Genomic DNA, 55,499 nt, shown 5'->3' with positions numbered 1-55,499 from the left:
CTGCCAGACGCGCTACGCGTATCTGGAGTTTGATGATAGCCATGCCCTGGCGGTAAAGTGCATATGGGCGCTGGGCGACATCAACAATGAGGATGCCAGGCTTAGGCTGGCTGCGCTGTGCCGGTCAGAGATTAGTGTCATCCGATCGAATGCAGAACAGCAGTTGAAGCGCGTCATGAGTTGAGCACGATTGATGCCGTCATCAGGCTGCCTGCAATAGTGCCACAGGTATGCGTGCCAGATGTGAGGGTTCGACCCTGATGTTGGAATCGGGCTCAATGCTGGCCTCGGTACGGAAGGCGGCCGTCATTTCATGCAGGCGCTGGGCCTGCTCGGTCAGCTTGCCGGCAGCGCCCGCTGTCTGCTGTACCAGTTTCATATTCTGCCCGGTGTCGGCCTTGACGGTGCCGACGATTTCCTTGACGGCTGCGATGTCCTGGGTCTGGCGCTGTGCAGCGTCGGAGATCCAGCCAATGCGGTCATTGACGGCATGTACGGCCTTCAGGATGGCATCCATGGCCACGCCGGCCTGATGCACCTGGCCGGCACCGGCGGTTACGCTGCGATCGGATGCATCGATCAGGGCCTTGATCTCGTTGGCGGCCTGGCTGCTGCGCTGGGCCAGTTCGCGCACCTCGGCAGCGACCACGGCAAAGCCTTTGCCGTTCTGGCCGGCGCGGGCGGCTTCGACAGCCGCATTGAGGGCCAGCAGATTGGTCTGGGTGGCGATGCCGTTGATGAGCTGGACGATTGCATTGATGCGCTTGGCACTGGAGGCAATTTCGTCCATGGTGCTGACGACCTGCGCCACGGCCTCATGGCCGGTTGCGGCGGTTGTCTGGGCGTTGTGTGCCAGGGCAGTGGCTTCCTGCGCATGCTGGCTGCTTTGCTCGACGACGCTGTTGAGATGCTCGATGGCATCGTCTGCCTGAGCCAGTGCGTTGGCTTGACGACCGATTTGCTCGGAAATCATGTGACTGCGCTGGGCGATGTGTTCCGTGTCGGCATGCATGGCATCGGCCTCAGCGCGTACCGCCGTAACGGTATGCACCAGATTGTCTTGCATGTGGTTGAAGCCATCGAGGAGGGTGCCGATTTCGTTGCGTCCGCCACGAGGCAGGCGGGCCCGCAGGTCGCCGTCGGCCATGTGGGATACGTGGCGTTGCATGCTGGAAAGAGGGCGGAGCATGGCATGGCGGAACAGTCGATGGGCTCCCAGTGCCATCAGCAATGCCAGGACCAGGCTGGCAAACAGTGCGTAGCGCGCCGTATCGGATATCCAGGCCGCCTGTTCGACACTGCGTTGCGCCATGGTGCGATTGGTTTGTTGGAAGGCTTCCAGGGCGGCCATGAAATCGGCAGTGGCCGGTTCCAGAACCTGATCCACGATCCGGTTCGCCTCGATGCCGTTCCAGGTTTTCAGCGCTTCGGCCAGGGGCTTGAGTCCAGACTCGGCCAATGCCTGGTAACGGGTCTGGATATTCTCATAGGCAGGGTCCTGCGGGTTGTCGATATTCTGGCGGAAGTGATCGAAGCGTGCCTGGCTGCCCAGCAACAAGGTTTCCGCCTGTTGAATGGCGGCATCCCGTTGCTCGATCAATCCGCCTTCCATATCTGTCTTGGCATTGATCAGTGCGACACGGCTGCGGAAAAGTTGCAGGGAGGCATCGCTGAGGTCATTGGCCTGTTCGATGCCATAGCGGCTGAGGTTGGCAATCAACTGCCGGTTTTCCTTGAGCATCAGCAGACCGGCCCCGCCGGACAGCCCGAACAGGCCGACAAAGCCCAGCAGTACCAGCAGGAGTGCAGCATTGATACGCAGATTTTTGAACATGGTGACCGTCATGCCTCGTTCATGGAGCAGATAAGCGCGGACAGGACTGTCCGACGCGGGCCATTGTGCGCAAACAAGGTTGCAGGATTGTTACGCCACCAGGGGCGCAGGGGGCAGGATGCGGTGCGACGATATCGCGCAAGTGGCGCAGATGCGGCGCGAGGCGGGCGAAGGGCCGCCCTGCGCGGCCGGAATCGGCTATCCTGTTCGTTTAGGTATCTTTGATCTTTATCAGGCAGCCCATCCATGTTTGCTCATACTCCGCATCACCCTGGCGATCCCATCCTGTCGATCCAGGGCCACTATCGTGACGATACGCGTCCGGCCAAGGCCAACCTGACCATCGGCTTTTATTACGATGAGCAGGGGCGGGTGCCGGATCTGGCCTCGGTGGTGACAGCACGCGATACGGTGGCGGCGCATCCCCGCACGCCGGGCTATCTGCCGATGGGTGGAGATCCGTCCTATTGTGCCGCGATGAAGACGATGCTGTTCGATGCCGAGCCGGGCTCGCCGTTGTTCGAACGGATCGCGACGGTCCAGACACTCGGTGGCTCCGGCGCACTCAAGGTCGGTGCCGACCTGCTCAAGGGACTGTATCCGCAAGCCAGTGTGCATGTGCCCGGCCCGACCTGGGACAATCATCGCTCCATTTTCCAGGGGGCGGGGTTCGAGGTGGGCACGTATCCCTATTTTGATGCCGAAACGGGCACAGTGGCTTACGATGCCTTGCTGTCTCATCTGGAGTCACTGCCGGAATACAGTGTCGTGCTGCTGCATGCTTGTTGCCACAATCCGACCGGGACCGACCTGGCACCGGAACAGTGGGATGAGGTCATACGCGTATTGCAGCGCCGCCACCTGTTGCCGTTCCTGGATCTGGCCTACCTGGGATTCGCCCATGGCGTGGACGAAGATCGTTATCTGTTGCGTGCCCTGGTGCAGGCCGAGCAGCCGTTCCTGCTGGCGCAGTCATGCTCCAAGATTTTCTCGCTCTATGCCGAGCGGATCGGCAGCCTGAGTGTGTTCTGCGCCGATGCCGAACTGGCGCGTCGTTTGCACGGACAGCTTGAGGCGGCCGTACGGCGCAACTATTCCAGTCCGCCGGCCTATGGCGCGCGCATTGTCGATACGGTTCTGCGCACGCCCGAACTGCTGTTGCAATGGCAGGATGAGTTGAATGGCATGCGTGAGCGTATCCGTCAGGCGCGGATTGCGCTGGGTGATGCACTGGCACAGCATGACGCGGATGGCTACGACTGGGGATTCATTCAGCGTCAGAATGGCCTGTTCAGCTACGATCCCGGTCTGGGGCAGGCAGCGGATCGCCTGCGCGACGAATTCGGCGTCTATATCCTGCCGACCGGCCGTATCTGTGTTGCAGGCGTGACGCCGGACAATACCGAAACGATCGCCAGGGCGTTTGCCACGGTCATGGCTGGCCGCTGAGATGGCAGGCTGGATTTCCGCTCAGGCACTCGATGACCAGGGCATCCAGCTCAATACAGGCTTCTTCGAGCCTGTCTGTGATGGGGGGCCTGATTTCGCATCGCGCTAAACTCAGGTACAGATTCTGTATGGCCTGCGGAATGGTGTAGAGGCACAGCGCCAGCTCCTTGTCGATCTGCCGGGCGCTGGCCAGTTCGGTGGCGAGGGCCTGCAGGCAGGCCACGAGATCCTCGTAGGCCGCCTCGTCAAATCGCATGTTCACCCTTGCTTCAAGGGTGAACATGTTCTGCGATATCTTTTCCTTCAAGCTGTTCAACATCAACAATGCAATCGTGGAGTGTGGCATATGCCGGCCCTTTCAGAATACAGCAATGTCTACAACACGGCGCTGAATGTGCTCGACAGAAAAGGCTTTTCCGTATGGTACGACGAGGAGGCAGAAATGTTCTGTGCCGAACGCAATGGCTGGGATTTCATGGCAGAAACACCCTGTGGCCTGCTGGGTCTGGTGGCGATCCATGAGTTCCAGAATCCGTCCTCGTTCGAGGCATACTGGTGGCGACTGGATGACAAGGATCTGTACGCTCAGATGAGCAACACGGCTCCGGATTATGTGTCGGTTTGCAAATGACTCCCTCCGTTTATCACACCTCTTTCCTGAAAAAAATCAAGATCTTGTTTGAGGGGGATGTCATTTCGGATGTCATTCGCCTCCGTGAGGAAGATGGGCATCTGGTTGATGATGTGGTCTTTTTGGCGCTTGGTGCAGGTCGTGTCGCAGGATTTCGTGCGAATGGAATGAATCCTTTGATTTCCAGGAATCATGTGGATGATTTTGATGATTTCAGTTTGTACGCCTTGTACGCCAGGATTGAAAAAATATCGCTGGGGTTTTCCGGATTTTCCGTCGGGTTTTCAGGGGTGTTGTTTAATCCGGCCTATAACGAAGTGGTAGCGATTTTTTTGGCTTCGGAAGATTTTTCTAAATCTGTTCTGCTTGCCTTTTCCGTAGATGAAATTTTCATTTATGAAGACTGTGAAAAGGCAGATGTGATTCGGATTTTGAAAAGCCGTTTCTTGCACTTCAAGGATGTTGATTTTTTGATTTTTCAAAGGCATACGGGTGATGCAGGCTGGGTCAATGCTGATTTTTGATTTTCAATAAGCATTCAATAGATCCGCAAGCGCATGGTCCTGGATCTGTTGCGCAAAGTCCCGTGGTGATCTGCCAGCCTTGTTCCTGTGTGCTGGCTCGGCTCCGCAGATGAGCAGGGCGGATACGGTCCGGTAGTCACCCCGGGCATTGAACACGGCAGTCCAGAGTGGCTGGTTGCCAAAACTGTCGATGACCGCCACATCGCCACCCTGGGACAGTATCTTTTCGACGATCTGTACCTGATTGCGTGCTGCAGCGTAGTGCAACGGTACTTGTCCCTTGCTGTCCTGGTGGTTCAGATCGATATCCAGTTCAATCAGCGTGATACCGACTTCGTCGTTGCCGTGGGCAATGGCTTCATGCAACAGGTTTTGCCCAAACTCATTGATCAGGTTGAGATTATCCTTGATTGCATGCAGGTCGATCGTGTCGATGGATTCGTTGCGCACGGCATTGAAAAGGCTGGAGGTCAATTGTATTTCTCGCATTCTTGTTGATGGTTATGAGATTGCGCTTTGACGTTGCGCCATGAGTCTGTTGACCAGGATATGTTTCATGCTAGATGGTACTCAGGTCAATGACACGCTCAGGCAGCTTTTTCAGCGCACGGCTTTTCTGCACAATCTCGGTCAGCCAGGGAAGATGGCGCTGATGCTGGATATGCACCATGAGTTCCAGGGCCCATTCCCAGCTATCCGGCTCCGCCAGTAGTTGCCTGAATCGGGACAGGGCTTCGTCGGTGTGGCCTTGCAATAGATGCAGCATGCCCTGATGCAGATAGGTCCAGACAGTGACCGGATTTTCGGCCAGCAAGCCGTGGATATAGGTACTGGCCGAGGTGATGCCTTGCATCTGTTGGCGGATGACCAGCATCCGATCGCGGGCTGCTTCGGCCATAGCCTGTGCCTGCGGGGTGAATTGGTCATCATTGCGGTATCGGATGCTGCCTATATCCTGCTGGCGATAGCCTGCATCGAAGGCGTAGACTTCCTTTGGGTACCACATGAATTGCACGCCGATATTGAGCAAACTGCCAGGAGAACTGGAGGGCTGGAATTCGATCAGCGTGATATACCAGCCGTTGTCATCCAGCCAGAGCCGGGACTGACCCTTGCGGATGGCACCGGCCGGCTTGAGGGCCATGCGGGCGGCTGCATTGATGATTCTGTTGTGATTGCCTGTGTTGCTCATGTCTGCTTGTCCGGGCTGGGTGCATAACCAGCATTTTCGTCGGTTGTCAGGCCATAGAGGCTATATTCACGTTCGATAAATGCCTGGAACGTGCCCGTGAATTCCACCTTTGGAAAGCGCGGAAACTCTTGCCGCCTGGACCACGTCAGGTGCACGACCGACACACGCTCAGGAGTGCCGAGATGGAGCAGCAGAATATCGTCGTTGCCTTCCCGGTAAGCAATCACGCGCAGTTCCATGCCATGCAGCGGGTGATCCTGTGGACGCTCCAGCAGGAATTCGGCCTGCAGGGCCTGTTGCTTGCGTTCGGTTGGTGTCTCCCAGCCTTCAGGCAGCCGGCGTTGCAATTCGTGCTGCGTGAGCATGTCGAGTCGTTGCGTCATGCGGTGTCAGCCTTGTGATGCCGGTTGTTGCAGGAAGTCGATCACCAACTGGTTGAATTTCGCGGGGTAGGCCAGATTCATGGCATGCGAGGCACCCGCGACTTCGGCAACCTGGGCATGGGACAGTTGCTCGCCCAGTGCGTCTACGGTCTGGCGAAAACGCGGCAGGCTGCGCTGGCCCTTGAGAAGCAGGACGGGCAGGTTCAGCTCGGCGATTTCAGATGGCTGGTAGGGGGGCAAGGCATCGTCGCGCAATTGACTGATCAGCGTGCTGGCGTTGTCGAGTGCCATTTGCCGGAAGTCGGCAGGGCTGAAGCGCCAACTGCCGGGGCGGCTGACACTGTCCACAAAGAGAGCGACGGCCTGCGCGCTGTCGCCGCGTTCCACCATTGCAATGACGTCTTCGCGCCAGGCCTGGTCCGGCAAGGCACCCTTGACATCGCGCAGGTCATGACTGGCCATGTAGCCGCCAGGCTCTGCCAGCACCAGGCGGTGCAGCAGATGAGGGGCCCGGCGGGCCAGGTGAAAGGCCAGGAAGCCGCCACGCGAATGGCCGATGACATCGAAGCGTTCGCCGCCGCCGGCCTGCTCGAGCAGCACCACGAGATCGTCGAGGTCCTGCTGCCAGCTCATGTGTTGGCTCAGGTGCAGCGGGTGATAGGCCCGCAGGCTGGGGGCCAGCGCAGCAAAGCCGGCGGATGCGAGCGCCGGCAACTGCCCGCGCCAGAAGCGGGCATCGCACAGCGAGCCATGGATCAGGAGAAGCGGGCGGCCGGTGCCGGCACGCAGGCAGGCCCAGAGCGGGCCTGCGGAGAAGGACAGGTTTTCGAATTCGGTGGTGTCGGACATGGATACAGCCAGGCAATGCAGGAGAGTCAGGGCCGCAAGCTCAGTTCTCCGCCTGACTCACCATCAGCCGGGCACGGAGAATGACCGGCGCGTCGATCATTTTACCGTCCAGACTGAACGCACCGGCCTGGGATTGCGCGGCGGCTTCGATGACCCGCCTGGCCCAGGCCAGTTCGGCCTCGCCGGGAGCAAACGCAGCGTGGACAGGTGCGACCTGTGCCGGATGGATCAGCAACATGCCGCCGAAACCCATTTCGCGGCTGCGGGCGGCCACGTTTTTCAGGGCATCGGGATTGCCGATATCCTGGAAAACGCCGTCGATGGGTGCGGCCAGTTGTGCGGCGCGGCTGTGCAGCAGGATCTGGTAGCGTGCCTGGTCCAGAATGGTCTGGGTGCCGGGCGTGCCCGTGTGCAGGTTCAGATCCAGCGCCAGGTCCAGGCTGCCGAAGGCCAGGCAGGCCACACCCGGCACGGCAGCGATGGCTGCCAGATCCAGCAGTCCGGCGGCACTTTCGATGATCGGGATCACGGCCCTGGCCGTGGCGGCAGCCTGCTGCGCCTGGGCGGCAGATTCGGTCTTGGGCAGCAGCAGACCAAGTACATTGTCATGTTTGCGGCACAATGCCAGATCCTGTTCGTGCCAGCGGGTGGTCGCATCGTTGATGCGGATCAGCACGCGGGCATCGGGATGATCTGTGAGAAACACATCAAGGGCGGCCCGGGCGGTGTTCTTGCTGTCGGCTACGACAGCATCTTCGAGATCGACGATGACGGCGTCGGCCCCGCTGGTCAGCGCCTTGGGAATGCGGTCGATCCGGCTGGCCGGGACGAACAGGGCGGTTCGCAGTGGCGAGGGCAATGCTGTGCGGATGGTGTCTGACGCGCTAGGGCTCATGATGGCGTGGATGGCTACGGTAGTGATAATCGGCGGTTCATGATGGTGGCACTGTCCGGGCAGTGCCACAGGGGGGCTAGACCGTTATTCTGTCGTGATCGAGCCTGGCATTCAAACCGTTCCTTGCTGGCGCAGTGCCTCGATGGCGGCATCATCGTAGCCCAGGGCGCGCAGGATGTCGCCGGTCTGCTCGCCCAGGGCCGGTATCGGGTCCATGCGTGGCGCAAAGGCAGAGTTGTCACCTGGTGGCAGCAATGCCGGCAGGGCGCCGGCCGGGCTGCCGACCTCGCGCCAGCGGTCACGGGCCTGCAACTGCGGATGGGCCCAGACATCATGCATGTCGTTGACGCGGGCATGGGCAATGCCGGCTGCGGTCAGCCGGTCTTCGACCGTGCCGATATCCATGTCTGCAAAGACGGCCACGATCAGCGTGCGCAGGGCGTCGCGGTTTTCGGTGCGCAGGGCATTGCGGGCAAAGCGTGGATCCTGGGCCAGTGCCGGCTGTTGCAGGACCTGGGCGCAGAAAGAGGCCCATTCGCGTTCGTTTTGCAGGCCGAGCATGATGGTGCTGCCATCGCCGACCGGAAAGGGGCCGTAGGGATAGATGCTGGCATGGGCGGCACCGGCTCGTATTGGCGGGGGCGCACCGTCGAATGCGTAGTACAGCGGATAGCCCATCCATTCGACCATGCTCTCCAGCATCGACACCTCGACGCGGCTGCCGCTCCGGGTGCGCTGGCGCAGCAGCAGGGCATTCAGGATCGCGGTGTAGGCGTACATGCCGGCAGCAATATCGGCAATCGAGCAGCCTGCCTTGGCGGGTTGCTCGGGCGAGCCGGTCACCGACAGGAAACCGCTTTCGCTCTGGATCAGCAGGTCATAGGCTTTCTTGTCCTGGTAGGGGCCGGTTTCGCCATAGCCTGAAATATCGCAGACGATCAGACGGGGATAGCGTTCGTGCAGTTGCTCGAATGACAGCCCCAGGCGTGCCGAGGCCCCGGGTGCCAGGTTCTGCACGAGGACATCGGCGTCTTCCAGCAGGCTGTGCAGGATGTCTTGCGCAGGTGGCTGCTTGAGATCCAGCGTGAGACTTTCCTTTGAGCGGTTGGTCCAGACGAAATGCGAGGCCAGGCCGCGTGTGCGCTCGTCGTAATTGCGGGCGAAGTCACCGCTGCCGGGGCGTTCCACCTTGATCACGCGCGCGCCCATGTCCGCCAATTGGCGGGTGCAGAAGGGGGCGGCAATGGCATGTTCCAGGCTGATGACGGTGATGCCGTCGAGCGGTCGGGGCGACTGACCGGCAGTGGTGTCTGTCCCGGCAGGTGTGGCAGAAGTGTGGCCCGTCATGGCTCAGGCCTCCGGTTGCAGGTCGAATTCGAGGCTGGCCTGGTGTGCCAGCGTACCGCCTTGCTCGGCCCACAGCTCGGCATGACCGGGCTGGGTCAGCCGGCCTGCGGCCCTGAACAGGGCGGGCGCAATCAGCGGACGCAAGCCGCGATAGGAGAAAAAACGGGGCCGGCTGCCGGGGAACTGGCACAGGCAGGTGTCGAGCATCAGCGTGGCGATCAGCGGACCATGCACCACCAGACCCGGATAGCCCTCGCGGTCGGTGCAGTAAGGGTGATCGTAATGGATGCGATGGCCGTTGAACGTCACGGCCGAATAGCGGAACAGCAGGGTCGAATCGGGCCGGATCTCGCGCTGCCACTCGGCCTGAGGAGCCGGCAGGCTGCCTTCGAGCCTGGGCGGTGCGGGGCTGCGATAGACGATGTCCTGTTCCTCTCTGATTGCCAGTTCGCCCCCCTGGCTGTATTCGTGCAGCAGCGTGACGAACAGCAACTGGCCGGTACGGCCGGTCTTTTCCTCGATGGACTGGATCGTCGTGGTGCGCGTGGCGGGCACGCCGGCACGCAGCGGCTTGATGAAGCTGACGCGCCCGCCTGCCCACATCCGGTTGCGGTTGTCTGCAGGGGGCAAAAAACCGCCGCGTGCCGGGTGGCCGTCTTCGCCCAGCGCTGCCGGCTCCACCGGGTCGATGAAAAAAGCCCATTGCCACAGCGGCGGCAGGCTTTGACCTGCGGCGGGGGCCTCGACGCCGAACGTGGCCGCTATACGGCGCACCAGGGCTTCGTCGAGGTTGTCATGGCTGGTCTGCTGGCGGCCCAGCCAGTCCTGAAGCGTGGGGGAATCGGTCATCTGTGTCATCCTTTTATAGGGTCTGCGGGAGGCGCGGCAGGTGCTCGGGCGAAGACGGGTCAGGCAAAAATACGGATATTACCCAGTGTGGGCAGATTCCAGGCCAGACCGATGATTCGCTCTGCAAGCGCTGCATTGGCCTCGGTGCTGCCGGCAGGGTTGCCGTATTGCACCAGGCGTCGCGTCTTGTCTTCCAGTTCCTCGCGCGTGAGGGTGTTGCCGGGGTCGCCCTTGGGCTCGTCGATGCGGGCGTGCAGTGTACGGCCGTCAGTGGTCCGCACTGTGACCTTGCCGATCCAGCGGCGCGGGTAGGCCTCATCGACTTCAGTATCGAACTGCATCGTGACGCGCTCGCGAAACGCTGCCACGTCGGGGTTGCGCAGGGCCTCGCCGTCAAAGCGCAGCAGGTCGGCCTGGCCGAACAGGGCGATCAGCGCCAGCACCGTGCCCATCGAGAACTTGGACTGGTGCACGGTCTGGGGAGCTGTCACGGCGCCCAACACATCGATGGCACCCTGATGTACATGCGCTGTGACCTGTTCGATGTCGGCAGCCTGCAGGCCATGCTCGCGCATCAGCGTGTGCAGCGCATCGGCCGCAGGATGCGTATGGCGGCAGGAGGCATGGTATTTGAACGATGTTTCCAGCAGGGTCCAGCGGCTGCCTAGCCCGTCGATCAGGCGCGTCGGGTCGGCGTCGCTGGACATGCCGGCAGCCAGGCCCTGGCTGCCTTCCAGGATGCGGCTGGCACCGGTCAGGCCGGCCTGGGCCAGCCAGGCCGATTGCAGCCCGCAACTGGCGGCATGTGCCGTATGGAGTTGCTTGGAGTCGGCAGCATCGCGCAGGAACTCCCACAGGCCGGCAGCCTGCGTGCCGGCCGAGCCGAAGGCGTGCAGCATCTGCTCGGCGTCGAGCTTGAGCAGTCGCCCGGTGGTGGCTGCGGCTGCCAGGGTGCCTGCGGTCGCCGTGGTGTGGAAGATCCGGTAATGCGAGCGGCCCAGGAATTCGCCGATGCGGATACCGACCTCATAGCCGGCCACCGCCGCTGTCAGCAGGTCACGTCCGTGGCGCTCGAGCATCTGCGCGGTTGCCAGCGCCGGCGGGAAGACGACGGCCGCAGGGTGGAACACCGAGCCGTTGTGCACGTCATCCTGTTCGACCACATGGGCGGCGGCCGCGTTGACCTGGGCTGCGAAAAAAGGCGAACTGTTGGTTTGCGAGACCAGTACCTCGGCCGGACCGTAGGCCGGCCCCATGACGTCGGTGACACGCTGGATCGCCTGGACGGGCCGCATGCGTGCGCCAGCCAGGATCGAGGCCAGGGTGTCGAGAAACAGCGCCTGGGTGCGCTCGATCACTTCGGGCGGAATGTCTTCATAGCGCAGGCCGGCGGCAAAGCGGGCAAGCTGGCGAGAGTAGTGGGGAGCGTCAGTCATGGGCGTATCCGTTCAGAACGAGCGCGGCAGGCCGAGGATGTGTTCAGCCACGTACGACAGGATGAGGTTGGTCGAGATTGGCGCGACCTGGTAGAGGCGCGTTTCGCGGAATTTGCGTTCGACATCGTATTCGGTGGCAAAACCGAAGCCGCCGTGAAATTGCAGGCAGGCATTGGCGGCTTCCCAGGACGCATCCGCCGCCAGCAGCTTGGCCATGTTGGCCTGTGAGCCGCAGGGCTGGTGGCTGTCGAACAGGCGGCAGGCCTCATAGCGCATCAGGCTGGCGGCTTCGAGGTTGATATGGGCGCGCGCAATCGGGAACTGCACACCCTGGTTCTGTCCGATTGGGCGACCGAACACCACGCGTTCCTTGGCATAGGCGGTGACCTTGTCGATGAACCAGCGGCCATCACCGATGCATTCGGCGGCAATCAGCGCCCGCTCTGCATTGAGGCCGTCCAGGATGTAGCGAAAGCCCATGCCTTCCTCGCCGATCAGGTTTTCGGCGGGAATCTCGAGATTGTCGAAGAACAGCTCGTTGGTCTCGTGGTTGACCATGTTGGGGATCGGCTGCACGGTCATGCCGTGCCCGATGGCCTGATGCAGGTCAACCAGGAAAATGGACATGCCCAGCGATTTGCTCTTGACCTCTTCCAGCGGTGTGGTGCGCGCCAGCAGGATCATCAGGTCGGAATGCTGGATGCGCGAGATCCACACCTTCTGGCCATTGATGACATAGCGGTCGCCCTTGCGTACCGCCGTGGTCTTGATCCGGGTGGTATCCGTGCCGGTGGTGGGCTCGGTCACGCCCATCGACTGCAGACGCAGTTCGCCGCTGGCGATGCGCGGCAGGTAGGTGCGCTTTTGCGCTTCGGAACCATGGCGCAGCAATGTGCCCATGTTGTACATCTGGCCGTGGCAGGCACCGGAGTTGCCACCATTGCGGTTGATTTCTTCCATGATGACCGAGGCTTCCGTCAGGCCCAGTCCGGAGCCGCCGTATTCCTGAGGGATCAGGGCTGCGAGCCAGCCGGCCTCGGTCAGGGCGTTGACGAACGCTTCGGGGTAGCCGCGTTCTTCATCGATCTTGCGGAAATACTCGGGGGGAAACGAGGCACAGAGGTCGCGGATGGCGTCGCGGATATCCTGGTAGGGGTCGGTGGCGTGATGGGACATGGCGGGGTTCCTGCTCCAAGATTGAGTCAACAGTCGATGGCACGACTTTGCCCCAGAGTGGTGCTGTTTGGCTATTGGTGATTCATGAAGGAGGGCTTTGGGAAAGACAAAGCTATGATTGCACTTACCGATCCCTTGACTGGCGCATCCAGAATGCACACACCGACCTCTTTATCCCATAGTCACACTTCATCTGTCCTGATCCAGGGCCATGCCGTCGAGCGACTGGCGGCGTTTGCCTGCGGCGACACCGGCGGCAATCCCGCCGGTGTCGTGCTCTGTGACAGCCTGCCCGATGCGGCGACCATGCAGGCCATTGCCGCCGAAGTAGGCTATTCCGAAACAGTCTTCGCCGCACCTGAAAGCGGTGCGGCAGGCCATGCTGCCTGGCGGGTGCGGTATTTTGCGCCGGAAATCGAAATTCCCTTCTGCGGCCATGCCACCATTGCACTGGGGGCTGCCCTGGCCGCGCGATATGGCGAAAATGTATATGCGCTGCAAATCAATGCGGCACGCATCAGCGTCGAGGCCAGCAAGGAAGACGGACATCTGGTGATTGCGCTGCAGTCTCCGCCGACGCGCAGCGAACCGGCTCCGGCTGAACTGCTGCAGGCGGCACTGGCCCTGTTCGGCTATGAGGCAGCCGACCTCGATCCGCGCCTGCCGCCGGCCGTGGCCGAAGGCGGCGCACGGCACCTGATCCTGGCGCTGGCAGACCGCCGCCGCCTGGCGGACATGCGCTACGATCAGGAGCAGGGGCGGATTCTGATGCAGGCGCATGGCTTTGCCACGATGGCCCTGGTCCATGCGCAGACGCCCACGTTTTTCGATGCCCGCAATCCCTTCGCCGCGGGGGGCGTCTACGAAGATCCGGCAACCGGTGCGGCAGCGGCAGCACTGGCCGGCTACCTGAGGGATATCGGCTGGCCGCACGCTGGTGCCATCGACATTCTGCAGGGAGAGGATATGGGCATGCCGAGCCGCTTGCGTGCGGAAATCACGCCGCAGGCCGGAGCCAGCATTCGCATCTCGGGCACGGTCCGAGCCCTGGATGCCTGATATGTCCCACGAATCTCGCCTTGATCTTGCCTTGCGTACCCTGGTCCAGCAACAGCGCGTGGCGGCGCTGGGCACGCTGGCACCGGATGGAACGCCTTTTGTCTCGATGGTGCCGTATGTCTTGCTGTCGCAGGGACCGGATATGGTGCTGCATGTCAGCGGGCTGGCTGCGCATGCCCGTCATATGCAGACCGATCCGCGCGTGTCGCTGCTGGTGATGCAGCCTGAGGCAGATGGGCAGGGTGTACATGATCTGGGACGCGTCACTCTGCTGGGCAAGGCCCGTTTCCTGGCGACGGATGAGCTCGGTTGCCAGGAATGCCGGGAGGCCTACCTGAACCGCTTTCCCGAGGCCGAAATGATGACGCAACTGGCGGATTTCTGCTTTGTGGCAGTGCGCCTGCGCGAGGCGAGGCAAGTGGCCGGGTTCGGTGCTGCTCGCAGCCTGGATGCGGAACAGTTGTCACGCTGCCTGGGTCGCAACGCGCCGCTCAGCGAATGATGCGCTGCTGGCGCAGGGCTTGGCGTTGCGCTTCATCCAGGCCGAGCCGTTCCGCCAGGATTTCATCCGTATGCTCGCCGAGCAGGGGCGGCGCGCGCCGGTAGCCTGCGGGCGTGGCCGACAGGCGCAGCGGACTGGCGATGGTGGGGATGCCACCGGCCACGGGGTGAGGCAGCGTCTGGTGCAACTGGCGGGCCTGTACCTGTGGGTCGGCAAAGACATCGGCCAGCGTATTGATTGGCCCGCAGGGCACGGCCCGAGCTTCGAGCGCGGTGATCCAGTCCGCCGTACTGCGCTCGACTGTCAGGCGACGCAGCAGCGGGATCAGTTCTGTGCGGTGGCTGACACGCGCCCGGTTGGTGGCAAAGCGCGTATCTTCTGCCAGCGCGGGCTGGCCGGCTTCGGCGCAGAAGCGGGCGAACTGCCCGTCGTTGCCGATGGCCAGGATCATGTAGCCATCGGCGGTCGGAAACTCCTGGTAGGGAACGATGTTCGGGTGGGCGTTGCCCAGCCGTTGCGGATTGTGGCCGGTGGTCAGATAGTTCATGGCCTGATTGGCCAGGCTGGCGACCTGCACGTCGAGCAGTGCCATGTCGATATGCTGGCCTTCGCCGCTGCGCTCGCGCCAGGCCAGCGCAGCCAGGATGGCGTTGGAGGCATACAGGCCGGTCAGGATATCGGTCAGGGCTACACCGGCTTTCATGGGGCCGCCGCCGGGTTCGCCGTCCGGTCGCCCCGTCAGGCTCATCAGACCGCCCATGGCCTGGATCATGAAATCGTAGCCTGCGCGCATGGCATAGGGGCCGTCCTGGCCAAAGCCGGTGATCGAGCAGTAGACCAGGCGCGGATTGAGCGCTTTCAGGCTTGCATAGTCCAGACCGTAGCGGGCCAGGCCGCCCACCTTGAAATTCTCGATCAGGACGTCGGACTCTGCCGCCAGCCGACGTATCAGCGCCTGTCCCTGAGGGCTGGCCAGGTCGATGGCCAGCGAGCGCTTGTTGCGGTTGGCGCAGAGATAGTAGGCCGAGATGTCGGTGTCCCGGCCTTCGGTATCCTGCAGCCAGGGGGGACCCCAGCCGCGCGTGTCGTCGCCGCCTTCGGGACGCTCGACCTTGATGACGTCGGCACCCATGTCCGCCAGCAACTGGCTGGCCCAGGGGCCGGCCAGGATGCGTGACAGGTCGAGCACGCGCAGGTACCCGAGCGCGCCGGGCAGTATGGGGGCCGGTGCCTGCTGCTGCTGCTGCTGCTGCGACTGGTCTGTCTGTGATGTCATGCCGGACTCCTTGCCATACCGTGCTGGTGGCTTCAGTTGGCGAAAGCGGCGATGCCGGTGATGGCCCGGCCCAGGATCAGCGCGTGGATGTCGTGCGTGCCCTCATAGGTGTTGACGGCTTCCAGGTTGACCAGATGGCGGGCTACCGGGAATTCGTCGCTGATGCCGTTGCCGCCCAGCATGTCACGGGCGGTGCGGGCAATGTCGAGGGCCTTGCCGCAACTGTTGCGCTTCATGAGGGAGGTGATCTCCACGGCGGCAGTGCCTTCGTCTTTCATGCGTCCCAGCCGCAGGCAGCCCTGCAGGCCCAGCGTGATCTCGGTCTGCATGTCGGCCAGTTTTTTCTGGATCAACTGATTGGCGGCGAGTGGACGGCCAAACTGTTTGCGATCCAGCACATACTGGCGCGACGTGTGCCAGCAATCCTCGGCGGCTCCCAGCGCACCCCAGGCGATGCCGTAGCGGGCAGCGTTCAGGCAGGTGAAAGGGCCGCGCAGGCCCCGGATATCGGGAAAGGCATTTTCTTCGGGAACAAAGACATCGTCCATGACGATTTCGCCGGTGATCGAGGCTCGCAGGGAGACCTTGCCGTGGATGGCGGGTGCGCTCAGGCCCTGCCAGCCTTTTTCCAGGATGAAGCCACGAATCTCATTGGCCTCGTCCTTGGCCCAGACCACGAATACGTCGGCGATGGGGGCATTGGTGATCCACATTTTGGCACCGCTCAGCCGCCAGCCACCCTCGGTCTTGCGGGCCCGCGTGATCATGCTGCCAGGGTCCGAACCATGATCGGGTTCGGTCAGGCCGAAGCAGCCTATCCATTCGCCGCGCGCCAGCTTCGGCAGGTATTTTTGCCGTTGCGCCTCGGTACCGAACTCGAAGATGGGCAGCATCACCAGTGAGGATTGCACACTCATCATCGAACGGTAGCCGGAATCGACCCGTTCGACTTCCCGGGCCACCAGACCGTAGCAGACATAGTTCAGGCCGGCCCCCCCGTAGGCTTCGGGCAGGGTCGCCCCCAACAGGCCCAGCTCTCCCATTTCCCGGAAAATGGCCGGATCGGTGTGTTCATGGCGGAAGGCCTCCTGCACGCGCGGTGCCAGCCCCCCCTGGCAATAGTCGCGAGCCGCATCGCGGACCTGGCGTTCGTCATCGATCAACTGGCTGTCGAGCAGCAGCGGATCGGACCAGTCGAATCTGGCACGGCCATTCCCAGGATGCGTCATGACGATCTCCCCTCTGTTTTGGATTGAGAAAAACGCATTCTAGGTATTCGCATGACTGGATTCAAATGATAAATTTGCGTGTATATGTGCGTAAATATCACTCCGTAATTTTGTTGAAGGATCGTCGCCATGCGCAGGAAAATACCCAGCACCTCGGCCCTGATGGCGTTCGAGGCTGCCGCGCGCCACCAGAGTTTTACCCGCGCTGCGCAGGAACTGTCACTGACGCAAAGCGCGATCTGCAGGCAGATCATCGCGCTGGAAGAATCCCTGGGGGTGGCGCTGTTCCGGCGGACCCGGCGCGGCGTCTTGCTGACCGAGGCCGGGGCAGGCTACAGTCGGCGCATCGCGGCCCGCCTGGACGCCATTGCGCATGACACGCTGGCCGTCATGGCGCAGCAGGGCGCGGGCTCTACGCTGGAGCTGGCGGTGGTGCCGACGTTTGCGACGCGCTGGCTGCTGCCCAGGCTGGGGGACTTCCAGTATCGCCATCCGGGTGTAACGGTCAATATGCGTACGCAGACCCGGCCTTTTCTGTTCGGCCAGACCGAGTTCGATGCCGCCATCTATTGCGGTGACGGTGGCTGGCCCGGCACGCAGGCGCGTTTCCTGATGCCCGAGCAGCCGGTGCCGGTCTGCAGTCCGGCGTTGCCGGGTGCCCGGGCCGGCATGACACCCGAGGCAATCGCCGGCCTGCCTTTGCTGCAGCAATCGACCCGGCCACACGCCTGGCGGCAATGGTTCGAGGCGATGGAGGTGCCCCAGGCGCATGGCATGCAGGGCATGCGCCTGGAACTGTTCTCGATGCTGGCGCAGGCCGCCGGCCAGGGGCTGGGTGTGGCCCTGATTCCGCCTTTCATGCTGGCGCGCGAACTGGCGGCGGGCGAGTTGATGGTGCTGTGCGACCGTTCCTACGAGAGTGGCCGTGCCTATTACCTGATTGCACCTGAAGAGCGGGCGGGCCAGCCGGCGCTGGCCGTGTTCAGCGATTGGCTGGCGCAACAGGCGCAGCAGGGAGCCGGCTAGCCGGCAGCGGCTCAGCGGCGTACCGGGTTGCGCCCCGCCACGGCAAAGGTAAAGGCCAGATAGGCTGCCAGCGTGGCGGTGGTGTCGCGTACGTCCAGCATGGGGTTGACTTCGGTAATGGCCATGGCGGCGCAGTGCGGTGCCAGCAGCTCGACCATTTCCAGCGCCTGGTCCGAGCTGATCCCGCCCGGCTCGTGCGCTCCGCAGCCGGGGGCATGGGCCGGATCGATGGCGTCGATGTCGAACGACAGGAACAGGTGGTCGGCACCGGCAACGTGCTCGAGTGCCCGTTGCACGGTGGCTGCGGCACCGAGCCGGATCGCTTCGCGTGCCGAAATGTGTGCCAGACCATGCTCATGCTTGAAGCGGCCCGACGCCGGGAAATTGAAGTGGCGTTCGCACAACTGGATGCAGTCGGCGTAGTCGACGCGTGCCATTTCGAGCGAGCGGCGCATGCCGCTGGACTGGCTGTAGCGACCCTGCTTGGCGCTTTCATCCATCAGGTCGAGGTGGGCGTCGAAATGGATGATGCCGATCCGGCCGGGCAGGGCGTCGTGCACGCCGCGTGCAACGGGAAACAGCAGGCTGTCGTCGCCGCCGATGACGATCGGGCTGCGGCCGCGTTGCAGCGAGGCACCGACTGCATCGCTGATGGTGCGGAATGTGGCCTCAGTATCCTTGGGCAGGACAGGCAGGTCGCCAAGGTCGCGCAGCAGGTCGTTGCCCACGGTGTGGATGGTGTCATCCTCGAGCTGGTAGATCTGGCCGTCCTGGATGCGCATGTTGATCCAGCGGATGGCTTCGCGGACCTTTTGGGGGGCGTAGCGCGAGCCGGGCCAGCCCAGCGTGGATTCACTGTCGAAAGGGGCTCCCAGCAGGTCGCTGCCGCGCAGGGTGGAATCGGTATCGGTATGGCTCATGGCGATGGTTTCCGGAATCGATAGGTAAAAAAGGGAAGAGCCTGGCCGGATCCGGCAGGGCAGCAATCAGTCGTGCATGCCGGATCGCGGTGGCGCTCAACTGCGCGGCTGCAGATAGGCTGCCCAGCGTCGTTCGAGCAGGCGGAACAGGCCGACCAGGCACAGTGTTAGCAGCAGGTAGAGGCCGGCAGCGGTGACATAGGGTTCGAACTGGATGTATTCGTTGAGCGTGATGTTGCGTGCCACGCCGGTGATTTCCATCAGCGTGACGGTGCTGGCCAGCGAGGTGGCGTGGAGCATCATGATGACCTCGTTACCGTACAGGCCGAGTGAACGGGTCAGCATGGCGGGCAGCAGGATGCGCCGGAACTGGGTCCAGGGCGACATGCCGTAGGCACGCATGGCTTCGATCTCGCCGGCCGGCAGGTGACGCAGGCTGCCGGCGAAAATCTCGGTAGTGTAGGCCGCCGTGTTGAGCACGAAGGCCAGCAGCACGCAGAACAGCGGACTGGAGAGCCAGGGCCAGAAGATGCTTTCGCGGATCAGGTCGAACTGGGCCAGCCCGTAATAGATCAGGAACAGCTGGATCAGCAGCGGGGTACCCCGGAACAGCGTGGTGTAGAGCAGCACGGCACCATTGGCCAGGCGGTTGTCCGAGTTGCGGACCAGGGCCAGGCCGATGGCTAGCACGAAACCCAGCGACAGCGAGACGACGGTCAGGTAGAGCGTCAGTTCCAGCCCTTGCAGGTAACGCCCGAAGTTGGCCTCGATAATGTCCCAGTTCATGACTTGGCTCCCCGTGCATGCAGGGCATAACGACGGCGCAGGCGGTGCAGCAGCAGCAGTGAAATCACCGTGAGGGCGAGGTAAAAGCCTGCTGCCACGAGATAGAAAGTGAAGGGCTGGCGGGTCGCCTCGGCCGCACCCTTGGCACGGAACATGACATCCTGCAGGCCGATCAGCGACACCAGCGCGGTGGCCTTGGCCAGCACCAGCCAATTGTTGGTGAAGCCGGGCAGCGCCAGCCGGATCATCTGGGGCAGCACGATGCGCCGGAAGATGTGTAGCCGGCGCATGCCATAGGCATGCGCGGCCTCGATCTGGTCTCGCGGGATATTGATCAGTGCGGTACGGAATGTTTCGGTCATGTAGGCACCGAAGATCAACCCCAGCGTGACCGTGCCTGCCATGAACGGCCCCAGTTCCAGCATGTAGTCGATGCCGGCTTCTTCCAGCCAGAGGTTGACCAGTGCCGGAAAGCTGTAGAACACCAGCAGCATCAGGACCAGGTCGGGGATGCCGCGGATCACCGTGGTGTAGCTGCCGGCCAGCAAGCGAGCCGTGCGGCTACCCGACAGCTTGGCCCAGGCACACAGCAGGCCGATGGCAATGGACAGCAGCAGGGCGCTGGCGGCCAGCGCCAGCGTGACCCGTCCGGCGGCCAACACGGTGAGGATGTAGTCGAACGTCATGGCAGCGGTAGCACAGCTCAGTCGGCGCTGAAATATTTGGCGTCGAGCGCGTCGAGCTTGCCGTTGGCGCGCAGACGCGCCAGCCCTTCGTTGATGCTCGCCAGCAGCTCGGTGCTGCGCTTGTTCAGGGCAATGGCGACGCCTTCGCCGAACTCGGGCGCATCCTGTCCGCTCAGGCGCGGACCGACCAGCGCATAGCCTTCACCCTGGGGCGTCTTGAGAAAGCTGTGGATGATCTGGGCTTCGTAGCTCATGTGCAGGTCGGCACGTCCGCCGGTCAGTTCGAGATAGGCGGCGCTGCCGGCGTCATAGCGCTTGATGGTGGCTTCGGGGTGGTACTTGGTGACGTAGGCGTCCATCGGCGTACCGGTCTGCACGGCCACGACCTTGCCCTTGAGGCCGTCGGGGCCGAAATCGTATTGCTCACCCTGGTGCCCTACGAAGCGGAACACCGGGTGCGAGTAGATATCGCTGAAGGCCATGATGCGGCGGCGGGCGTCGGTAACGGTGAGCTGCGAGATCAGGGCATCGTACTTGCGGCTGACCAGGCCCGGGATCATGCCGTCCCAGGCGGCATTGATGATATTGCAGTCGAGCTGCATTTCATCGCAGATGGCCTGCATCAGTTCGACGTCATAGCCGACCAGCTTGCCCTGGGCATCGATCGATTCGAACGGCGGGAAGGTGGCATCGGTAGCGATCGTGATCGGGTTCTGTGCGACTGCAGTCGTACCGAACAGCAGGGCGGACAGCGCGAGGCTGGCGAGCAGGTTTTTTTTCATGATGGGTCCTTGAGAGTCGTTGTGCGTGCAAAACAGGATAGAAAGGTCACTTGAGGCGGCCGGACAGGAACTGCTGCAGCCGGGGGCTCTGAGGATTGTCGAACAGATCGGCCGGCGCTCCCTGCTCCTCGATGCGTCCCTGGTGGAGGAACAGCACCTGGCTCGAGAGGTTGCGGGCAAAGCCCATTTCGTGGGTGACCACGATCATGGTGCGGCCCTCCTGGGCCAGCGCCTGCATGACCTTCAGCACTTCGCCGACCAGTTCGGGGTCGAGTGCCGAGGTCGGCTCGTCGAACAGCATGACCTGGGGATCCATGCTGAGTGCACGGGCGATGGCCACGCGCTGCTGCTGGCCTCCGGACAGGTGGCCGGGATAGCGGGCATGGAATTCGGCACCCAGGCCTACCTTTTCGAGGTTGCTGCGACCACGCGCCAGTGCCTCGTCACGACTCAGTCCGAGGACGTGCATGGGGGCTTCGATCACGTTCTGCAGCACACTCATGTGCGACCACAGGCAGAAATTCTGGAACACCATTGACAACTGTGCCCTCAGGCGACGCAACTGGGCCGGGTCGGCGGCCTGCAAGGCCCCATGCCGGTCGGCCACGGTGCGCAGTGTTTCGCCGTTGAGTTCGACGGTGCCCTGGCATGGTTTTTCGAGAAAATTGATACAACGCAGCAACGTGCTTTTGCCGGAGCCGCTGGAGCCTATGATGCTGATCACGTCGCCGCGACGGGCCTCCAGGCCAACGCCCTTGAGGACTTCATGATCGCCGTAGCGCTTGTGCAGGTCGGTGACCTTGAGTGTATGCATGGCTAAGCCTTTCAGACCGGGGGGGGCACGATGACCCAGAGTGCGGTGCAGGTCTCGGTGGCGGAAGGGTTCTTCCAGGTGTGCGGAATGCTGGGCGGAAAGGTCAGGGTGTCGCCGGGTTGCATGATGTACACCTGGTCGCCCACCGTGACCGACAGCGAACCGGTCTGCACATGGACCATGTCGGAGCGCGCATCCAGTGTGTAAGGCTCGTCGCCGGAGCCGCCACCGGGTTCGATGATGGAAAAGATCGCCAGCATGTGCTCGTTGCCGGCCCCGCCGATCAGGTATTCGCGCATGCGAGACCCCCCCAGGTTGATGGGCGGGCGCTGGTCTGCCGGCACGAATTTGGTGACGGGGGGCTCGAACAACTGGCCAGGACGGACATCGAGCACATCGCAGATCTTGAGCAGGGTCGAGACCGATGCGTTGACCACGTCGCGCTCGAAGCGGCTGATGAAAGACTTGCTGACGCCGACGCGGTCGGCCACTTCCTGGATCGAGAGCCCTTTGGCCAGGCGTGCCTGGCGCAGGCGAGCGCCGACGTCGATCGTGGTGTCACCGATCGATGCTGTGTGCGCGTGTGTTGCCTGCTGCGCAACTTTCTGGCCAATTTCCATAATGGTTTCCATTGCCTTGTGTTGCCTGTGAGTCAATATTTTATGGCTATTTCTGTCGTTCAAGAGGTTGGTTCAAACCCTTAAATTTAATTATTCATTTATTTTCAATTGGTTATTGTTCTTGTGGATTTTGATGTAAGTTTCGAGAGGATTATTTGTTGCCTTATAAGCACCTTTTTGCACCATCCAAGTGCATGTTCGGCACCATGATAGTGACGAATGTGTGTACCCCAGGGCAACATGGGCCAACGGATCCAGGAAAAGGCCGTGGCTGGCATGGGCAGTCGTGCCGCAGCACAGTCCCGGCGCGTTAAAATCGCGATCTTTTGCCGGACACCTTCCTTCTCATGAGCGCTCCCGACACCCATTCGTCCACTCAGCCTACCCATGACCTGGTCTACGGGCTGGATGACAAGCCGCGTCCCTGGATTTCCTTTCTTGCCGCCTTCCAGCACCTGCTGGCGATCATTGTGCCGATCGTGACGCCGGGCCTGCTGATCTGCCAGGCACTGGGCGTGTCTGCGCGCGACACCAACCTGATCGTGTCGATGTCCCTGGTGGTATCCGGTATTGCCACCTTCGTGCAATGCCGTCGCTTCGGGCCGTTCGGGGCCGGGTTGCTGATCGTGCAGGGCACCAGCTTCAATTTCGTCGGGCCGCTGATCGCTGGGGGGGCCCTGATGGTCAAGCAGGGCACGCCGGTCGAGGCTGTGATGGCGGCGATCTTCGGCGTGGTGATTGCCGGTTCTTTCATCGAGATGGGCGTGTCGCGCATCCTGCCGTTCGTCAAGCGGCTGATCACGCCGCTGGTCACTGGCATCGTGGTGCTGCTGATCGGCCTGACGCTGATCAAGGTCGGCCTGATCAGCATGGGTGGTGGCTACGGTGCCATGGGCAACGGCACCTTTGCCAATGGCGAGAACCTGTTGCTGTCGTGCTCGGTGCTGGCCATCATCATCGTGCTCAACCGCATTCCGGTGGTCTGGGTGCGCAGCGCGGCCATCGTGATTGCCCTGATCGTCGGTTATCTGGTGGCGGGCTGGCTGGGGCGGCTGGACTTCAGCGGCATGCACGAGGCCGCCGTGTTCCAGGCTCCCGTGCCGCTGCATTTCGGGCTGGGCTTTTCCTGGTCGCTGTTCGTGCCGATGATCGTGATCTACCTGGTGACCTCGCTCGAGGCCATCGGTGACGTCACTGCCACCAGCAAGATCTCGCGCCAGCCGGTCGAAGGGCCGGTCTGGATGCAGCGCATCAAGGGCGGCGTGCTGGTCAATGGTGCCAATTCGTTTCTGGCGGGTATTTTCAATACCTTCCCGAGTTCGGTGTTTGCACAGAATAACGGCGTGATTCAGCTGACCGGCATCGCCAGTCGCCATGTGGGCCTGTGGATCGCCGCCATGCTGGTGCTGATGGGGCTTTTCCCCTCGGTGGCCGGTGTGTTGCAGGCCGTGCCCGAGCCCGTGCTGGGAGGTGCCGTGATGGTGATGTTCGGTGCCGTGGCCGCCTCGGGCATCAATATCCTGGCAGGCACCACGCTGGATCGCCGCGCATTGCTGATCATCGCCGTGTCGCTTGGCCTGGGCCTGGGCGTTTCCGAGGTGCCGGACTTCCTGGCGCATGTGCCGGACGGTCTGCGCAACGTGCTGGGTTCAGGGGTGGCGACTGGCGGCATCTGCGCCTTGCTGATGAATTGGTTCCTGCCGGAACAGCCTGTGCAGTCAGCGACATCTGCATAAGTGGTTGCGAGGTTTCAGGCCAGGATCTGCGGTCTGTTTGTAGGGTGTGCGCAGAAAGAGCACAGTTTGCATCCTGTCCTTCATGTTGTTTTGTAGTATCAGTATTGATATCATAAAACACATGAAGGATACCGTATGACTGCGGGTAGTCACGTTATTTTTAAAACGCCCTGGCCGGGAGATCCTCGTATCAATTTGCAGCGGCAGGGAAACAAGGCCAAGTCATATCAAATCAGGCAAATACTCGAAGCGATTGACAGGTTCGATGCCGTTCGGGAGATGTCCAAGTGAGCAATGCCAATACCTATACGTATCGTATAACCTGGTCACCAGATGATGGCGAACATGTTGGACTATGTGCCGAGTTTCCTTCCCTCTCCTGGCTGGATCCAGATCCGGGGCGTGCATTGAGTGGCATTATGTCACTGGTGATGGAAGTTGTGGCTGAGATGGAGCAAAACGGAGAGGTTGTTCCCGAGGCGTTTTCTGAAAAGCGCTACAGTGGCAATATTCCTGCACGGGTCACGCCCATGGTGCATCGCAAACTGGCCATCGAGGCTGCAGAAAAAGGCATCAGCATGAACCGCCTGGTGGCGGCCAAGCTGGCACTGTAGCTTTCTCAGACCCGATGGATGCGCTCCGCATCCTCGAAGCGGTCGATGCCGCGCAGCGGGCGGTTGCGCCACATCATGCCGCCTGCGATCAGCAGCGTGCAGCAACCGCCCAGCACCGCGGCAGGGACCGCGCCGAAAGCGCTGGCCGATGTGCCGGCGCGGAACTCGCCCAGCTCGTTGGATGAGCTGATGAACAGCATGTTGACGGCGTTGACCCGTCCGCGCAGGTGGTCCGGCGTAGAGTATTGGACCAGGGCGCTGCGTACATAGACGCTGATCATGTCGCCGGCACCGGCCACCATCAATGCGACAAACGACAGCCAGAATGATGTCGAGAAGGCGAATACCAGGTTGGCGCAGCCGAACAGGAAAATCGCGGCGAACAGCGTGACGCCGACGCGTCGGTTGAAGGGGCGGGCAGAGAGGTACATGCCCGTGAGGATTTCGCCGACCGCCATGGCGCTGCGCAGCAGACCCAGTCCGGCAGGGCCGACATGCAGGATATCCTGTGCATAGATCGGCAGCAGTGCTATCACACCGCCCAGCAACACGGCAAACAGGTCCAGGCTAATGGCACCCAGGATCACGGGGTGCGACCAGATGAAGCGAATGCCTTCGTTGAAGCGGCGCCACATGCCAGGACGGGCTTCGCCTTCCGGGTATTGTTCGATTTCCTGGGGATGCAGGATCGGCACCTGTCGCAGCAGCACAATGCCGGCAATGAAACAGACCAGGCAGACCAGATAGGCCACCGAGCCGCCAAAGGCATACAAGGCACCGCCGGCCACCGGCCCACCGATGGTGGCTGCCTTCATCAGCATGCTGTTGGTGGCCAGACTCTGTGCCAGCCGCTCGCGCGGCACGATCTGCGGCAGCAGGCTCTGCAGCGCAGGTCCCATGAAGGCGCGGGCACAGCCGAACAGTACCAGCGCCGCATAGATGCCGCCGGACGGGTGGGCATTGCTGTAGGACAACCAGGCCAGCCAGCCGCTGCAGATGGCGGAAAGCACCCAACTGGCCGCCAGAATGGTCTTGCGGTTGAAGCGGTCGATCAGATCGCCTGCCGGGGCCAGCAGGAACAGCATGGGGACAAATTGCGCCAAGCCGGCATAGGCCAGCGACATCGGATCACGCGTGATGTCGTAGACCTGCCAGGCCACGACCACGGCCTGTATCTGCATGGCGAATACAGCAGCGAGTCGGGCGACCAGGAAAGCGGCAAAGCCCGGCACTCGGTAGATGGGGATGCTCAAGGCAACTCGCAGGGTAGGAAACCGAAGCGCAACACGATAGCGGCAATGGGTGGCGCTTTCAAGATCGAATCTATTTTTCCTATTGATATAGAGTTGTGCTGGCACAAGATTTGTAATGATTTAATTTCCAAATGGAAATTATTATTCTAGAATATAGGTATATTTAATTATTTTTAATTTCCTTATGGAAGTCAAAAGTGAGATATGCTATCAATAGCCTCGATCGATGAACCCAGTCCCCTGGAAAATGCGCTGTCGCATCTGCAGTGCATCCTCGTGGCGCGGCGTGCGCGCTACACCCCTGAGGCTGTGAATTGGGCTCAATACGACATTCTCGAACTGTTGCGTCTGCAGGGGGCCATGACACCCTCTCTGCTTGGGGCACGACTGGGCGTGGCACGCACCGGTATTTCCAAGTCGCTGCGTGTGCTCAAGGATCTGGGGCTGGTCGAACAGGCGCAAGGCGAGGATGACCGTCGTGAACAGCTGACGCTGCTGGCTCCACGCGGTCGTGATTTCCTGATGAGAGCGGCCACGGGCCGGCATGACGCTGCGCTGCGCGTCATGGCAGCGCTGTCGCCTGGTGAGCAGGCGATCTTCACTGAACTGTGTGAAAAAGCCAGTGCTGCATTGCAGATCAGCGAACAGGCAGACGAACGGGAACCGGCATGAACCCGCGTGCCGGCGCTTATCGGGATATCGAGATCGTGGGGGCTCGCAGCAATAATCTGCGCGACGTCAGCCTGAAGATTCCCAAGCATCGCATTACCGTATTTACCGGTGTGTCAGGCTCGGGCAAGTCCTCGCTGGTCTTTGATACCATCGCTGCCGAGTCGCAGCGTCTGCTCAACGAGCATCACAGCGCCTTTGTCCGGCATCGCCTGCCGCATTACGGGCAACCGCAGGCCGATGCCCTGCACAACCTGCCGGCTTCCATCATCGTGGATCAGAAGCCGCTGGGCGGCAATGCCCGTTCGACAGTGGGTACGGCCACCGATATTTCGCCATTGCTGCGGCTGTTGTTTGCCCGTGCGGGCCAGCCTTTCGTGGGCTATGCCAATGTGTTTTCCTTTAACCATCCACAGGGGATGTGTCCGGCCTGCCAGGGACTGGGCGTGGTGGATCGACTCGACCTTGAAAGACTGATAGACCGCAGCCTGTCGCTGAACCAGGGGGCCATCCGGTTTCCGACCTTTGCGCCCGGTACGTATCGATGGAAGCGCTATGTCTGCGCGGGGCTCTTCGATTGCGACAAACCACTGGCGGATTTCAGTCCCGAGCATTGGAACATACTGCTGCATGCCGACGACCTGCCGGTACCCACACCTTTGCCTGAATGGCCTGCAACGGCCCGCTTCCAGGGAATCGTGCCGCGTTTCAGGCGGGCCTATCTCGACCATGAACCCAGCCGCCTGACCCAGGCAGAACGCGAAGGCCTTGCACAGGTGATTACTCGCCAGTCCTGTTCTGATTGTGGTGGTGCACGGCTCAATCCGACCATCCTGTCCTGTCGGATCGTCGGCAAGTCCATCGCGGATTGTGCGGCCATGGATATAGCCGATCTGTTGTCATTCATGCGCAGTCTGCAGATTGCGCCGGTGGCGACTGTGGCTGCGGCCATCATCGAACGCCTGTCGCAGATGGTGGCCATCGGCCTGGACTATCTCAGTCTGGGGCGTGATACCACCAGTCTGTCCGGCGGCGAGTCGCAGCGCGTCAAGATGGTACGCCATCTGGGCAGCAGCCTCTCCGATATTGCCTATATCTTCGACGAGCCCAGCGTGGGCCTGCATCCCAGGGATGTTCACCAGCTCAATGCATTGCTGCGCGGCTTGCGTGACCACGGCAATACCGTGCTGGTGGTCGAGCACGATCCTGATGTGATCGCGGTTGCCGATCATGTGGTGGACATGGGGCCGGGCGCTGGCACGGAGGGCGGCGATGTGGTCTATCAGGGCGACTGCGCCGGGCTGCGCCAGGCCGATACCCTGACGGGTCGTTGCCTGCGTCGACCTGTCCCCGCCAGTCGCATACCTCGCGGGGCAACGCGCTGGTTGCCACTGAACCATCTTTCCCTGCACAGTCTGCATGATGTCAGTGTTGCCATTCCCGCAGGCGTGCTGACTGTGGTGGCCGGTGTGGCGGGATCGGGTAAAAGCACCCTGGTGAATCGCCTGCTGCCACGCCATTACCCTGAGGCCATCCTGATCGACCAGCATGGGCTCGGTGGTACGCGGCGAGCTTCGGTCGCCAGCTACATCGGTGTACTCGATGTCATCCGTGCAGGTTTTTCCAGGGCCTGTGGGCAGCCGGCCAGTCTCTTCAGCAGCAACGCCCAGGGGGCTTGCCCGGATTGCAAGGGCCTGGGCCTTGTCCAGACCGACCTGGCATTCATGGACAGCGTGGAAACGCCTTGCGAAGCCTGCGATGGTACGGGTTTCAATCCGGCGGCGCGCGCTGCCACCTGGCTGGGGTGCAACATTGCCGAGGTGCTGTCATTCTCCGTGGCCCGGGCCTTGCAGCACTTCGCCGCACAGCAGGCCGGTGCGGTGGGCGTGGACATCTGCACGCTGCTGAGGCGTTTGCTCACGACAGGGCTGGGGTATCCCATGCTCGGGCAACGCCTGAGCACTTTATCCGGTGGCGAGCGCCAGCGGCTCAAGCTGGCTTCCCGGCTGGCCGAAGCGGGAACGCTGTATGTATTCGATGAACCCACCTCTGGCCTGCATATGGCTGATGTCGAGCGGCTACTGGATATTTTCGATACGCTGACAGCTCAGGGCAGCACGGTCGTGGTGATCGAGCACAACCTCGATGTCATGGCTCACGCCGACTGGCTGATTGAAATGGGACCGGGGGCTGGCCGGCAAGGTGGACAGGTCATTTTCGAAGGCACGCCGCAGATGATGGTCGAGGCACCGCGATCAGTCACGGGGCCTTTCCTGCGGCGGCATATGGATGGGTGGAAGCCTGCATCCTGAGGCCTCAGAAGTTGTATTTGAAGTTCAGCGAAACTTCGCTCTGCCGGTATCCGTAGTAGAGCAGGTTGCTGCGGTTGATGACACGCTTGAATCGGATTTCCGGATAAAAACCGCCGATCGTCCAACGCGGCGCACCGACTGCGGCAATCAGCATTTTCTGGGTATCGTGGCGCGGCGAGTCCGACAGGAAAGTCGTCGCATCGTAGCGGCTGTCCCGGTAGATGACCATCGCGTTGACGTAGATACCGCTTTCGAACAGTTTGAAGGCACTGATCCGCACGGCCTGTTCACGGCTGCTGGAGGCATCCCAGTCGTATTTGCGACGGGTCCAGTCCATGCCGGCATAGACCGACGCCAGCGGTGAGAAATTGTGGCTGATGCCAAAGCCGCCGGTGGCCAGGGTGTAATCGGCAAAATACTGTTTTTCGGTATCCGAATAATGATAGCGCTTGGTGCTGCCCTGGGCATGCAGGGACCAGCGTGGGCCGAGATCGCGCGTCAGGCTCAGGTCCAGCCCCGGCGCGGTGTAGTTGGTATGACCATCCCGATAGTAGTGTTCGAAAGTGGGGGACAGGGTGAACTCGGTAGCTGCATTCTTGAAGTTGTAGCCAGCCTGCAGCAGGGTCGTATTGTCGCTGTTGTCCTGCAGATAGACGTTCTGGTGATCCTTGCTGTCGTATTGGGCACCGTAGGCCAGTGCGCGCAGCAGCAGGTTGTGGTGCCCCGCGAGCGGCACGCTGCGTTGCAGCGTGGCCTGATAGCCGGTGAAGAAAGAACCGATGGGCTTGGGCAGCGCTTCTGTCACGAAGCAGATGTCCAGTATGCCGGCAATGCACTGCTCGGCACCGTTGCCTTGGTTGATATTGTTGTTGTAGCCACGCCCGATGCTGAATGAACCGTGCCAGCGGCTGCGTTGTGCGATGGCGTCGAGATTGCCGCGGATGACCTGCCGGGTCGTGTCCGGGATGTCACCTTGCGCCGCCTGATCGAATTGCCGGGTGGCCTCCCGGTTCTGGTAGTCCTCGGCGTAGGCGCGTGCCAGTTCTAGCTGGATGCGGACGTCACCGGGTGCGGCCTGTTCGGCAGCTTCCAGTCTGTCCAGCGCCGTGCCGATATCGCCTCGCGCCCGCGCTACCAGACCCTCGGCCAGCAGCACCAGCGCGGGCTGGTGACCGGCCAGCAGCCGATATTTGGAGAGAAACTCCTCGACCTTGTGCCATTGCTGGAAATTGATGGCGTAGTAGATCCCCAGCGCCAGTTCATCCGCGCTTTCTCCCACGCGGTATTCCTGCCCCTCGATGACGATGCGCCGTCCTTCAGCTGATGGCGTATCCGGCAGCCAGCTGCCGCGTTGTTCACGCTCCATGCGCTGGCGGGTGGCATCCAGCAGGAAACGGGTATCGTCATCGTCGGCCTGGACTGCAGGCGGCAGCGCCAGCAACAGGAAGCAGGTCAGCAGGAGCGGGTGCAGCGGAAGTTTCATGATCTGCCATCGGGTAGGGCGAACGGGAATGGTGCGAATCGGTGAGGGAGCCGGAGCGGGCGGAATCAGCGATTGATGCCGCCCGGCATGCAGGACAGGTTACGTGTCCTGCATGCGGCCTGGCTTCAGCCTGGATTACTGCTTGCGGCCGCCGAAGGCGACGTCGTCACGCCGGTCGGTGGTGCCTCGCGTCGTGTAACCGGCCAGGGCTGCGGCACCTGCGCCGTAGAACTGGCCCTTGATCTCATTGCCCTTGGCGAAAGTGCCCGTCGAATTGGTAATGACTGTGCCTGTAAAACTGATCTGATCCGTACCCCGAGCCAGACTCCCGGTCAGGCTACCCTGCGCTCCCGATCCAAACGCTGCCGTCAACACGCCGGTATAGAAATCATTCTGTCCGGGCGTGTGCTGGTTGACGCCAAGTACGTTGTAGCTGGCAGTCGCCAGCCCGGCGGTATTGCCGGTCTGGTTTTCACCGACGTACCACACAGTATGGTCCGCGCTGTTCAGGTTCAGGTTGGTATCGGACCCGGTGCTGGGATTGCCGGCACGCGGTGCCCATTCACCGAAATAGACCGAGGTGCCGGCCGGCAGGTTGGGGACCTTGGCGATCACCAGGCCGCCGAATTTGGGCGCTGCCGGGATGGCCGGATCGGCGATCTGGCGCACGCTGTAGACCTGTGTGTCATAGGCGCGTTTTTCGTACCAGACCTGGCCCAGCGTCGGATTGGTGAAAAGACCGATGACCGGGTTGACGTCTTTCAGCGTCAGGTATTTCGGATTCAGCGCGCCATTGACGTTCTGGGTGGGACTGCTGTTGATCGGCGTATCGGCGTATTTCTGGTTGATGTGCTTGATGGGGCCGTCCTCCAGATTGATGACGATGGAGGACCCGTTGATGGACAGGCCCGGCTTGCCGGCACCGAATGGCAGCAAAGTGGATGCACCAGGGTCGATTTTGCCAGGGTTGGATGTACCGTAAGTAACAGCGGCATGCGCCGATACGGCCGAAGCCATCAAAGCCACTGCGAGAATGCTCTTGGACATGCTGTTCTCCTTGTGAGGAACATGGGAAAGGACCGGTTTTTGGAAAACCGGCAAAAACTCAGAACTGAAGCTGCATGCCCAGCGTGACTGTGCGGCCAGGGCCGGGCGTGGGCACGTTGGACATGGGGTCGAGGTAATAGCGATTGGTCAGGTTGGTCACGCTGGCATGCACGGCCAGGTTCTTGTTGACCTGGTAGCGGCCATAGGCGTCCAGCAACAGGGTGGGACGCCAGTGATAGGGCTTGCCAGTGGTGGTGAAGATCCGTTCCAGTCCCTGCGTCAGCAGGCGGTCATACTGTTTGGTTTCGACCTTGCCGTGGTAGATGCCGCGCAGGCCCAGCTCGAGCTGGCGGTTGAACAGACGCGTGCCCAGGTCGACGTTGATCGAGTATTTGGGCTGCAGCGACTGATAGAAACGCGTGGCACCGAAGCCGCCCTCGATGCATTCCGGCACCCGCTGCAGGTACATGTCGTAGGCGAAGGCCATGTCGGCATCGCAGGTGACGTTCTTGAGCCGGTAGGTGCCGCCCAGCGAGGCAAAGAACCCGCCGGTGTCGATGCGGCTCTGCAGCTCCAGGCCACGGGTGATCTTCTTGTCGTACTGGGTGATGCTGCGGTCGTCGGTGGTGTCGATGACGTTTTCGATCGTATTGTCGAAATACGTCAGGCGCACGTCGCCATATTCCAGCCTGTCCCAATAGGGCGTGAAGTCAAAGCCGTAGCCAATTTCCCAGTTGCGGCTGCGCTCGGGCTTGAGGTCGAAGCCGGGCGTGGTCGGCTGGCTGATCAGGCCGGCAATGGAAGACGAGGTTGCCTCGTACAGGCTGGGAAAGCGCGTCAATTCCGCATAGCGGGCAAACAGGCGCTGGTTGTCGGTCAACGCGAAGGTCAGCGCCAGCATGGGAGCCCAGGCATCACCGGTCATTTTTTGCGGCTGCGCCCATTTTTGGGTTTCGGTGATTGCCTGTTGGCGGGCCACGAGACTACTTCCTGAAGAACCTTCATAGTCGTCAAACTCACCCTTGCCGGTGGTGATGCGCCTGGAGTCGACGGGAATCGACTTGACGCTTTCGTAGTCTTTGCCGGCGATAAATGTGGCATCAACATACTCGCCGCCTATCAGATATTTATGGAACTCACCTGCTGTCCCTTGGGGATCCCTGACCATCTCTTCGGCCATCTGTGGCGTGAAACGATTGGTGGAAGCATCCGGCTTGCCGTTGCGTATTGATACGACGTTGTCATATATCGCGCGGTAGTAGACTGTCTGTCCATTACTGTTGATGGCTCTTGTTGCGCCGACGCCAGCACCGTATTTTTCAAGATGGGCCAATGCTGCGTTTTCCATGGCCTTCCATTCAGGGGTGGCGACACCCTCATCTGGTGTTAAACCGGTAGTCGCATCAAACGCCTGCTGTTTGAGCGTTTCATAGTTCTGGACGCTTGCCGCAAAATCCTCCGAGCCGACTTCCCAATAGGGCAGCCTGAACGCGTCGACATACGTCTCGGCACCCCCGCCCCAGGCAAACCGTGGATTGCGATTGGCACGTTCGTGCGCCAGCGCCTCGTCGCGCACCCAGAACCGGTGATAGCGTATGCCCGCCTGCACGCTCAGCCGGGAGGTGGCCTGCCAGTTCATGACCAGGTTCAGGCCCCATTCCTGGCGTTTGCCGCCGCGCGGGCCGGCCAGCTTGGCCAGGCCGGTCGACATGCCATACATATTGAACAGGTCCTGACTGTTGACGATGGTGTTTTCTTCGTCCAGACGCTCGCGCTGGAAATCGGCACCCAGGGTCAGGTTGAAGGTCGGTGTGAGCTTGAAGCGGTTGCTGAGGCTGGCACCGTCGCGGGTCACCTGGGTGCGCTGCAGCGCACCCGAGACCACTGTGCGGTCGGTATCGCCGAACCAGTCCTTGGAGAGGGCGAGGATCTGGTCGCGCGTGGTATTGGCATCAAAGCCGAACATGCCGCCGAGATCGGCGCAGGACATGCCATAGTCAGCATACAGAGGCGGTAGCTGGTTGCGTACGTTGCAGTAGTGCCAGTTATCGTAGATCGTGTCCGGATTGTTGACCCCCAGCGACATGCCGCCGCTCTGGTGGCGCTCACTGTCTGTCTTGACCCGCCACAGGCTGGTTTCCAGGTCGATCCAGCGGTTGCCCTCGGGCTTGAGTTCATAGCCCAGTTTGTAGGTGTTGCTGCGGATATGCGAGTTGGTGCTCTGCGTCTGGGGGGCCATGCCGTTGCGATACATCGGATTGGCCTGGTGGAAGTTCAGGTTGAAGCTCGACTGGAAAGGGTTGATCTCTCCAAAGACGATATCGTTGCGCATGTACTGAAGGCTGATTTTCTGGCCGTTGGGCAGATTCCAGTTGTTCTTGGCCAGCCAGGTCTCGTTGCGGGTATTGCTGTTGAATACCTCGTCGCCAGGGGCATACATTGCGGCCATGTTGGGGACGAAGGCGGCCGAGGATTTGCACTCGATGCCGCAGCCGTCCAGGTCGTAGACGGGGTTGTCGCGGTAGCCGTCGGCACCGTGCCGACCGGCGAAGTAATTGCCCTTGTCGCGGTAGGTGTAGGCCAGCAGGCCGTCGCTCAGGTCGGTCTTGAAGGCACCGGCCAGCATGATCGACTGGTCGCCGCCAAAGCGCAGGTCGTCGCGGCCGCTGTGGTTGCGCGGTGGCGCCAGATCGTCGATTTTCAGGGCATAGGGGCTGAACTTGCTGCTGTCGTAGGGGTCCATGCCGCCGCCCGCGCCATCGGCCGTGGCTCCGATCGTTCGATAGTCCCGTCCCAGGTACTGGCCCAGCTCGTTCTGCGGCCGTACGCTGTTGTTGGACGCTTCAGTGCGCAGCATCAGGCCCCATTTCTCGCCTTCGAGCAGGATGTCGTCAGCCTCGATGGTGCGGATGGCCACCGAGCCGCCCACGCCGGGCTTCATGCCCCGGCTCAGGTCGGGACTCTTGTCCACGGTGATGCTGCGGAACAGGGCCGGATCGACATAGTTGCGGTCGCTCACGCCGTAGTTGTTCATCCAGACGTCGACCGTCTGCTCGGTACCGTCGATGGTGACGGGGATGCGCCCCTTGCCGGAAATGCCTCGGATATTGGGGGTGATGGCACCGCCTGCCGTACGGGTGTTCATGTTGTAGACACCGTTCAGGCCCTTGAGGACATCGCCGGCGGCATCGATACGGTAGCGTTCTATTTCTTCCCGACCGATGTAGACGTTGGAGACGTTCTTGTGGAACACCTCGTCGGCACCCTGTTCGTCTGGAGTGGGGCCGATGCCGCGCACTTCGATGGTCTGCATCTCGCGCACCTGGGATGCACCGGCATTCTGCTGTGCAGCACGATGTGATCCGCTCGGGTCGGCCGGCTGTACCGGCTGTGCCTGGACGCTGGTGGCCCAGAGGGCGGCCAGTAGCAAGGGTAGGGGTCTGAGGGTAAAACGGTGTTGCATCTTGATCTGGCTCCCGGCCTTTCCTGTCTGTTGTCGTATCTGGAACGGAAAGTCGCGCGGCCCTCTGCGATCGAGGCTCCATGCCGCACGGCGGAAGCCATTGTGTCTTTGTGAGATCGCAAACAAGAATGATAATTATCAAAATGAGAATTTTTCATGGAGAAACTGTCGGCACCCATTGCCAATGACAATTATCATTGCGATCAGGGTACTGCCCGCCGGATACTGCCCCGTTGAGCAGGGTCGATCTTCATGTCACGATGAGCGCCGTAAAATGCAGGTCGATGCATGCCATGCGCATGTATGTGCGTACCTGACCGACTGGAGCCGACGATGCCGTACCTGCCGATGAACTGCCCACCTCACCTGCGCCTGAGGCGCCGCAAGTTGCTGGGTGTTGCTGCTGCGCTACCGTTGTTGGCGTTATCACCGCTGACTGTGCAGGCAGCGGATGCGCAAGCGGCCTCGGCCGATGGCATGCGCCAGATCAGGCTGTCCGGGCCAGGGGCGACCGTCACTTTTCCATTGCTGCGCATGGTCGAGACCCAGGCGCTGGCCGATGCGGGTATTCACCTGACTTTCAGCCAATGGCGGGACCCCGACCATCTGCGTGCGCTGGCGCTGGAACAAGGGGCTGATTTCGTCGCCATGCCCTCCAATGTGGCGGCCAACCTCTATAACCGTCGCGTGCCCCTGCAATTGGCGAATATCTCCGTGTGGGGCATGTTGTCCATCCTGTCGCGCCAGCCAGGTCTGGCGACCCTGGCCGATCTCAAGGGGCAGGAGATCGCCATTCCGTTCCGGGCCGACATGCCGGACATCCTGTTCCAATTGCTGGCACGCGAGCAGGGGCTGGACCCGCGCCGTGATTTCACGCTGCGCTATGTCGCCACGCCGATGGATGCCGCGCAATTGCTGATGTCGCGCAAGGTCGATCATGCCTTGCTGTCCGAGCCGGCCACGTCGATGGTGCTGCGCAAGTCGCAGTCATTCCCGGCCAGCATCGTGGCTCCCGATCTGTATCGCAGTGTCGACCTGCAGCAGGAGTGGGGGCGGGTGCTGGAGCGGGCACCGCAGATTCCGCAGGCCGGTATCGTGGCGCTGGGCGCGGTACGCGAAGATGCTGCCCTGATGCAGCGTTTTGCGCAGGCCTACGAGGCCGCCCATGCCTGGTGTCTGGCTGAGCCTGACGAGTGTGGTGCGCTGGTCGCCCGGCATATCGATATGCTGCAGGCTGACGCCGTGGCCGAGGCGCTGCGGCATACCCCGGCGCGGTTGGCATCGGCTGCGCAGGCGCGTGGCGAACTTGAATATTTCTACGGACGCTTGCTGGAAAGCGAGCCGGCCCTGGTGGGTGGACGGCTGCCGGATGACGGATTCTATGCCGCTGCGGCGGCGGGCGAGGAGCCCGTCAGGTGAACGGCATGCGCAGGGCGCTGGCCGCCACATTGTCGTATCTCTGGAGCGGCTGGGGCGCGATTGCCAGCCTCTGTCTGTTCATGGCTGCCTGGGAGTGGGGTGCGCACGTCTATGGCGACCTGGCCCTGCCGGCACCGATGGCCGTGTTTGGCCGGCTCGGCGATATGCTGGTTCAGGGCGGCGCATGGGGCGAACTGGCGGTATCGGCCCGGCGCGCGATGCTGGGATTCGCCCTGGCGCTGGCAGCAGGCAGCCTGCTGGGCATGCTGGCCGGGTTGTCCATGACGGCTGCCATGGTGTCGCGTCCGCTGGTCACGCTGCTGGTGGGCATGCCGCCGATCGCATGGCTGGTGCTGGCCATGCTGTGGTTCGGTACGGGTGACATCACACCGGTGTTCACGGTGCTGGTGGCCTGTTTCCCCGTAGTATTCGCGGCCGCCATGCAGGGTGCGCGCACGCTGGATGGCGGCTTGCGGGACATGGCCCGGGCCTACCGCCTGCCGCGCCGCCTGCTGTTTACCGAGCTTTACCTGCCGCACATGCTCTCTTACCTGTTTCCTGCCTGGATCACGGCCCTGGGCTCATCCTGGAAAGTCGTGGTCATGGCCGAGCTGCTGAGTGCGCCCGATGGGGTGGGCGCAGCACTGGCTGTGTCGCGCTCACACCTGGATACCGAGGCCTCGCTGGCCTGGATCGCGGCCATTCTCGGTTTGCTGCTGGCAGTCGAATACCTGGTGCTGGAACCGATCAAGCGTCGGGTCGAACGCTGGAGGACGGCATGAACACGCACCAAAGCATGTTACCCGAGGCAGGTGATTGCATCACGCGGCACGATGCTGCATTGCTGCGAGACGCCGTACCGGATGGCGCGGGCCTGAGGTTGCGCGGCATTTCCCACCGCTATGGCCTGACTGAAGTCCTGCAGCATATCGATTTCGCCATGATGCCGGGTGAGAGTGTGGCGCTGGTCGGGCCGTCAGGTTGCGGCAAGAGCACGTTGATGCATGTGATCGCCGGGTTGCTCGTGCCAGACCAGGGCAAGGTCGAAAACGATTTCCTGAGCCTGGGCTGCATGTTCCAGCAGCCCAGGCTGTTGCCCTGGCGCGCCGTGCTGGACAATATTGCCCTTGGCCTGCGGGCCCGCGGCGTATCGTTCGAGGCCCGGCGTCGGCTGGCGGCAGCGCTGGCGGCCCGCATGGAGCTGTCGGTCAATGACTACGACAAATATCCGCACGAACTGTCGGGCGGCATGCAGAGCCGGGTGGCGCTGGCGCGGGCACTGGCGGTGGATCCTGATCTGCTGCTGCTGGATGAACCGTTCTCGGCGCTTGATGTCGGCCTGCGTGCGGAAATGCACCGGCTGGTGCGTGGCTATATCGAAGATCGGCATTGCGCGATGCTGATGATCACGCATGACATGATGGAGGCCGTGCGGCTGGCGGATCGCATCGTGATGATGGCGACACCGGGACGCATCGTGCATGTTCAACGGCTCGATTGCGCCTGGGCACAGCGCGACGACGTCTGGGTGCATCGTACGGCAGGTGAGTTGATGCAGGTCGAGGCCGTGCGGCGTGGTTTCGAACTGGAGTGCGAGGCATGATGGGTTTTCTGTCTGGCCGTTGGCATGCGTTGCTGGCACATCCGCTCATGCTGTGCGGCGTGCGGCCTTTTTTCCTGCTGGCAGCGGGAAGTGCGGTGCTGCTGATGGCTCCCTGGCTGCTGTTCAGTGCCGGTCAGCCGGCCGTGGTGCATTGGCTGGCCGGCATGCCGGGTGGTGCCGTGGCGTGGCATGCGCATGAGTTGTTGTATGGCTATGGCTTGGCTGCCGTGGCCGGGTTCCTGATGGCGGCCGCGCCCGAATTTACCCAGACTGCCGCGCCGTCGCGCGCACATATTGCTGCAACCTGCCTGTGCTGGCTGGCGGCGCGACTGGCCTGGCTGCTGGCACCCGCGCTGCCGCAAGGACTGGCCATTGCGCTGGCCGTACTCGGCAATGGTGCCGTCACGGTATTGCTGCTGTGCCTGGTGGCACCGCGTGTCTGGGTCGCGACAGGACGGCCACACTTGGCTTTTCTGTATGCGTTGCTGGTGCTGGGCGTGCTGCAGGCTGGTTTTTTTGCAGCGCTGCTGCTGCAGGCCGACCCCTTGCGCTGGCTGTATGCGGCGGTGGGGGGGCTGATGGTGCTGGTGATCGTGGCAGCCAGCCGGATATCCATGCGGATCGTCAACAGTCGGATCGTGGCGGGTGTGATGCATGATCCTCTGCCCGATACACCGGTCTATCTGGCGCGGCCGCCACGCCGCAATTTCGCCATTTTTGCCATTGTGCTGTGCAGTGTGCTGGAGTTTTCCGGCGCGCCCGCCGGCGTGATCGGCTGGAGCGCCCTGGCGGCCTGCGCCGCCGTGTTCGGCCTGCTCAATGACTGGCACATCGGCCGGCCACTTTTCAACCGCTGGGCCTTGATGCTGTATGCCTGTTACTGGATGCTGGCGCTGGGCTATGGCCTGATGGGCCTGTCCTGGCTGCAGGCTCCCTGGGCGTTGTCGCCGGGGCGGCATCTGCTGATGATCGGTGCGATGGGGTTGTCGATCTTTGCCGTCATGTGCATTGCCGGTCGCCAGCACTGCGGCCACTGGCTGGATGTGCGTGCCTGGGTGCCGTTGTCGGCGCTGGCGCTCGGCGTGGCAGCTTGCCTGAGAGCGCTGGCCGGCTTGCCGCTGGGTACCGCCTGGTATCCCTGGCTGCTGGCACTGGCCGGCGTGCTGTGGATGCTGGCTTTTGGGGCGTATTTTGCAAGGATGTGGCCGATATTGGCACGGCCTCGCACGGATGGGCAGACGGGATGTGCCGAGCCTGCCGATGCGCATACGCACGGGCATGGTGGCGGTTGCGGTTGAAAACAAATATATGACAATGATTCTCGTTAGTGAGAGAATCGGGAGATGATGGTCCGGATGTCCGGGCCCGGGATGCCGCCGTTTCGGTCCGGCGGGAGCGCGTATTGACTGATTCACCATGCAAAATGATCTGATTGCGGCCCTGTCTTCGAGCCGCCTGTTCCGGGAGATGGCCCCCGAGATGCTGCGTACCCTGGCGTGCGGCGCGGTCACCGTGAGTGCGCAGGCGGGCGAGCATATTTTTCATACCGATGAGCCTGCCACGGCCTTCTACCTGGTCAAGGAAGGGCAGGTGCGTCTGTACCGCCCCAATCATGAGGGCAATGAAAAGGTGTTCCAGGTCGTGTCGCCGGGTGATCTGATTGCCGAAACGGCCATGTTTGCCGAGCCGTGCCGCTATCCGCTGTCGGCTCAGGCCGAGACGGCGGTATGCCTGTACCGCGTGACGCGCACCACGCTGCTGGATTTGACGCGGCAGTCCGCTGATTTTGCCATGCAGTTACTGGCAACCATGTCGGCACGAATTTACCAGGCAGTCAACCGCATCGATCACCTGACCATCGGCAATGCCAGTCAGCGCCTGGTCCTGCACCTGATCGACCTGAGCCGTGAGCAACGCAGCAGGCGTATTCACTTCCCGGTATCGGGCGGCGCGCTGGCACGACAGCTCAACATCGCGCCCGAAACCCTCTCGCGGCAGCTCAATCATTTCAAGCGCACGGGCCTGCTCGATGGCCGCAATCGGGATTGGGTCCTGCTGGATGTCGATGGGTTGCATCGCAGTGTCGGGTTGCCGCCGCCTTCGCGCAAGGAAAGTGAAGCCTGGCATGATACTGATCTGGGCAGCGACCTGTTTGGTTGTTGCAATTTTCGCTGAAGGCATAAAAACATGAAACTCTATTATTCGCCCGGTACCTGTGCGCTGGTGCCCCATATTGTCGCCAACGAGGCCGGCATTGCGCTTGACCTTGTCAAGGTCAAGCTGGCCAGCAAGCGAACGGAGGATGGCAGTCACTATCTGGATATCAGTCCCAATGGCTATGTGCCGGCCCTGGTCCTGGACGATGGCAGGATACTGACCGAGGCATCTGTACTGGGCCAATACCTGGCGGATCTCAATCCTGGCAGCGGCCTCATGCCGCAGGCCGGTACGTTCGAGCGCTATAAAGTCCTGCAATGGCTGTCGTTCATTTCGACCGAATTGCACAAGAATTACAGCCCGCTATTTCGCTCTGGTATGCCCGAGGAGGTTCGCGCAGCCAGCCGTGCCTTGCTGACGCAGCGGTTCGGCTATGTCGAAACAGAACTGGCTGACGGACCTTTCCTGACGGGTGCGACGTTTACCGTGGCCGATGCCTATCTGTGGACCGTGCTGGGTTGGGCTCGGTTGGTTGAATTCGATATTTCCGGCTTTGCCCGCTTGCAGCACTTCATGGCTGAAGTTGCTGCACGTCCGGCTGTACAGCGCAGCCTGCAGGAGCAGGGGCTGGTTTGACGATGGATGCCGGAAAGCTGGCGGTACTTTCAATCCGATAATGTGGAAGCCGGTGTGGTGTGGCTGAGGCGCAGCACGGTCTCCATCAGCAAACGATCCAGCATCGAATGATCCAGATCTCGCGACAGCGGCGGCAAGACCGATTCGAGCCGACCCAGTTCGTGATCGATGAATGCATTCAGGGCCGGCAGTGGCTGACCGTACTCTGATTCCATGGCAGCACGCTTGATCACCAGAAGCTGGTCAATGGCCTTGCGCACCTCCGGTGCCGTCACCATGCCCTCGACCAGCGCCTGGAAGCGCATCGGCGGTATACCCCGCTGTTGTTCTATCCAGAGCGTTGCCAGGAGCGGACGCAATACGTAGAGGTATTTTTTCAGGCGGACACGATCGCCTTGCAAATACTCTCGATAGTTCTTGCGCGCCATATGCACGTAGTGATGAAATGAGCGTTCGGCGTTGTGAACCTGCTGAATGGCTGTGCGCATATCGTGCAAAAACACCGGATCCGCCCGATAGACGACCGGTGAGTCCAGCCACTCGACCAGCGTGGCATTGCCTTTTTTGAGAAGCCCCAGCGTTTTGCGCAGTTCCCAGCCGTTGATATCCAGCAGATCGGAAATCGGCAGTTCGATGACGTCGCGTTGCGGGCTGACCTGCAGATACCAGGGCAGGGACGGAGCGTAGATGAAACGGACATCGTAATCGCTGTCAGGCGAGGCGAAGCCCCAGCCGCGGCTGCCGGATTCACAGGCGTAGAGCACACGGACATTGTGCTCGATTTCGATGGCTGACAGTCTGGCCTGTATGTTCTCGCGAACGTCGGGATCGATGGGGTGGTCGCTATGCATGGGTGCCACAAATTTTGCTCATTGTCCCTCTATGTTAGTGGGAGTCCCGTTTTCAACGGTAGGAAATTGATTGATGACATGCCCTATCGGGTCAGCAGATTGATGTAAGCCTGATAGCTGTAACTGCGGTTTTTTTTCTGTCCGGTCATTTCGGTCACAATGCCCAGGTTTTCCAGTACTTTGACAGCTGCTGTTGCGGTGGGAAAGCTGGTATCGAGTTGCTGACGGACACGTTCAATAGTGAAGCGCGGCATCATTGGCAGCATTTCGAACAGCCGGTAGCTGGCGGGGCCTGCTTTAGCAGATTGCAACAGGTGCTTGCGGTCTGCGGCTACCAGACTGGCCACCTCAATGATGTTTTTTTCCGCATCGCCAGCGGCGGTGATGATGCCTTCCAGAAAAAATCTCATCCATGACTCCCAATCTCCTTCCGTGCGGATGGCCGACAGGCGACGGTAATACTCAGACTGATGTTGCTTGAGGTAGCCGCTGAGGTACATCAAGGGCTCAGACAGCAATCCCCAATGCTCGAACAGGGCCGCGATCAGCAGGCGACCGATGCGCCCATTGCCATCGAGGAAAGGGTGGATGGTTTCAAACTGCGCGTGAATGAGCGCCACCTTGACCAGGGGTGGCAAATCTGTCGCCGTGTCGTGAATGAACCGCTCCATATCCGCCAGCGACGTGGTAACGCGCTCGGGCGGCGGCGGTACGAAAACGGCATTGCCGGGCCGTGTGCCACCGATCCAGTTTTGTGACCGACGCAATTCGCCAGGCTGCTTGCCTGCACCGCGTGCCCCGTCCAGCAGACGTCGGTGTGCCTCGCACAATAGCCGTACACTGATGGGCAGCCCTTTGGGATCGCGCAGTTGCTCTTGAGTCCAGCGGAATGCGTGCAAGTAGTTGGTCACTTCTTCCACATCATCGGTGTTGCTGACCTTGAAGCCTGCTTCCTCGTCGAAGAGGTCGGTGAGTGTGGCCTGTGTACCCTCGATCTGCGACGTGAGCAAGGCTTCCTTGCGGATGGCGCTGTACAACAACCAGTCCACCGACGGCACCAGGCCGGATACGCCCGACAGACGTGCAAGCGCCAACTCGGCCTGCCGATTGAGGTCAGTGAACACCTCGGGGGATAGGCCAGGATTGGATGGCGGCAAGGGATGTGGCACGAATGCACGCACCGACTCGCCCAAAGTCGTGGAAATCGAGAAGATCCCGGTTGTACGTGTCATTGAAAGCTGCCTTGAATAGCCTGCTGAGCAATTAAAGCATTCTTTAATTTGACTGGCAACAATTAAAGATGGCTTTCATTGGTTTGTGACGTATCACTTGAACCGACGCAGGCGCTTGACTACTGTGGTGGTCAGCGGCTTGATCTTGCTCTCCAAAATAAAACGCCTGACAGAGAACTGTCAGGCGTGAATTCTGGTGGACCGAAGGAGGATCGAACTCCCGACCTCCGCATTGCGAACGCGGCGCTCTCCCAGCTGAGCTATCGGCCCGGTAATCGGGTCGGCAATTTGCCGAAGGCATTATTCTAATCCTATTTTTCGGACTTTGCCTGCGGTATGGATAGGCTGTGCCAAAACAGCGTAATATGAACCGTTTCCGTTGACTCACCGACCTTGACTAGGATCACGATATGACAACAGATGTACTGGATACGCTGGCAAGCCGCCGCTCGTTCAAACTGGTCACCGGGCCCGGGCCCAGCCAGGGTGAGCTTGACCGTATCCTGCAGACGGCGATGTCGGCACCGGATCATGGCGCGCTGCGTCCGTGGCGTTTTCGCCTGATCCGTGGCGAGGCCATTGCGCGTCTGGCAGACATGGCGATCCAGGCCATGAAAGACAGTGTCGAATACCAGGTTTCTTCCGAAAAGGAGGCCGCCATCCGGCAGTGGCTGGGAGACGTACCGGTCGTTCTGGCCGTGGCCTGCCATCTGGATCATCGCAATGATCGCATCCCCCAGTGGGAGCGCGAGGTGGCGACCGGGGCAGCGGTGACGAATATTCTCAATGCCGCCCATGCCCTGGGCTACGGCGCGTTCTGGAGCACCGGCCTGGGGGCCGGGCTTGATACGGTGCAGGAAGCGCTGGGCTTTGACCCGCTGGATCATCGCTTCATGGGATATGTCGTGATCGGTACACCGGCTGTCCAGCCGTCGCGACAGCCGCGAGAGTCGATCGCCGGCCATGTCCGGGAATGGCATGCGCCTGAAACCGTATGAGCCGGGAGCAGGAAAGGGCGGCTGATGCATCTGCTGTCCTGCCATCCCTGGCCGAACGGGCCGGGCGGCTGGCACTGGGTTTCACGATTGCGCTGGCGGGGGCCTTGCTGGCCGTCTGGATAGGCATCCCCTTGCCCTGGCTGCTCGGAGCGCTGCTGCTGACCGGTCTGACCCGCATGGCGGGTGTCGGCAGCCGGTGTGCGAAGCCGGTCCGCAATGCCGGCCAGTGGGTGATCGGTACCTCACTGGGACTCTATTTCACGCCGCTGGTGGCACGTCACATCATCGATCATACGCCGCTGATCCTGTTCGGGATGGTCTATGCGCTGATCCTGGGGCTGATCGGTACCTGGGTGCTGCAGCGATTTGCCGGGCTGGATTTCCGTACCGCCTGGTTTTCGGCGGCGATTGGCGGTGCCAGCGAAATGGTGAACCTGGCCGAACATCATGGTGCCCGTGCCGACCGGGTTGTCTCGGTCCACAGCATGCGCGTGTTGATCGTGGTGGTCCTGGTGCCCTTCGCGTTTCAGTGGTGGGGTGTGGCGGGGCTCGATCCGGACATCCCGGGACCGCGTGCGGTGGATATGCAAGGGCTGGCGGCGCTGTTTGCGGGCACCTGTGCCACGGCATTGCTGTTCCGACGCCTGCGCCTGCCCAATGCCTGGGTGCTTGGGCCGATGCTGTTCGCACTGTTGCTGACCGTCAACGAGATCGAGTGGTCGGCCTTGCCGCAGTGGGTATCATGGGCTGGGCAACTCATGATCGGCTGGTCGCTGGGTGATCGTTACCGCCCTGATTTTTTCCGGGCTGCGCCGCGCCTGCTGTCGATCGTGGCGGTCCTGACCTGTCTGATGATCGCCGGCTCGTTTGTCCTGGGCAGCCTGCTGGCCCCCTGGGTCGGGCTGCCCGCGCCCACGCTGATTCTCGGACTGTCGCCGGGCGGCATTGCCGAGATGACGATCACGGCCAAGGTGCTGCAGCTTGGCGTGCCGCTGGTGACGGCCCTGCAGGTGACTCGCATGGTATTCGTGGTGCTGACGGTAGGCCCCCTGTACCGCTGGCAGGCTCGACGGCGCAGCCAGCGTGGTCTGTCCTCCTGAGGTTCGTGGCATCTCTGTGCCAGGACGGCAGGTACAGGGCATTCGTCATCAGGGCAAGATTGGGCTTGCCCTGATGGCATGAGGTCAGCGACAGCAGTGCGATGCTTGAATCTCGCTGCCTGACAGCGATTCTATGATCGGGCAGTCGGGGCGGCCATCGCCGTGGCAGTGCTCGACCAGGTGCTTCAGCGTATCGGCCATCTGCTGTAGCGCTTGCGCCTTGTGTTCCAGTTCATCGATATGCATCTGCGCCAGTTTCTTGACATCGGCGCTGGCGCGCTGGCGATCATCCCACAGGGCCAGCAGCGCCTTGATCTGTTCGACCGGAAAACCCAGGTCACGGGCACGGCGGATGAAATGCAGCCGGTGCAGGTCTGTCTGGCCGTAGTGACGATAGCCTGCATCGGTGCGCGCAGGCTCGGGCAGCAGGCCGACGCTTTCGTAGTAGCGGATCATCTTGGCCGATATGCCGCTGGCCTGGGCGGCTGCGCCGATGTTCATGGGCGATATCCTTTCAGGCGCAGGGCGTTGCTCACCACGAAAACACTGGACAGCGCCATGGCACCTGCGGCGAACACCGGCGACAGCAGGATGCCCCAGGCTGGATACAGCGCGCCGGCGGCGACCGGTATCAGCGCCGTGTTGTAGGCAAAGGCCCAGAACAGGTTCTGGTGGATGTTGCGTAGCGTGGCCCTGCTCAGGGCAATTGCATCGGGTACCCCGTGCAGGTCGTCGGACATCAGTACGACGGCGGCCGATTCTATGGCCACGTCCGTGCCGGTGCCGATGGCAATGCCGATATCGGCCGTGGCCAGTGCCGGCGCATCGTTGATGCCGTCTCCCACGAATGCCGTTTTCAGTCCACGTTCATGCAGGGCCTGCAGCACGGCGACCTTGCCATCGGGCAAAGTTTCAGGGTGGACATCATCGATGCCGAGCTGGCGTGCCACGGCCTGGGCCGTATGGCGATTGTCGCCGGTGATCATGACGCTGCGCACACCCTGGCGGTGCAGGGCCTCGATAGCCTGGGCCGCACTTTCCTTGATCGGGTCGGCCACGGCAATCGCGGCCACGGCAGTCTGGTCCAGAGCCATGAATACGGGGGTCCTGCCGGTCTGGCCCCAGTCCTGCAGGCGTGCCAGCATGGTAGGCGGCAAGGCAATGCCGTGCTGCTCCATGAAAGCGGCGCTGCCGATGCGCAGGTATTGCCCCTGGGTCTGGGCCTGTACCCCCGCACCTGTCACCGCCTCGAAGCCGGAGACCTCGGGCAGGCTCAGTCCGTCTTGCCGCGCTGCAGCCACGATGGCCTGGGCAATCGGATGCTCGGAATGCTGCTGGACGGCTGCAGCCAGCGCCAGCGCCTGTTCACGGCTGTAGCCTGCGGCCGGCTCAAGATCCGTCAGGACCGGCTTGCCCAGCGTCAGCGTGCCGGTTTTGTCGAAGGCCACCACATCGACCTTGCTCAGTCCCTGCAAGGCATCTCCCTGCCGGAACAGGATGCCCATGTCGGCGGCCCGCCCGGTGCCGACCATGATGGAGGTGGGTGTGGCCAGTCCCATGGCGCAGGGGCAGGCAATGATGAGGACCGCTACGGCATTGACCAGTGCCAGCGTCAGCGCGGGTTCGGGCCCCAGCCACCACCAGAGCGCGAAGGTGAGCAGCGCCAGGCCAATGACGACGGGTACGAACCAGCCGGTGACGGTATCGACCAGTGCCTGGATAGGCAGGCGTGCGCCCTGGGCGGTCTCCACCATGCCGATGATGCGCGCCAGTACTGTGTCGCGACCGGTATGCGTGACCGACAGGGTAAAGCTGCCGGTGGTGTTGAGGGTGCCCCCCACGACCGGCTGGCTGACGGTACGCTGCACAGGTACGGGTTCGCCGGTGATCATGGACTCATCGATATAGGATCCGCCTTCCGTGATGGTGCCGTCGGTCGGTACTTTTTCACCAGGGCGCACCCTGACCAGGTCGCCCGGGAGTACCAGGGCGATGTCGATGTCCTGTTCCTGCCCATCGCGCAGGACACGGGCGGTACGCGGCTGCAGGCCGATCAGCCGCTTGATGGCGGCACCTGTGCGACCCTTGGCGCGTGCTTCGAGCAGGCGTCCCAGCAGGATCAGCGTGACGATCACTGCCGCCGCCTCGAAATACACATGACGGGCGCTGTCGGGCAGCCAGTCGGGCATGAAGGTGGCGACCACCGAGTACAGCCAGGCACTGGCCGAACCCAGTGCCACCAGGGAGTTCATGTCAGGCGATCCGCGCAACAGGGCAGGAAAGCCCAGTCGATAGAAGTCCCGGCCCGGCCAGACCATGACGAGCGTGGTCAGGACGAACTGCAGCAGCCAGTTGCGCGTCTGTCCCAGTGTGCCTTCGATCCAGTGATGCCAGTCGGGGATAAGGTGTGCACCCATTTCGAGAATGAATACCGGCAGGGTCAGCAACAGGGCGATCAGGAAGGTATGTTGCAGGCGCAGGAAAGCCTCCTGCTTGTGCTGCTCCTGGCGTTGCGCCTGCTCACGCGCATCGACGACCGGCTCGGCGAGATAACCGATACCGGTGACCAGTTCGGCCAGGGCCTGGGGTGAGGTCAGGCCGGGATCGAACGCGATCCAGGCGCGCTCGGTCGCCAGATTGACATTGGCCTGCTGGACGCCGGGCGCGGCGCGGATGGCTTTCTGGACACGATTGACGCAGGCCGCGCAGCTCATGTCGCTGACGGCCAGTTCCAGCGTCTGAGGTGCACCACCGGAAACGCTGTCTTCGGGAGAGGATGTCATGGCAAACCAACCTGGGTGAAAAGGGGAATCGGTCATATCGTGCATCCAGTATTGACCTTCCCATTATGGTAAGGTCAATACTTGGACTTGCATATTGCTCCAGGTAAAAAAACCGTGGCAACATGTTTTCCAATCCATTCTTTTTCGCGAGGTATCCATCATGTCTCTCAAACTCAGCGTGCCCGATATGAGCTGCGGCCACTGTGTGGCTTCAATCACCCGTGCCGTGCAGGCGCTGGATGCCGGTGCAAGGATCGAAGCCGATCTGCCGGTGCGCCAGGTCACCATCGATACGGCGGCTGCACCCGATGCCGTCGCTGCGGCGCTGCGCGAAGCCGGTTACGAAAATACCCCTGCCTGATATCAAGGAGACGCCATGATTACACGCCAGACAGACGTTGTGGTCATCGGCACCGGTACGGCCGGCCTGTCGGCCTATCGTGCTGCCCGGCAGGCCGGCAAGCAGGCCTTGCTGATCGAGGACGGGCCTTATGGGACGACCTGCGCACGGGTCGGCTGCATGCCGTCCAAGCTGTTGATCGCTGCGGCAGAGGCAGCCCATGCCGCACAGCATGGAGCCCCGTTTGGCGTGCATGTCGATGGTACGGTGCGCATCAATGGGCGTGAAGTCATGGCGCGGGTACGCAGTGAGCGCGATCGCTTCGTCGGCTTCGTGCTGGAATCGGTCGAGGGCATTCCCGCCGAAGACAAGCTGCGCGGTCGTGCCCGCTTCCTGGCCGATGCGGTGCTGGATGTTGATGGGCACACGCGTGTCGAGGCCCGCTCGGTCGTGATTGCGACGGGTTCCCGGCCGGTCGTGCCCGAGGCATATGCAGGCCTGGGCGAGCGGCTGCTGGTCAATGATGACGTGTTCGAGTGGCAGGATCTGCCGCGCAGCGTGGCGGTATATGGGCCGGGGGTGATCGGCCTTGAACTGGGCCAGGCGCTGGCCAGACTGGGGGTAACCGTGCGTCTGTTCGGTCGCAGCGGCAGCCTGGGCGGCATCACCGATCCCGAGGTGGCAGCCAGTGCGCTGGCTGCGTTCCAGCAAGAGTTCTACCTGGATGCCAAGGCTACGGTGCACAGCGTGGTGCGGCAGGGCGATCAGGTCGAGATCCGCTATGTGGCACTCGATGGCCGTGAACGCACGGAACGCTTCGACTACGTCCTGATGGCGACTGGCCGCAGGCCCAACGTGGATGATATCGGTCTTGAGCACACTTCTGCGGTGCTCGATGAGTATGGTGTGCCGCTGCACGACAAGGAAACGCTGCAGGTGCAGTCGACGGCAACCGATGGAACGCAGGGCCTGCCGATATTCATTGCCGGCGATGCCACTGCGGAATTGCCTTTGCTGCACGAGGCGGCCGATGAAGGCCGGATCGCGGGGCGCAATGCCGCCAACTGGCCGGATGTCGAGGCTGGCCAGCGTCGTGCCGGGCTGAGTATCGTGTTCAGCGAACCGCAGATTGCCAAGGTCGGCCCCGGCTACCGGGCACTGTCGAAGCTGCACGAAATCGTGATCGGCGAAGTGGATTTTTCCAACCAGGGCCGCTCGCGGGTGATGTTGCGCAACAAGGGCAAGCTGCGGGTCTATGCAGCGCCGGACAGCGGCCGCTTTCTGGGGGCTGAAATGGCAGGACCCTCGGCCGAGCATATCGGTCACTTGCTGGCCTGGGCGTTGCAGCAGCAGATGACGATACCGCAGATGCTGGAGATGCCGTTCTACCACCCCGTGGTGGAAGAGGGGTTGCGTACGGCACTGCGGGATGTGGCGGGTAAGTTGAAGATGACGTAGGTGGCAGGGCAACCAAGGACTGATACGGCATCAGACTTTGGTTGCCCGGCTGTTCACCAACTGAACCAGCCAGTTTTCAAAATCCAGGGGTTCACTTTCCTCGATCCAGAGTTCAGGCGGGATATCCGGATAGAACAGGCTGTAGTTCTGTTCCGTGCTGTCCATCAGGAAACCGCCGAAGTAACCGAACTTGGGCAACGAGACTGCCAGCAACACCTGCGGAAACAGATCCTCTCCATAGTTGCTGAACACTGAGGCTGAAAAATCGGCGATGTCTGCAGGCGGCAGGATGTCTATGCCTGCAGTTTTTTCACCGGCAAAAATTTCCACGGCACCGACGTCGATCAAAAACCGTCGATAGGATTTTGGCAGGGCGAGCTTGTGGGTCTGTTCGAACGCATAGAGTTCAGTTTCGTGAACAGGTCTTGTCCTGCGAAAGGCCTGTCGTTCTGTGTGGCCTGTATCGATCAGCGCTCCCTGGCTGAGCGCGATCCACGCACTCAGCCGAAGGCAGGCTTCTTCAAAGGTCAGGCAGCGACTCAATCTGCCTGCATGCCCTGGTGGCGCAGCAAGGCCTGGATTTCCGGATCGCGTCCCCGGAATGCCCGGAACGATTCCGCTGCCGGGCGCGCCCCGCCTACAGCAAGGATTTCACGCCGGAAACGCAGCCCGACCTCGGCAGCTTCCAGCGTGCTGCTCGCCTGGCCTGCCTGCACAGTCTCTTCGAAGGCGGCATAGGCATCTGCCGACAGCACTTCGGCCCACTTGTAGCTGTAGTAGCCCGCGCCATAGCCGCCGGCGAACAGGTGAGAGAAGGTGTGCGGCTGGCGATGCCACTCGGGCGGAAAAAGCACGGCAACTTCCTGGCGCACTTCCTGCAACAGGGCCAGCACAGCAGCAATATCGACCTGTCCGGTGCGCTGGTGCAGCAGCATGTCAAACAGCGAGAACTCGATCTGGCGCACCATCTGCAGCCCGCTCTGGTAGTTGCGCGCGGCCAGCATGCGTTCATAGAGCGCATGCGGCAGCGGTTCACCGCTGGCATGGTGGCCCGAGATTCGTTCCAGGACAGGCCATTCCCAGCAGAAGTTTTCCATGAATTGCGAGGGCAGCTCGATGGCGTCCCACTCGACGGCGGCGAATGCCGAGGCTCCCGGTTCGTCGATTTCACCCAGCAATGCGTGCAGGGCATGGCCGCTTTCATGGAACAGCGTGATCACGTCGTCGTGCGTCAGCAAGGCCGGCTGCCCGATTCCGGGGGCCGAGAAGTTGCAGCACAGGTAGGCAATCGGCGTCTGCAGTGCGCCATCGGCATGGCGGCGGCGGTTGCGTTCGCTGTCGACCCAGGCACCGCTCTGCTTGCCGGTACGGGCATAGAGGTCGATGTAGAGATGGCCAAGCAGCGTGCCCGATTCGTCCTCGACCTGGACACACCGGACATCGGCATGCCAGGCCGATGCCTCGACCTCGTGCAGGCGGATGCGGAACAATTGTGCAGCGATGTCAAACAATCCCTGCAACACGTGTGGTGCGCTGAAATACTGCTTCACTTCGTCTTCGGAATAGGCGTAGCGGGCTTCGCGCAGGCGCTCCGATACAAAGGCGGTGTCCCAGGGCTGCAGGGCATCCAGGCCCAGTTCGTCACGTGCGAAGGTACGCAGCGTAGCCAGATCCTGCTCGGCGTGAGGCCGGGCACGCCGTGCAAGGTCACGCAGGAAGTCGGTGACCTGGGTGGCATTGTCGGCCATGCGGGTCAGCAGCCGCAGCTCGGCAAAATGGCTGTAGCCCAGCAATCCGGCTTCGCGACCGCGCAACTCGAGCAATTCTTCGATCAAGGCAGAATTGTCGAAACGCACATCGCCCTGGTCTGAGGCGGCCGTGCAATAGGCGCGATAGAGCGTGGCGCGCAAGTCCCGGTCAGTTGCGTATTGCATGACAGGGAGGTAGCAGGGCATCTTGAGGATCAGTTTCCAGCCTGCCTGCCCATCCTGCTCAGCGGCAGCACGGGCAGCCTCAAGCACATCTTCGGGGATGCCGTCCAGGCGTGCCGCGTCGGTGATGTGCAGCGACCAGGCATCGATCGCGTCGAGGACATTCTCGGAAAATTTCTGTGTGACCTGGGCCTCGCGTTCGGAAATCGTGGCAAAGTCTTCGCGATCCTGACCTTGCAGCTCGACACCGCTCAGGCGGAAATCACGCAGGCCGAGTTCGATGATGCGCTGGCGCAGCGGCGACAGCGTGGCAAAGGCAGGGGCTGCAGCCAGGGCCTTGTACTGGCGGTACAGACCCGTATGCAGGCCGACCCAGGTCGAGAATTCCGTGACCAGTGGCAAGGCCTCGTTGTAGGCTTCGCGCAGAGCCGGCGTATTGACGACGGCATTGAGGTGGCCGGCCACCGACCAGGCGCGCCAGAGCGGCTCCGTGGCATTGTCCAGCGGTGCGACGATGCTGTCCCAGTCGGTCGTCAGGGCCGGATCGGCAGCCTGCTCGACGGCCGCGCGGGCCTGCTCCAGCAACTGGCGGATGGCCGGGACGATATGCTCGGGACGGATGTCGCCATAGGCAACAGGCTGGTCGGGTGCGACCAGCAGCGGATTGTGCGTCATGTCGGGGCCTCAGGCTGAACGCTGCGCCAGGCAGCGCTCTGCAGCTTCGATGGTGTTGACCAGCAGCATGGCGATGGTCATGGGGCCGACGCCGCCCGGTACGGGAGTGATGGCCCCTGCGACTTCGCGCGCGGAGTCGAAATCGACATCGCCGCACAGCTTGCCATCGTCCAGGCGATTGATGCCGACGTCGATCACGATGGCACCCGGCTTGATCTGCGCGCCGGTGATCATGCGCGGTCGGCCTGTGGCGACCACCAGGATGTCGGCGCGGCGGGTGTGCGCGGCCAGGTCGCGGGTCTTGCTGTTGCAGATGGTGACGGTGGCACCCGCCGCCTGCAGCAGCAGTGCCATGGGCTTGCCTACGATGTTGCTGGCACCCACCACCACCGCTTCGGCACCGCGCAGTTCGGCACCCTCGTGTTCCAGCATCTTCATCACGCCATAGGGCGTGCAGGGGCGGAACAGCGGCTGGCCGGTCATCAGCAGGCCGGCATTGCTGATGTGGAAACCGTCCACATCCTTGGCAGCGGCAATGGCTTCGATCACGCGATGCGGATCAATGTGGGCAGGCAGGGGCAACTGCACCAGGATGCCGTGGATGGCCGGATCATGGTTGAGCGCATCGATGCGCGCCAGCAGTTCGGCTTCGCTCATCCCGGCCTCGTATTTTTCGAGTACCGAGTGCATGCCGGCCTGTTCGCAGGCATTGACCTTGTTGCGCACATAAACCTGGGAGGCCGGGCTGTCGCCGACCAGTATCACGGCCAGGCCGGGCTTGACACCCTGTGCCGTCAGCGCCTCGGCGCGACGGGCAACGTCGGTACGAATGGTGCGGGCCAGGGCGGCGCCGTCGATGATGCGAGCTGTCATGCTGGATATGTTCCTCATTCCTTGGTGTGTACGGGTCCCGGTTCAGGATTCCTGGTGCAGGGCGACCTTCATGAGATCGGCAACCGTGGTGACCTGCAGCTTTTCCATGATGTTGGCCCGATGGGCCTCGACCGTCTTGATGCTGATGTTCAGATCGTCGGCGATCTGCTTGTTGAGGCGGCCGGCCACGATCCGCTCCAGCACCTGCTGCTCACGGGTGGTGAGGCGGGCCAGCATGGCTTCGTGGTTGCGCTTGGACTGGGCCTGGTTGAGCCGCTGGGCAGCCTCCTCGAGCATGCGGCCGACGATTTCGCGCAGATCGGCTTCGTTGAAGGGCTTTTCGAGAAAATCCACGGCCCCTTTCTTCATGGTCGATACCGCCATCGGCACATCGCCATGGCCGGTGATGAAGACGATGGGCAGCGGCGAGTTGCGCGCCAGCAGTTGCTCCTGCAGTTCCAGGCCGCTCATGCCGGGCATGCGGACGTCGGCGATCAGTACGCCGGCCTGGTTTTCGTCGTATTCCCGCAGGAACTGTTCGGCGTCGCCATAGGCACGTACCCGGTAGCCGTTGGCCTCGAGCAGCCAGCGCAGTGAGTCACGGACGGCTTCGTCGTCATCGACAATGAAAACGGTACTACTGCTGGGAGGGATGGAACTCATGCATGCAACTCCTTGGACTTGTCGATGGGTGCAGTCGATTGTGGCGCCGCACAGGGCAGGGTAAAGCGGAAGATCGTGCCTCCCGCCGGGTTGGCCTGTGCCCAGAGCCGCCCATGATGCAATTCGATGATGGTGCGGCAGATATTCAGCCCCATGCCCAATCCTTCGGACTTGGTGCTGAAAAACGGTTCGAACAGTCGCTCGGGCTCCGCCAGGCCGTGGCCGCGGTCAATGACCGCCACCTCGACCTGTTGGGCGCCGGGCGTGATGTCGACATACAGTGTATCGCTCTCGCTGTTTTCCATGGCCTCCAGGCCATTCTTGACGATATTGAGCAGGACCTGTTCGATCAGGATCGGATCGGCCATGACCTCGGGCAGCACCTCGGGTTCGCGCCGGATGATCTGGATGCGACGGCGGCGGGCATCAATCTCGGCAAAGCCGATGGCGTTGTCCACGATAGTGCCCAGCGCAGTGCGCTGGCGGCGCGGCTCGCTGCGTTTCACGAATTCACGGATGCGGCTGATGATCTTGCCGGCCCGCTCGGCCTGGCTGGCGGCCTTCTCGAGCGCCGGCAGCAGCATTTCAGGGTCGGTACGGCCCGCCCGCACCATGGCGACGGCCCCCATGCTGTAGTTGGCAATCGCGGTCAGCGGCTGGTTGAGTTCATGGGCCAGCGACGAGGCCATTTCGCCCATGGTGGTCAGGCGGCTGGTGAGCTGGACCTTGGCCTGTTGCTGGCGCGAGGCTTCTTCGTGGCGGCGACGTTCGGTGATGTCGCGTGCCACCTGCAGGCGCACGCGCCGGCCATCGGTCCAGGCCAGCATGCGGTGGTGTACCTCGAACCAGCGCTGGGCCGATTGCGAAAAGACCTCGATGGCCTCTTCGGTAAAGCGGCCGCGCCGGCCTGCCAGCAGTTCATCATGGCCGCTGGTCTGGGCACCGAACACACGGCGGTAGGTGCGGTTGGCAAACAGCAGTTCAAGGCCTTCGGTACTGTCGGCCGTGACCGAAATGGCATCGTCCAGTCCTTCGAGCACGGTCATGAAGCGCTCGTGGGCGGCGGTCAGCGCCTCGCGAATGCGCTTGGGTTCGGTGATATCGGTCATGGAGGTCATCCAGCCGATCTGGTCGCCGGCCGGATCCAGCAGCGGCGAGACATACATGCGCGCCGTGAAGCGTGAACCGTCGCGGCGCTGCGCCTCGACCTCGAGTCCGGTGCCGGGGGCCTTGCCCGAGAGCAGAATGTCGATGATGTGGCGGTGTTCCTCATGCTTGCCCGGCACCCAGTAGGGAAAGGGCGGGCTGCGACCGATCAGATCGGCCTCGTTCCAGCCGATCATGCGACAGAACGCCGGATTGACGTAAGCGATGCGACCCTCCATGTCGAGCACCCGCATGCCGGTGGACATGGAGTTTTCCATGGCGCGGCGGAAACCTGTCTCGGCGATCAAGGCCGCTTCGGCACGAGAGCGAAAGCGCGTGTAGCGCCACAGGGCCAGCAGGCTGATGACGATCAGGCAAGAGAGGGCAATGACCAGCCAGAGCAGGCGCTGCTGGCGCAGTTCCTGGTCAATGCTGACAAACATGATGCTGTCGTCACGCAGTCGCTGCAGCCAGAAGAAGGCGGCCATGACGCATAGGTACATTACCAGCACCAACGCAGGCGTCAGCCAGTAGAACCCCCGTCGCCGGGCGTGCGCGTGGTCGTGGAATGGGGTCGGGACAAACGATTTGGTCTGGCGTGCCATGATGTCATGCGAGCGGGTAGCACGCTATTTTAGACTGTTGTCGCCGGCACGGTGCCGGACTGCTGTCTGGAATATAGTGGAAAATCCATCTTCCGTTATGTTGCAGTGCAAAAAATCGGATATAAATTAAAGGTTTAGCTATCAAATTTCTCATTATGAAATGCTATCCCGCAAAGTGAAATTTTGC

53 protein-coding genes and 1 tRNA gene (1 of these 54 running past the window's edge) are annotated in these 55,499 nt (G+C 61.9%); 21 read left to right on the top strand and 33 right to left on the bottom strand.

Going from position 1 to position 55,499, the window contains the following annotated elements:
* Positions 1 to 184 carry the final stretch of a hypothetical protein gene (locus ABN482_RS01115; protein ID WP_349502260.1) on the top strand. Its footprint begins 320 nt before the window's first position, so only the last 184 of its 504 coding nucleotides appear in the window; its start codon lies beyond the left edge, outside the window; its stop codon occupies positions 182 to 184.
* Positions 185 to 202: 18 nt separating this feature from the next.
* On the opposite strand, the gene ABN482_RS01110 is transcribed toward ABN482_RS01115, so the two are convergent.
* Positions 203 to 1,834 carry a methyl-accepting chemotaxis protein gene (locus ABN482_RS01110; RefSeq protein WP_349502259.1) on the bottom strand — a complete coding sequence of 544 codons (1,632 nt, stop codon included), beginning with the start codon at positions 1,832 to 1,834 and terminating at the stop codon, positions 203 to 205.
* 246 nt (positions 1,835 to 2,080) lie between these two features.
* Here ABN482_RS01110 and ABN482_RS01105 point away from each other — a divergent pair, with 246 nt between their 5' ends.
* Positions 2,081 to 3,283 carry an amino acid aminotransferase gene (locus tag ABN482_RS01105; RefSeq protein WP_349502258.1) on the top strand — a complete coding sequence of 401 codons (1,203 nt, stop codon included), beginning with the start codon at positions 2,081 to 2,083 and terminating at the stop codon, positions 3,281 to 3,283.
* Here ABN482_RS01105 and ABN482_RS01100 read toward each other — a convergent pair.
* Complete coding sequence (locus ABN482_RS01100; protein ID WP_349502257.1) at positions 3,267 to 3,566, bottom strand: hypothetical protein; 300 nt, start codon at positions 3,564 to 3,566, stop codon at positions 3,267 to 3,269. The genes ABN482_RS01105 and ABN482_RS01100 overlap by 17 nt on opposite strands.
* A gap of 63 nt (positions 3,567 to 3,629) precedes the next feature.
* Between ABN482_RS01100 and ABN482_RS01095 the strand changes: the two genes are divergently transcribed.
* Complete coding sequence (locus ABN482_RS01095) at positions 3,630 to 3,914, top strand: hypothetical protein (RefSeq protein ID WP_349502256.1); 285 nt, start codon at positions 3,630 to 3,632, stop codon at positions 3,912 to 3,914.
* Positions 3,911 to 4,438: a hypothetical protein gene (locus ABN482_RS01090; protein WP_349502255.1), complete on the top strand. Its 528-nt coding sequence runs from the start codon at positions 3,911 to 3,913 to the stop codon at positions 4,436 to 4,438. Before ABN482_RS01095 ends, ABN482_RS01090 begins: the two co-directional genes overlap by 4 nt.
* Positions 4,439 to 4,441: 3 nt before the next feature.
* Here ABN482_RS01090 and ABN482_RS01085 read toward each other — a convergent pair whose 3' ends face one another.
* The 9 genes from ABN482_RS01085 to ABN482_RS01045 all read right to left on the bottom strand — a co-directional run bounded on the left by ABN482_RS01085 (position 4,442) and on the right by ABN482_RS01045 (position 12,565).
* Positions 4,442 to 4,912 (bottom strand): ankyrin repeat domain-containing protein, encoded by a 471-nt coding sequence (locus tag ABN482_RS01085; RefSeq protein WP_349502254.1) that lies wholly within the window; start codon positions 4,910 to 4,912, stop codon positions 4,442 to 4,444.
* Between the two features lie 85 nt (positions 4,913 to 4,997).
* On the bottom strand, positions 4,998 to 5,630 hold the full coding sequence (locus ABN482_RS01080) for a hypothetical protein (protein ID WP_349502253.1): 633 nt from the start codon (positions 5,628 to 5,630) through the stop codon (positions 4,998 to 5,000).
* On the bottom strand, positions 5,627 to 6,013 hold the full coding sequence (locus ABN482_RS01075; RefSeq protein ID WP_349502252.1) for a hypothetical protein: 387 nt from the start codon (positions 6,011 to 6,013) through the stop codon (positions 5,627 to 5,629). The genes ABN482_RS01080 and ABN482_RS01075 overlap by 4 nt, the downstream gene beginning before the upstream one ends.
* 6 nt (positions 6,014 to 6,019) lie before the next feature.
* Positions 6,020 to 6,862 (bottom strand): alpha/beta fold hydrolase, encoded by an 843-nt coding sequence (locus tag ABN482_RS01070; RefSeq protein ID WP_349502251.1) that lies wholly within the window; start codon positions 6,860 to 6,862, stop codon positions 6,020 to 6,022.
* A 40-nt stretch (positions 6,863 to 6,902) separates the two neighbouring features.
* On the bottom strand, positions 6,903 to 7,757 hold the full coding sequence (locus tag ABN482_RS01065; protein ID WP_349502250.1) for an HpcH/HpaI aldolase/citrate lyase family protein: 855 nt from the start codon (positions 7,755 to 7,757) through the stop codon (positions 6,903 to 6,905).
* Between the two features lie 111 nt (positions 7,758 to 7,868).
* Positions 7,869 to 9,104, bottom strand: coding sequence for a CaiB/BaiF CoA transferase family protein (locus tag ABN482_RS01060; protein ID WP_143858275.1), 1,236 nt, complete (start codon positions 9,102 to 9,104; stop codon positions 7,869 to 7,871).
* Positions 9,105 to 9,107: 3 nt separating this feature from the next.
* The gene (locus ABN482_RS01055; protein WP_349502249.1) at positions 9,108 to 9,953 is read right to left on the bottom strand and encodes an HTD2 family dehydratase; all 846 of its coding nucleotides are present in this window, start codon (positions 9,951 to 9,953) and stop codon (positions 9,108 to 9,110) included.
* Between the two features lie 59 nt (positions 9,954 to 10,012).
* Positions 10,013 to 11,389: an MmgE/PrpD family protein gene (locus ABN482_RS01050; protein WP_349502248.1), complete on the bottom strand. Its 1,377-nt coding sequence runs from the start codon at positions 11,387 to 11,389 to the stop codon at positions 10,013 to 10,015.
* A gap of 12 nt (positions 11,390 to 11,401) precedes the next feature.
* On the bottom strand, positions 11,402 to 12,565 hold the full coding sequence (locus ABN482_RS01045) for an acyl-CoA dehydrogenase family protein (protein ID WP_143858272.1): 1,164 nt from the start codon (positions 12,563 to 12,565) through the stop codon (positions 11,402 to 11,404).
* A 153-nt stretch (positions 12,566 to 12,718) separates the two neighbouring features.
* Between ABN482_RS01045 and ABN482_RS01040 the strand changes: the two genes are divergently transcribed.
* Both ABN482_RS01040 and ABN482_RS01035 read left to right on the top strand, forming a co-directional pair.
* Positions 12,719 to 13,624: a PhzF family phenazine biosynthesis protein gene (locus ABN482_RS01040; RefSeq protein ID WP_349502247.1), complete on the top strand. Its 906-nt coding sequence runs from the start codon at positions 12,719 to 12,721 to the stop codon at positions 13,622 to 13,624.
* Position 13,625: 1 nt separating this feature from the next.
* Entirely contained in the window at positions 13,626 to 14,126 is a 501-nt protein-coding gene (locus ABN482_RS01035) for a HugZ family pyridoxamine 5'-phosphate oxidase (RefSeq protein WP_349502246.1), read from the top strand.
* Here ABN482_RS01035 and ABN482_RS01030 read toward each other — a convergent pair.
* Positions 14,116 to 15,402 (bottom strand): CaiB/BaiF CoA transferase family protein, encoded by a 1,287-nt coding sequence (locus tag ABN482_RS01030; RefSeq protein ID WP_349502245.1) that lies wholly within the window; start codon positions 15,400 to 15,402, stop codon positions 14,116 to 14,118. The two genes, ABN482_RS01035 and ABN482_RS01030, sit on opposite strands and share 11 nt — an antisense overlap.
* A gap of 32 nt (positions 15,403 to 15,434) precedes the next feature.
* Complete coding sequence (locus ABN482_RS01025) at positions 15,435 to 16,631, bottom strand: acyl-CoA dehydrogenase (protein ID WP_349502244.1); 1,197 nt, start codon at positions 16,629 to 16,631, stop codon at positions 15,435 to 15,437.
* 129 nt (positions 16,632 to 16,760) lie between these two features.
* Between ABN482_RS01025 and ABN482_RS01020 the strand changes: the two genes are divergently transcribed.
* On the top strand, positions 16,761 to 17,657 hold the full coding sequence (locus ABN482_RS01020; RefSeq protein WP_349502243.1) for a LysR family transcriptional regulator: 897 nt from the start codon (positions 16,761 to 16,763) through the stop codon (positions 17,655 to 17,657).
* Between the two features lie 11 nt (positions 17,658 to 17,668).
* Here the strand turns inward: ABN482_RS01020 and ABN482_RS01015 are convergent, their stop codons facing one another.
* The 6 genes from ABN482_RS01015 to ABN482_RS00990 all read right to left on the bottom strand — a co-directional run bounded on the left by ABN482_RS01015 (position 17,669) and on the right by ABN482_RS00990 (position 22,265).
* Positions 17,669 to 18,577, bottom strand: coding sequence for an arginase family protein (locus ABN482_RS01015; protein WP_349502242.1), 909 nt, complete (start codon positions 18,575 to 18,577; stop codon positions 17,669 to 17,671).
* A 96-nt stretch (positions 18,578 to 18,673) separates the two neighbouring features.
* Positions 18,674 to 19,363, bottom strand: coding sequence for an ABC transporter permease (locus tag ABN482_RS01010; protein ID WP_349502241.1), 690 nt, complete (start codon positions 19,361 to 19,363; stop codon positions 18,674 to 18,676).
* Positions 19,360 to 20,049, bottom strand: coding sequence for an ABC transporter permease (locus tag ABN482_RS01005; protein WP_143858266.1), 690 nt, complete (start codon positions 20,047 to 20,049; stop codon positions 19,360 to 19,362). Before ABN482_RS01005 ends, ABN482_RS01010 begins: the two co-directional genes overlap by 4 nt.
* Before the next feature lie 17 nt (positions 20,050 to 20,066).
* Positions 20,067 to 20,831 (bottom strand): transporter substrate-binding domain-containing protein, encoded by a 765-nt coding sequence (locus ABN482_RS01000; RefSeq protein WP_349502240.1) that lies wholly within the window; start codon positions 20,829 to 20,831, stop codon positions 20,067 to 20,069.
* 46 nt (positions 20,832 to 20,877) lie between these two features.
* A complete protein-coding gene (locus ABN482_RS00995; protein WP_349502239.1) occupies positions 20,878 to 21,645 on the bottom strand; it encodes an ABC transporter ATP-binding protein in 768 nt (255 codons plus the stop codon).
* An 11-nt stretch (positions 21,646 to 21,656) separates the two neighbouring features.
* A complete protein-coding gene (locus tag ABN482_RS00990; RefSeq protein WP_349502238.1) occupies positions 21,657 to 22,265 on the bottom strand; it encodes a helix-turn-helix domain-containing protein in 609 nt (202 codons plus the stop codon).
* 347 nt (positions 22,266 to 22,612) lie between these two features.
* On the opposite strand from ABN482_RS00990, the gene ABN482_RS00985 reads away from it, so the two are divergent.
* Positions 22,613 to 24,001: a uracil-xanthine permease family protein gene (locus tag ABN482_RS00985; protein WP_349502237.1), complete on the top strand. Its 1,389-nt coding sequence runs from the start codon at positions 22,613 to 22,615 to the stop codon at positions 23,999 to 24,001.
* A 287-nt stretch (positions 24,002 to 24,288) separates the two neighbouring features.
* Positions 24,289 to 24,615, top strand: a complete 327-nt coding sequence (locus ABN482_RS00980) for a type II toxin-antitoxin system HicB family antitoxin (protein ID WP_349502236.1) — start codon at positions 24,289 to 24,291, stop codon at positions 24,613 to 24,615.
* Positions 24,616 to 24,620: 5 nt separating this feature from the next.
* Here the strand turns inward: ABN482_RS00980 and ABN482_RS00975 are convergent, their stop codons facing one another.
* Complete coding sequence (locus ABN482_RS00975; RefSeq protein ID WP_349502235.1) at positions 24,621 to 25,868, bottom strand: MFS transporter; 1,248 nt, start codon at positions 25,866 to 25,868, stop codon at positions 24,621 to 24,623.
* A 204-nt stretch (positions 25,869 to 26,072) separates the two neighbouring features.
* Between ABN482_RS00975 and ABN482_RS00970 the strand changes: the two genes are divergently transcribed.
* Together ABN482_RS00970 and ABN482_RS00965 are read left to right on the top strand one after the other, a co-directional pair.
* Complete coding sequence (locus tag ABN482_RS00970) at positions 26,073 to 26,540, top strand: MarR family winged helix-turn-helix transcriptional regulator (RefSeq protein ID WP_349502234.1); 468 nt, start codon at positions 26,073 to 26,075, stop codon at positions 26,538 to 26,540.
* Positions 26,537 to 28,849: an ATP-binding cassette domain-containing protein gene (locus ABN482_RS00965; protein WP_349502233.1), complete on the top strand. Its 2,313-nt coding sequence runs from the start codon at positions 26,537 to 26,539 to the stop codon at positions 28,847 to 28,849. The genes ABN482_RS00970 and ABN482_RS00965 overlap by 4 nt, the downstream gene beginning before the upstream one ends.
* Before the next feature lie 4 nt (positions 28,850 to 28,853).
* On the opposite strand, the gene ABN482_RS00960 is transcribed toward ABN482_RS00965, so the two are convergent.
* The 3 genes from ABN482_RS00960 to ABN482_RS00950 form a co-directional block, all read right to left on the bottom strand.
* A complete protein-coding gene (locus ABN482_RS00960; protein ID WP_349502232.1) occupies positions 28,854 to 30,332 on the bottom strand; it encodes a surface lipoprotein assembly modifier in 1,479 nt (492 codons plus the stop codon).
* Positions 30,333 to 30,467: 135 nt separating this feature from the next.
* On the bottom strand, positions 30,468 to 31,379 hold the full coding sequence (locus ABN482_RS00955) for a Slam-dependent surface lipoprotein (protein WP_349502231.1): 912 nt from the start codon (positions 31,377 to 31,379) through the stop codon (positions 30,468 to 30,470).
* A gap of 58 nt (positions 31,380 to 31,437) precedes the next feature.
* On the bottom strand, positions 31,438 to 34,842 hold the full coding sequence (locus tag ABN482_RS00950) for a TonB-dependent receptor domain-containing protein (RefSeq protein WP_349502230.1): 3,405 nt from the start codon (positions 34,840 to 34,842) through the stop codon (positions 31,438 to 31,440).
* Positions 34,843 to 35,175: 333 nt separating this feature from the next.
* Between ABN482_RS00950 and ABN482_RS00945 the strand changes: the two genes are divergently transcribed.
* The 6 genes from ABN482_RS00945 to gstA all read left to right on the top strand — a co-directional run bounded on the left by ABN482_RS00945 (position 35,176) and on the right by gstA (position 40,657).
* Positions 35,176 to 36,261: an ABC transporter substrate-binding protein gene (locus tag ABN482_RS00945; protein WP_349502229.1), complete on the top strand. Its 1,086-nt coding sequence runs from the start codon at positions 35,176 to 35,178 to the stop codon at positions 36,259 to 36,261.
* 5 nt (positions 36,262 to 36,266) lie between these two features.
* Positions 36,267 to 37,043, top strand: coding sequence for an ABC transporter permease (locus ABN482_RS00940; protein WP_204524187.1), 777 nt, complete (start codon positions 36,267 to 36,269; stop codon positions 37,041 to 37,043).
* Positions 37,040 to 37,864 carry an ABC transporter ATP-binding protein gene (locus ABN482_RS00935; protein WP_349502228.1) on the top strand — a complete coding sequence of 275 codons (825 nt, stop codon included), beginning with the start codon at positions 37,040 to 37,042 and terminating at the stop codon, positions 37,862 to 37,864. Before ABN482_RS00940 ends, ABN482_RS00935 begins: the two co-directional genes overlap by 4 nt.
* Positions 37,861 to 39,162 carry an NnrS family protein gene (locus tag ABN482_RS00930; RefSeq protein WP_349502227.1) on the top strand — a complete coding sequence of 434 codons (1,302 nt, stop codon included), beginning with the start codon at positions 37,861 to 37,863 and terminating at the stop codon, positions 39,160 to 39,162. Before ABN482_RS00935 ends, ABN482_RS00930 begins: the two co-directional genes overlap by 4 nt.
* Before the next feature lie 118 nt (positions 39,163 to 39,280).
* Positions 39,281 to 40,039, top strand: coding sequence for a Crp/Fnr family transcriptional regulator (locus ABN482_RS00925; protein ID WP_349502226.1), 759 nt, complete (start codon positions 39,281 to 39,283; stop codon positions 40,037 to 40,039).
* A gap of 12 nt (positions 40,040 to 40,051) precedes the next feature.
* Positions 40,052 to 40,657: a glutathione transferase GstA gene (gene gstA, locus ABN482_RS00920; protein ID WP_349502225.1), complete on the top strand. Its 606-nt coding sequence runs from the start codon at positions 40,052 to 40,054 to the stop codon at positions 40,655 to 40,657.
* Positions 40,658 to 40,686: 29 nt separating this feature from the next.
* On the opposite strand, the gene ABN482_RS00915 is transcribed toward gstA, so the two are convergent.
* The 3 genes from ABN482_RS00915 to ABN482_RS00905 all read right to left on the bottom strand — a co-directional run bounded on the left by ABN482_RS00915 (position 40,687) and on the right by ABN482_RS00905 (position 43,010).
* A complete protein-coding gene (locus tag ABN482_RS00915; RefSeq protein ID WP_349502224.1) occupies positions 40,687 to 41,508 on the bottom strand; it encodes a nucleotidyltransferase domain-containing protein in 822 nt (273 codons plus the stop codon).
* 83 nt (positions 41,509 to 41,591) lie between these two features.
* Positions 41,592 to 42,740 (bottom strand): Fic family protein, encoded by a 1,149-nt coding sequence (locus ABN482_RS00910; protein ID WP_349502223.1) that lies wholly within the window; start codon positions 42,738 to 42,740, stop codon positions 41,592 to 41,594.
* Between the two features lie 194 nt (positions 42,741 to 42,934).
* A tRNA-Ala gene (locus tag ABN482_RS00905) sits at positions 42,935 to 43,010 on the bottom strand.
* A 140-nt stretch (positions 43,011 to 43,150) separates the two neighbouring features.
* Between ABN482_RS00905 and ABN482_RS00900 the strand changes: the two genes are divergently transcribed.
* Together ABN482_RS00900 and ABN482_RS00895 are read left to right on the top strand one after the other, a co-directional pair.
* Positions 43,151 to 43,738: a nitroreductase family protein gene (locus ABN482_RS00900; protein WP_349502222.1), complete on the top strand. Its 588-nt coding sequence runs from the start codon at positions 43,151 to 43,153 to the stop codon at positions 43,736 to 43,738.
* Positions 43,735 to 44,838, top strand: a complete 1,104-nt coding sequence (locus ABN482_RS00895; protein ID WP_349502221.1) for an AbrB family transcriptional regulator — start codon at positions 43,735 to 43,737, stop codon at positions 44,836 to 44,838. Before ABN482_RS00900 ends, ABN482_RS00895 begins: the two co-directional genes overlap by 4 nt.
* 84 nt (positions 44,839 to 44,922) lie before the next feature.
* On the opposite strand, the gene cueR is transcribed toward ABN482_RS00895, so the two are convergent.
* A complete protein-coding gene (cueR, locus tag ABN482_RS00890) occupies positions 44,923 to 45,339 on the bottom strand; it encodes a Cu(I)-responsive transcriptional regulator (protein WP_349502220.1) in 417 nt (138 codons plus the stop codon).
* Positions 45,336 to 47,621, bottom strand: a complete 2,286-nt coding sequence (locus ABN482_RS00885; RefSeq protein WP_349502283.1) for a heavy metal translocating P-type ATPase — start codon at positions 47,619 to 47,621, stop codon at positions 45,336 to 45,338. The genes cueR and ABN482_RS00885 overlap by 4 nt, the downstream gene beginning before the upstream one ends.
* 160 nt (positions 47,622 to 47,781) lie before the next feature.
* Between ABN482_RS00885 and ABN482_RS00880 the strand changes: the two genes are divergently transcribed.
* Positions 47,782 to 47,982, top strand: coding sequence for a heavy-metal-associated domain-containing protein (locus tag ABN482_RS00880; protein ID WP_349502219.1), 201 nt, complete (start codon positions 47,782 to 47,784; stop codon positions 47,980 to 47,982).
* A gap of 15 nt (positions 47,983 to 47,997) precedes the next feature.
* Positions 47,998 to 49,419: a dihydrolipoyl dehydrogenase gene (locus tag ABN482_RS00875; protein ID WP_349502218.1), complete on the top strand. Its 1,422-nt coding sequence runs from the start codon at positions 47,998 to 48,000 to the stop codon at positions 49,417 to 49,419.
* A gap of 30 nt (positions 49,420 to 49,449) precedes the next feature.
* On the opposite strand, the gene ABN482_RS00870 is transcribed toward ABN482_RS00875, so the two are convergent.
* From ABN482_RS00870 to ABN482_RS00850, 5 genes are read right to left on the bottom strand one after another with little or no spacing between them, the layout of a single operon-like run.
* Entirely contained in the window at positions 49,450 to 49,962 is a 513-nt protein-coding gene (locus ABN482_RS00870) for an SMI1/KNR4 family protein (RefSeq protein WP_349502217.1), read from the bottom strand.
* Positions 49,959 to 52,025, bottom strand: a complete 2,067-nt coding sequence (locus tag ABN482_RS00865) for a M3 family metallopeptidase (protein ID WP_349502216.1) — start codon at positions 52,023 to 52,025, stop codon at positions 49,959 to 49,961. The genes ABN482_RS00870 and ABN482_RS00865 overlap by 4 nt, the downstream gene beginning before the upstream one ends.
* A 9-nt stretch (positions 52,026 to 52,034) precedes the next feature.
* The gene (gene folD, locus ABN482_RS00860; RefSeq protein ID WP_349502215.1) at positions 52,035 to 52,898 is read right to left on the bottom strand and encodes a bifunctional methylenetetrahydrofolate dehydrogenase/methenyltetrahydrofolate cyclohydrolase FolD; all 864 of its coding nucleotides are present in this window, start codon (positions 52,896 to 52,898) and stop codon (positions 52,035 to 52,037) included.
* A 42-nt stretch (positions 52,899 to 52,940) separates the two neighbouring features.
* Complete coding sequence (locus ABN482_RS00855) at positions 52,941 to 53,561, bottom strand: response regulator transcription factor (RefSeq protein WP_109060863.1); 621 nt, start codon at positions 53,559 to 53,561, stop codon at positions 52,941 to 52,943.
* Entirely contained in the window at positions 53,558 to 55,312 is a 1,755-nt protein-coding gene (locus ABN482_RS00850; RefSeq protein WP_349502214.1) for a PAS domain-containing sensor histidine kinase, read from the bottom strand. The genes ABN482_RS00855 and ABN482_RS00850 overlap by 4 nt, the downstream gene beginning before the upstream one ends.
* Positions 55,313 to 55,499 lie beyond the last annotated feature (187 nt).

The organism is Corticimicrobacter sp. (genome assembly GCF_040137905.1).
Taxonomy (GTDB): Bacteria; Pseudomonadota; Gammaproteobacteria; order Burkholderiales; family Burkholderiaceae_B; genus Corticimicrobacter.
Note: the sequence above shows the minus strand (reverse complement) of the source record. Positions and strands in the feature narration are given on the sequence as shown.

What these genes read in the sequence shown, in the direction of transcription:
- ABN482_RS00965 (WP_349502233.1), top strand. Translation starts at nt 26,537, where the DNA reads ATGAACCCGCGTGCCGGCGCTTATCGGGATATCGAGATCGTGGGGGCT.
- folD (WP_349502215.1), bottom strand. Translation starts at nt 52,898, where the DNA reads ATGACAGCTCGCATCATCGACGGCGCCGCCCTGGCCCGCACCATTCGT.
- ABN482_RS01055 (WP_349502249.1), bottom strand. Translation starts at nt 9,953, where the DNA reads ATGACCGATTCCCCCACGCTTCAGGACTGGCTGGGCCGCCAGCAGACC.
- ABN482_RS00850 (WP_349502214.1), bottom strand. Translation starts at nt 55,312, where the DNA reads ATGGCACGCCAGACCAAATCGTTTGTCCCGACCCCATTCCACGACCAC.
- ABN482_RS01035 (WP_349502246.1), top strand. Translation starts at nt 13,626, where the DNA reads ATGTCCCACGAATCTCGCCTTGATCTTGCCTTGCGTACCCTGGTCCAG.
- ABN482_RS00945 (WP_349502229.1), top strand. Translation starts at nt 35,176, where the DNA reads ATGCCGTACCTGCCGATGAACTGCCCACCTCACCTGCGCCTGAGGCGC.
- ABN482_RS01105 (WP_349502258.1), top strand. Translation starts at nt 2,081, where the DNA reads ATGTTTGCTCATACTCCGCATCACCCTGGCGATCCCATCCTGTCGATC.
- ABN482_RS01045 (WP_143858272.1), bottom strand. Translation starts at nt 12,565, where the DNA reads ATGTCCCATCACGCCACCGACCCCTACCAGGATATCCGCGACGCCATC.
- ABN482_RS01090 (WP_349502255.1), top strand. Translation starts at nt 3,911, where the DNA reads ATGACTCCCTCCGTTTATCACACCTCTTTCCTGAAAAAAATCAAGATC.
- ABN482_RS00875 (WP_349502218.1), top strand. Translation starts at nt 47,998, where the DNA reads ATGATTACACGCCAGACAGACGTTGTGGTCATCGGCACCGGTACGGCC.
- ABN482_RS00865 (WP_349502216.1), bottom strand. Translation starts at nt 52,025, where the DNA reads ATGACGCACAATCCGCTGCTGGTCGCACCCGACCAGCCTGTTGCCTAT.
- ABN482_RS01060 (WP_143858275.1), bottom strand. Translation starts at nt 9,104, where the DNA reads ATGACGGGCCACACTTCTGCCACACCTGCCGGGACAGACACCACTGCC.
- ABN482_RS01025 (WP_349502244.1), bottom strand. Translation starts at nt 16,631, where the DNA reads ATGACGCATCCTGGGAATGGCCGTGCCAGATTCGACTGGTCCGATCCG.
- ABN482_RS01075 (WP_349502252.1), bottom strand. Translation starts at nt 6,013, where the DNA reads ATGACGCAACGACTCGACATGCTCACGCAGCACGAATTGCAACGCCGG.
- ABN482_RS01000 (WP_349502240.1), bottom strand. Translation starts at nt 20,831, where the DNA reads ATGAAAAAAAACCTGCTCGCCAGCCTCGCGCTGTCCGCCCTGCTGTTC.
- ABN482_RS01020 (WP_349502243.1), top strand. Translation starts at nt 16,761, where the DNA reads ATGCGCAGGAAAATACCCAGCACCTCGGCCCTGATGGCGTTCGAGGCT.
- ABN482_RS01100 (WP_349502257.1), bottom strand. Translation starts at nt 3,566, where the DNA reads ATGTTCACCCTTGAAGCAAGGGTGAACATGCGATTTGACGAGGCGGCC.
- ABN482_RS00895 (WP_349502221.1), top strand. Translation starts at nt 43,735, where the DNA reads ATGAGCCGGGAGCAGGAAAGGGCGGCTGATGCATCTGCTGTCCTGCCA.
- gstA (WP_349502225.1), top strand. Translation starts at nt 40,052, where the DNA reads ATGAAACTCTATTATTCGCCCGGTACCTGTGCGCTGGTGCCCCATATT.
- ABN482_RS01015 (WP_349502242.1), bottom strand. Translation starts at nt 18,577, where the DNA reads ATGAGCCATACCGATACCGATTCCACCCTGCGCGGCAGCGACCTGCTG.
- ABN482_RS00880 (WP_349502219.1), top strand. Translation starts at nt 47,782, where the DNA reads ATGTCTCTCAAACTCAGCGTGCCCGATATGAGCTGCGGCCACTGTGTG.
- ABN482_RS01030 (WP_349502245.1), bottom strand. Translation starts at nt 15,402, where the DNA reads ATGACATCACAGACAGACCAGTCGCAGCAGCAGCAGCAGCAGCAGGCA.
- ABN482_RS00885 (WP_349502283.1), bottom strand. Translation starts at nt 47,621, where the DNA reads ATGACATCCTCTCCCGAAGACAGCGTTTCCGGTGGTGCACCTCAGACG.
- ABN482_RS01050 (WP_349502248.1), bottom strand. Translation starts at nt 11,389, where the DNA reads ATGACTGACGCTCCCCACTACTCTCGCCAGCTTGCCCGCTTTGCCGCC.
- ABN482_RS00855 (WP_109060863.1), bottom strand. Translation starts at nt 53,561, where the DNA reads ATGAGTTCCATCCCTCCCAGCAGTAGTACCGTTTTCATTGTCGATGAC.
- ABN482_RS00995 (WP_349502239.1), bottom strand. Translation starts at nt 21,645, where the DNA reads ATGCATACACTCAAGGTCACCGACCTGCACAAGCGCTACGGCGATCAT.
- ABN482_RS00970 (WP_349502234.1), top strand. Translation starts at nt 26,073, where the DNA reads ATGCTATCAATAGCCTCGATCGATGAACCCAGTCCCCTGGAAAATGCG.
- ABN482_RS00955 (WP_349502231.1), bottom strand. Translation starts at nt 31,379, where the DNA reads ATGTCCAAGAGCATTCTCGCAGTGGCTTTGATGGCTTCGGCCGTATCG.
- ABN482_RS01010 (WP_349502241.1), bottom strand. Translation starts at nt 19,363, where the DNA reads ATGAACTGGGACATTATCGAGGCCAACTTCGGGCGTTACCTGCAAGGG.
- ABN482_RS01095 (WP_349502256.1), top strand. Translation starts at nt 3,630, where the DNA reads ATGCCGGCCCTTTCAGAATACAGCAATGTCTACAACACGGCGCTGAAT.
- ABN482_RS01005 (WP_143858266.1), bottom strand. Translation starts at nt 20,049, where the DNA reads ATGACGTTCGACTACATCCTCACCGTGTTGGCCGCCGGACGGGTCACG.
- ABN482_RS00900 (WP_349502222.1), top strand. Translation starts at nt 43,151, where the DNA reads ATGACAACAGATGTACTGGATACGCTGGCAAGCCGCCGCTCGTTCAAA.
- ABN482_RS00910 (WP_349502223.1), bottom strand. Translation starts at nt 42,740, where the DNA reads ATGACACGTACAACCGGGATCTTCTCGATTTCCACGACTTTGGGCGAG.
- ABN482_RS00960 (WP_349502232.1), bottom strand. Translation starts at nt 30,332, where the DNA reads ATGAAACTTCCGCTGCACCCGCTCCTGCTGACCTGCTTCCTGTTGCTG.
- ABN482_RS00985 (WP_349502237.1), top strand. Translation starts at nt 22,613, where the DNA reads ATGAGCGCTCCCGACACCCATTCGTCCACTCAGCCTACCCATGACCTG.
- ABN482_RS01040 (WP_349502247.1), top strand. Translation starts at nt 12,719, where the DNA reads ATGCACACACCGACCTCTTTATCCCATAGTCACACTTCATCTGTCCTG.
- ABN482_RS00950 (WP_349502230.1), bottom strand. Translation starts at nt 34,842, where the DNA reads ATGCAACACCGTTTTACCCTCAGACCCCTACCCTTGCTACTGGCCGCC.
- ABN482_RS01080 (WP_349502253.1), bottom strand. Translation starts at nt 5,630, where the DNA reads ATGAGCAACACAGGCAATCACAACAGAATCATCAATGCAGCCGCCCGC.
- ABN482_RS00915 (WP_349502224.1), bottom strand. Translation starts at nt 41,508, where the DNA reads ATGCATAGCGACCACCCCATCGATCCCGACGTTCGCGAGAACATACAG.
- ABN482_RS00930 (WP_349502227.1), top strand. Translation starts at nt 37,861, where the DNA reads ATGATGGGTTTTCTGTCTGGCCGTTGGCATGCGTTGCTGGCACATCCG.
- ABN482_RS01110 (WP_349502259.1), bottom strand. Translation starts at nt 1,834, where the DNA reads ATGTTCAAAAATCTGCGTATCAATGCTGCACTCCTGCTGGTACTGCTG.
- cueR (WP_349502220.1), bottom strand. Translation starts at nt 45,339, where the DNA reads ATGAACATCGGCGCAGCCGCCCAGGCCAGCGGCATATCGGCCAAGATG.
- ABN482_RS00925 (WP_349502226.1), top strand. Translation starts at nt 39,281, where the DNA reads ATGCAAAATGATCTGATTGCGGCCCTGTCTTCGAGCCGCCTGTTCCGG.
- ABN482_RS01065 (WP_349502250.1), bottom strand. Translation starts at nt 7,757, where the DNA reads ATGAGCCCTAGCGCGTCAGACACCATCCGCACAGCATTGCCCTCGCCA.
- ABN482_RS00940 (WP_204524187.1), top strand. Translation starts at nt 36,267, where the DNA reads ATGCGCAGGGCGCTGGCCGCCACATTGTCGTATCTCTGGAGCGGCTGG.
- ABN482_RS00990 (WP_349502238.1), bottom strand. Translation starts at nt 22,265, where the DNA reads ATGGAAATTGGCCAGAAAGTTGCGCAGCAGGCAACACACGCGCACACA.
- ABN482_RS01070 (WP_349502251.1), bottom strand. Translation starts at nt 6,862, where the DNA reads ATGTCCGACACCACCGAATTCGAAAACCTGTCCTTCTCCGCAGGCCCG.
- ABN482_RS00935 (WP_349502228.1), top strand. Translation starts at nt 37,040, where the DNA reads ATGAACACGCACCAAAGCATGTTACCCGAGGCAGGTGATTGCATCACG.